The organism is Bradyrhizobium sp. YCK136, assembly GCF_044570075.1.
GTDB lineage: Bacteria > Pseudomonadota > Alphaproteobacteria > Rhizobiales > Xanthobacteraceae > Bradyrhizobium > Bradyrhizobium diazoefficiens.
The window spans coordinates 9,675,190-9,730,630 of sequence record NZ_CP172424.1 but is presented as its reverse complement, the minus strand read 5'-3'; the positions used below and the strand labels follow the sequence as shown (position 1 = coordinate 9,730,630).

The following is a 55,441-nucleotide window of genomic DNA, read 5'->3' as shown; positions in this document are numbered from 1 at the left end:
GTCACCAATGATTGCCAGCCGCGGACGAAGAACGGCCAGCCCGCCCACAGCACCACGGGCGTGGCAAAGACGAGCTGGATCCAGTTCGAGAGTGTCTGGTCGATCCAGCTGTGCGGGCCTGCGAGATGGCCGCCCATCTCCAGCACCACGGCCGGCAGCGCCAGCACGCTGCCGATCCAGAACCGCCGCGTCATGTCGGCGAGTTCGGGATTGGGGCCGGCCTCCAGGCTCGCGACCTCCGGCTCCAGCGCCATGCCGCAGATCGGGCAGCTGCCGGGTCCGACCTGGCGGATCTGCGGGTGCATCGGGCAGGTGTAGATCGTGCCCGCCGGCATCTCCGGCTCGCTCGCCTTTTCCTTGGCGAGATACTTTGCGGGATCGGCGGCGAACTTGGTGCGGCAGCCGGCCGAGCAGAAATGGAAGGTCTCGCCGTGATGGTCGAACCGGTGCTTCGATGTCGCGGGGTCGACCGTCATGCCGCAGACGGGGTCGAGGACTTTCGTCGCGGCGTTGCCTTGGTCATGGGCGTGATGATGGGCGTGGCCGGCATGATCGCCGTGTCCGCCGCAGCATGAAGCTGCCGCAGGCTTTTCGTTCGGCGGCGTCGCCGCCTTGCTCGAACAGCCGCATCCGGTGTGACCGTCCGCGTCGTGATGATGCTTGTGCTCGGCGTCGCTCATTTCCATGCTCCGGCTTCGTGCCAGGTCTTGGCGTCAGGTCTTGCAACCCATACCCGGTAGGGGTATATAGACGGCATGCGCAAGGACATCAAGGCATCTGTCGGAAAACGTCTCGGCCGGATCGAGGGCCAGGTTCGCGGTCTGTCGAAAATGGTAGAGGAAGACCGCTACTGCATCGACATCGTGACGCAGATCTCGGCGGTGCGCGCCGCGCTGCGCCGGGTCGAGGAGGAGGTCCTGAAGGACCACGTCGCCCATTGCGTCGAGCACGCCATCACGAGCGGCGACAAGGCCGACCAGCGCGCCAAGATCGCGGAGCTGATGGCGGTGATCGGACGGGCGGAAAGATAGTTTCGTATTCGCCCGTCATTGTGAGGGGCACGGTATCTCCCCAGCGTCGTCCTGGCGAAAGCCAGGACCCATACCGCGGAATCTATCGATTGCGCTCGATGGCGGTACCGAACGACGAGTCGTCGCCAAACCTCTCCCTGGGGTAATGGGTCCTGGCTTTCGCCAGGACGACGGCGGGGTTAAGCCGCGATCTCGCGCGCCCGTCTGCGGCGCCGCGGGCGGTACATCGCCAGCTTCTTCAGCAGCGAGATATGCTCCGGGACGGTGCGTTCGACCATCTCCGCCGGCTGCGCGGCCGCAGCGCCCGCTACTTGCTCAGCCGGAATCTCATCCGGCGCCTCTTCGTCAGCCGCTTCAGGAACGAGCGGCGGCGCACTGATCGTTTCTGGAAACACACTGAATGTGCCCGCTACCTCCTCGAGCGGCTTCTGCTTGTCGGCCCAGTGCAGGGTGGTGTAGTCGAACCCGTGCACGATGGTGGGTTTGACGACTTCGAAATAGGGCGAGATGTCGAAGTCGCGGGGCATGTAGAGCGAGGAATCGCGGATGTGCAGGATCTCGCGGCGGGCGGCGCGGCTGCCGGCCTTGGTGATCTTGGGCAGGATCGGATAGCGCACGGCGTCGAACGCCTGCGCGATCAGCGCCGAGCAGATGATCTTGGTCGGATCGCCCGAGCCGATCGCGATCATGCGGCGCCGCCAGCGCTGCGGTATCGGCAGCGGAAACAGGAAGCGCATCAGGTCGACGATGTTCTTGGTGTCGTAGCCGAAGCCGATGCGGTTGATCGCATAGCGGCAGACCGTGGTGCGGTCCTCATGGGACAGCCCGACCGGGCGGCAGACCCGGGTGTGATAGGGGAAGTATTTCGACAGCGGCGCCGAGGTGACGCCTTCGCCGATATTGGCCTCGATCAGCACATGCGGCTCGCCGCTAGGCTCTTCCGCACCCTCGATCGGGCCGACATAGAGCGCGGCATGCGACCAGGTCGACTGCGTCAGGTATTTGATGATGCCGGAGATGCGGTTGTTGCCCTCGACCAGCAGCACGTCGCCGGGCTCGATGACGCCGCGCAGGTGCTCGGGGTCGCTTGGCGTGAACGGCTCATAGCCCGGCACCTCCTTCGAGAGGTACGCGGCAATCAGCTTGCCGACTGAATCTAGGACCGTCCCCATGTCGAGCTCCCCCGCGGCCTTTTCCGGCCGCCTTTTTTCCCTTCTCTATCATGGTCGAAACGTGTTGCAATTCGGTTCATCACTCTGTGAGATCAAGCACGATTGATTCACCATGATGGTTGCCGTGCAACATGAGATACGGCAAGGTTCGCTGGCTGTTCCCGTTTGCCGCAAGTCTCCGGAAACCATGACATGACAATCACGCGCCGCGGTTTCCTTTCGGCGTCGGCGGCCTTTGCCGCGATGCCGGTCCTGCGCGCAACCGCCGCACCCCCGCCGCGCGAGGCTGACATCGTCGTGATCGGCGCGGGGGCCGCCGGAATTGCCGCAGCGCGGCGCATCATGGCGGCCAATCGCAAGGTCGTGGTGGTCGAGGCGGCATCGCAGGTCGGCGGCCGCTGCATCACCGATACCACGACCTTCGACGTACCGTTCGATCGCGGTGCGCGCTGGATGCATAATCCCGAGACCAATCCGATGATCCGGCTGGCGCGCAGCGCGGGCCTCGACGTGCTGCCGGCGCCATCGGGTCAGAAGATGCGCATCGGCCGCCGCAACGCGCGCGCCGGCGAGACCGAGGAATTCCTGGCGGCGCTGGTGCGCGCCAACCGCGCCATCGACGAGGCCGCGCGTGGCAAGCTCGATACCTCCTGCGCCTCCGTGCTGCCGAAGGATCTCGGCGACTGGGCGGGCGCGGCCGAGTTCATGCTGGGCGCGAGCTTTGCCGGCAAGGACCTCAAGGAGCTTTCTGCGATTGACAAGGCGCGCGCGCAGGACCGCAATGCCGCGATCGCCTGCCGTCAGGGCCTGGGTACGCTCATCACGAAGCTGGGCGAGCAGGCGCCGGTCGCGCTGTCGACGCCGGCAAGCCGCATCAGCTGGAGCAATCGCGACGTCAGTGTGGAGACGCAGGGAGGCAAGATCGCCGCGCGTGCCGCCATCGTCACGGTCTCGACCAACGTGCTGACCGCGGGCGCGATCAAGTTCGCCCCCGATATTCCCAAGCGCACGTTGGACGCGGCGTCAAAGCTCAGCCTCGGCAGCTACGACCACATCGTGTTGCAGCTGCCGGGCAATCCGCTTGGTCTTGCGCGCGACGACATCCTCATCGAGCAGAGCAATTCGACGCGCACCGCGCTGATGTTCGCCAATATCGGCGGCTCCTCGCTGTGCTCGATCGACGTCGGCGGCTCGTTCGGCCGCGATCTGTCGGAGCAGGGCGAGAAGGCGATGGCGGCCTTCGCGAAGGAATGGATCGCAAAGCTGTTCGGCAGCGAGGCCGCGGCCATTGTGCAGAAGACCAGCGCGACGCGCTGGAATGCCTCGCCCTTCGTGATGGGCGCGATGTCGGCGTCCTCGCCCGGCGGTCAGCTCTCGCGAAAGATACTGACCGAGCCGATCGGCAATCTGTTCCTCGCCGGCGAAGCCACCCACGAGACGCTGTGGGGCACCGTCGACGGCGCCTGGGAAAGCGGCGAACGCGCCGCGGACGCAGCGCTGCGCAAGATCGGCGCGCTCAAGGACGAGCCGGCCGATGTGCCGACGCAATCGACGAAGAAGCGGCGGGCGCCGCGCCAGTAGGGGAATTGATCCAGCTGTCGTCCTGGACAAGCGCAGCGAAGCGGAGCGCAGATCCAGGACCCATTACCCCAAGAAGTAGTTTGGCGAAGACTCGGAGTGACCCGCTCGCACTACAAGCGTTGACCGGGGCAATGGGTCCTGGCTTTCGCCAGGACGACATTGGGGAGTTAGCGCAAAACCCCATCCAGCGCCGGCAGCCCAAAAATCACCGCCATCGCGATCAGCGCATAGCAGATGCCGCGAAATATTTTTTCGCTGGCGCGGCCGAACAGCGAGGCGCCGAATGCGACGCCGATGGCGTAGACCGGACCGACGATGAGCGAGAGCATTAGCGATTCGCGGCTGATCAGGCCTGTCGTCGCGTAACTGACCATCGAGAAGAAGTCCGACGCGCCGAAGAACAACAGGATGTTGGCGCGCGCGACGATCGACGGGATCGGGCGGCCGAGCCAGTAGCCGACGATCGGCGGCCCGCCGGTCTGCGCCAGCCCGCTGCAGAAGCCTGAGAGGCCGCCGATGCCGACCGAGAGCCAGGCGTGGTCCTCGCCGCGATAGCGCCAGCCCGACAGCAGCAGCAGCAATAGCGCGGCGACGAAGCTGGAGATGATCCAGCGCGTGGTGACGGGCTCGAGCACGCTGAGAAAATAGGTGCCTATGGGCACGCCGATCAGCGCGCCGAGCACGATCACGGCCGTGGCCTTGCGGTCGGCCTTGCGCCACGCGTCGGGCAGCAGCGGCAGCGCTGCGACGAAATCGATCACGAGCAGCAGGGCGGCAACGAGCCGCGGCGCCGCGAAGCTGCTCGCCAGCGGCATGAAGATCAGCGCCGAGCCGAAGCCGGAGAAGCCGCGCGCGGTACCCGAGACGAAAGCGACGGCGCAGAGCGCCATCGCAATGGTGAGGCTGACGTCCTTCGGGAGGAAGTCCGTGAGACTCATGCTTTATTTCTGGAGCATGATGTTGTCCGAAAACCGCTTCACACTTTTCGGCATCATGCTCTCAGCGTACCGCCGGTCTTCTTCGTCACCTCCGCCACGACCTTCGCGGCGACGGCCTCGATCTCCTGGTCGGTCAGGGTCTTCTCGCGCGGCTGGATCGTCACCGCGATCGCGATCGACTTCTTGCCGTCATCGATGCCCTTGCCCTCGTAGACGTCGAACACGTTGACGCCGGTGATCAGCTTCTTGTCGACGCCTTGCGCGGCGCGCACGATGTCGCCGGCCTTCACGGTGCGGTCGACGATGAAGGCGAAGTCGCGCGACACCGGCTGGAAGGCCGACAGCTCGATCAAGGGCTTGGCGCGGGTCGGCCTCTTCTTGGCCTCGGGGACGCGGTCGAGGATGACCTCGAACACCATCAGCGGACCGTCGGCGCCGAGCGCTTCCAGCGCGCGCGGATGCATCTCGCCGAAATAACCGAGGACGTTCTGCGGGCCGATCTGGATCGTGCCGGAACGCCCCGGATGCAGCCAGCCGGGACCGCCGGCGACGATCTGGAGCGCCTGCATCGGCGCGCCGGCAGCGGCCAGCACCGCCAGCGCATCGGCCTTGGCGTCGAACAGGTCAGCCTGCACCGAGCCCGACCAGTGCCGTCCGAGACCCTCGGACGAGGCAAAGCCGCGGCGCACGCCGCTCGCCGCCATGAACTGATCCTGCGGGCGATCGCCCTTGAACACCTGGCCGACCTCGAACAGCGCGACATCGCCGAAGCCGCGATCGGCATTGGCCTGCGCCGCCGCGATCAGGCCCGCCAGCAGAGTCGGGCGCATGTCGGAGAGATCAGATGCGATCGGGTTGGCGACTTCGAGTTCGCGCTGGCCGCCGCCGAACAGTTTTGCCGCAGACTTCGTGATGAACGACCACGTCACCGCCTCGATGATGCCACGGCTCGCGAGCGCGCGCCGCGCGCGGCGGGTGCGGAGCTGGAGCGGGGTAAGCACCGGTTTGCGCGCATCCTCGCCGCGCTCGAACGGCGTCATCGGCACCTTGTCGACGCCGTAGATGCGGACGATCTCCTCGACGATGTCGGCCTTGCCGTGCACATCGGTGCGCCACGAGGGCACCGCGACCTTCACCACGGGACCCGGGCCCGCCATCATGAAGCCGAGATGGGTCAGGATGCGCTTCATCTCCGGCTGCGGCACCTCGATGCCGGACAGGCGCTTGACCTCGGTCACCGGGAAATCGATCACGCGGTCATCGCCGAAGGCCTTGCCGACCACGACGTTCTCGGACGGCGCGCCGCCGCACATCTCCATCACCAGCTTGGTCGCGAGCTCCAGCCCCGGCACCATGAAGGCCGGATCGACGCCGCGCTCGAAGCGATAACGTGCATCGGAATTGATGCCGAGCTTGCGGCCGGTCTGGGCGATGTTGATCTCGTTCCACAGCGCGGACTCGATCAAGACATCGGTCGTGTTCTCGTCGCAGCCCGAGGCTTCGCCGCCCATGATGCCGGCGAGCGATTCGACGCCGTGCTCGTCGGCGATCACGCAGGTCGAGGAATCGAGATTATAGGTGCGGCCGTCCAGCGCGAGCAGCGTCTCGCCGTCGCGGGCGCGGCGCACCACGAGATTGCCCTTCACCTTCCTGGCGTCGAACACGTGCAGCGGGCGCGCGCGGTCGTAGGTCATGAAGTTGGTGATGTCGACCAGCGCGTTGATCGGACGCAGCCCGATCGCGGTCAGCCGCTTCTGCAGCCATTCCGGCGACGGGCCGTTCTTGACGCCGCGCACGAGGCGGAGCGCGAAGCCCGGACAGAGCGTGGCGTCCTCGACCGTGACCTTCACGGGACACGGGAATTCGCCCTTGACCGGCTTGATGGTCGGGTCCTTGAACTTGCCCATGTCGGCGGCGGCGAGGTCGCGCGCGATGCCGTGCACGCCGGTGCAGTCCTGCCGGTTCGGCGTCAAATTGATCTCGACCACGGGATCGCCGAGCGCGGCCCATTCGGCGTAAGCAGCGCCGATCGGCGCGTCCGCCGGCAATTCCATGATGCCGTCATGGTCATTCGAGATCTGGAGCTCGGCCGCCGAGCACAGCATGCCGCGGCTCTCGACGCCGCGGATGGTGCCGACGCCCAGCGTGATGTCCTTGCCCGGAATGTAGGTGCCGGGGGCCGAGAACACGCTGACGAGACCCGCGCGCGCATTCGGCGCGCCGCACACGACCTGCACCGGCGCGCCACCGTCGCCGGTGTCCACCATGCAGACGCGCAGGCGATCGGCATTCGGATGCTGCTCGGCCGAGATCACCTTCGCGATGGTGAAAGGCTTCAGCGCCTTCGCCTTGTCCTCGATGTTCTCGACCTCGAGCCCGATCATGGTGAGCTTGTCGGCGAGCCTGTCCAGCGGCTCGTCGGTCTCGAGATGATCCTTCAGCCAGGAGAGGGTGAATTTCACGAGCTCAGCCCTCCCGCGAGAGTCGGCACTTCGAGCGGCTTGAAGCCGTAATGGGACAGCCAGCGGACGTCGCTGTCGAACAGCTGGCGCAGGTCGGCGATGCCGTATTTCAGCATGGCGATGCGGTCGATGCCCATGCCCCAGGCGAAGCCCTGGTATTCGTCGGGATCGATGCCGCAGGCGCGCAGCACGTTCGGGTGCACCATGCCGCAGCCGAGAATCTCCAGCCAGTCCTCACCCTCGCCGAAGCGGATCTCGCCCTTGTCGCGGCGGCACTGGATGTCGACTTCCAGCGACGGCTCGGTGAACGGGAAGAACGACGGACGGAAGCGCATGTTGATGTGGTCGACCTCGAAGAACGCCTTGCAGAACTCGTGCAGGATCCATTTGAGGTGGCCGAGATGCGAGTGCTTGTCGATGACGAGCCCTTCGACCTGGTGGAATTGCGGCGTGTGGGTCGCATCCGAATCGATGCGGTAGGTGCGGCCCGGGCAGATCACGCGGATCGGCGGCTTCTGGCTCAGCATCGTGCGCACCTGCACCGGCGAGGTGTGGGTCCGCAGCAGCATGCGCGAGCCGTCCTCCTTCGGATGGAAGAAAAAGGTGTCGTGCATCTCGCGCGCGGGATGGCCTTCCGGGAAGTTCAGCTTGGTGAAGTTGTAGTCGTCGGTCTCGATGTCGGGACCTTCGGCGACGGAGAAGCCCATGTCGGCGAAGATCGTGGTCAGCTCGTCCCAGACCTGGCTCAGCGGATGGATGCGGCCGGCATCGGTCGGCGCCTCGCGCAGCGGCAGCGTCACGTCGATGGTTTCGGACGCCAGCCGCGCATCGAGCGCCGCCGACTTCAAGACGTCGCGCTTTGCCGCGAGCGCCTCGGTGACCCTGTCCTTGGCCTGGTTGATCGCGGCGCCCTGCGTCTTGCGCTCGTCCGGCGACATCTTGCCGAGCGTGGCAAGCAGAGCGGAAATCGAACCCTTCTTGCCGAGGGCTGCGACGCGCACCGCTTCGAGGGCGGCTTCGTCGCCGGCGGCGGCGACCTGATCGAGGATGGATGTTTCGAGCGTTGCGAGGTCGGACACAGTCAAATCCTTGCTGCTAAATTCGGCTGGGTTGTCGCCGCCGGAAGGCCGTAACGTCAAGCGAAAAGCCGGTCATTTCGGGCTGAAGAACGGCTGGGTTGAACCTCGCGCGGGGCGCCGGCACCAAGGGGGATACGAGGAGAATTCGTGATGCTCTCAAGGTCCTGCCTGGCCATTCTGGCCGTCGTTCTATCGGTTGCCGGCACCCCGGCACGCGCCATGGTCTGCATGGAGAAGTCCATGACGCTGGACGAGGTCGTCGACACCATCAACGCCCAGAAGGGCTGCGAAAGCGCGATGAAGGTGTTTCAGGATTGCCAACTGACCGCGAGCGGCGATGTCCAGCTCGGCGCTGCCGTCGAGAAGAAATGCGAGGCGGACTTCATGCCCGGCCTCAACGCTGCGCTGAAACAGGCCTATCAACGCGAGATGCGCGTCTGCGACCGAAAGTACCGGAATAAATCCGGCACCATGTATCTATCGTTTGCGGCATTCTGCCGGGCGGAGGTCGCCCAGCGTTACTCGCAACGCGCGCTGCAGGCTGCGGGCCCCAAGAACCGCTAGTCAAGAACCGTTAGTCAAGAATCGTTAGGCCCGCGCGCGAGTGACCTCAGGCCGCGAGCGCGGCCTTGGCCTTCTCGGCGATCGCCTGAAACGACGCGGGCTCGTTGATCGCGAGATCCGACAGCACCTTGCGGTCCACGGTGATGCCCGACTTGGCGAGACCGTCGATAAATCGGCTGTAGGTCAGGCCGAACGGACGCACAGCGGCGTTGAGGCGCTGGATCCAGAGCGCGCGGAACGTCCGCTTCTTGCGCTTGCGGTCGCGGAAGGCGTACTGCTGGGCCTTCTCCACGGCCGGCTTGGCGGCGCGGATGGTGTTCTTGCGGCGGCCGTAGAAGCCCTTGGCGGCCTTGTAGACTTTCTTGTGCTTGGCGTGGGCGGTCACACCGCGTTTGACGCGAGACATGACAAAAATCCTTCAGAGATGACTTGGTTTTCGGATCGCCGCGGAAGGCGCGGCTGCGGTGGCAGTGATCGTGGACGCGATCAGGCGTTCGGCAAGAAGTACTTCTTGACGTTGTCGCCGTCGGTCTTGAACAGCACGCGGGTGCCGCGAAGCTGACGGATCTGCTTCTTCGTCCGCTTGATCATGCCGTGACGCTTGCCGCGCTGGGCGTGCATCACTTTGCCGGTGGCAGTCACCTTGAAGCGCTTTTTAGCGCCCGATTTGGTCTTCAGCTTGGGCATTTGGCTCTCCTAATGGCCACAGAAATCCGCCCGCGAAGGCGGCTGGCCGTCAAAAATGCTCGTTAGAGCGTTGATTGTGCTCAGGTTTCTACGAACAAGCGCGAAACCCGCACGAAACACCGCCACGGCAGCCCTTAATCAGCCGGGCGATGAAGGCTGGGCTTATGCCAGAGCGGGAGCCGATTGGCAACGATGAACCGCCGAAACCCGCCCGCCGACTATCCGGAATTGCTATCCTCATGTCCAAGCCGTGTCGCCTGGAGCAGGACCAAAATGGCCCATTTCTCGCAATTAATCCCGCAATTTGCCCCGCAGTTTACCCGCCCGCGCCGCCTGGCGCTGCTTGCCGTGCTCGCCGCCGCTGCGCTGCCGTCCACCGCCGATGCCCGCGCCGGCGGCTATGACGGCATCTGGAACGTCACCTTCGCCACCACCCGTGGCAATTGCAGCTCGGGCTACAGCGTCCCCTTCACCGTGACCGGCGGCCGCGTCTCGTCAGCCGGCGGCGGCCGGGTCTCGGGCAGGGTCAAGCGCTCCGGCATGGTGGCGGTCTATGTCTCCGTCGGCGCGTCCCATGCCAGCGGCGGCGGCCGGCTTGCCGGCGTAAACGGCGCCGGCTCGTGGCGCGGCATCATTTCCGGCGACCAGTGCAGCGGCACCTGGCACGCGACGCGGAGCTGACACACAAACGGCCCGCCGGAGATCCGGACGGGCCGTTAACTCTCAATCCCAAATAACTGGCGTCAGCGCGGCGCCAGCACCATGACGACCTGACGGCCTTCGAACCGCGCGTCCTGCTCGACCTTGGCGAGCTCGGCGACGTCGGTCTTGATCTTGTCCAGAAGCTTGGTGCCGATCTCCTGGTGCGCCATTTCACGGCCGCGATAGCGCAGCGTGATCTTGACCTTGTCGCCCTCTTCGAAGAACCGCTGCATCGCGCGCATCTTCACGTCGTAATCGTGATCGTCGATCATCGGGCGGAGCTTGATCTCCTTGATCTCGACGGTCTTCTGCCGCTTGCGGGCTTCGGCGGCTTTCTTCTGAGCGGAATACTTGTACTTCCCGTAGTCCATGATCTTGCAGACGGGAGGGCTGGTATTCGGCGAAATCTCGACCAGATCCATACCAGCTTCCTGGGCCATCTTGATGGCGACGACGGTCTCGACCGTGCCTTTGTTGTCACCGGTCTGATCGATCAGCTGGATCTGCGCATTGCGGATATCATCATTGATGCGCGGCCCGTCTTTGCTGGCAGCGGGCGGAGCTTTATTAGGACGGCGAATGGGTGGTTCTCCAAAGTTGTGAAAGAAGCGGCTATTTTGAAGGAAGATGCGTTTGCCGGCAAGCAAGTCGCGTACGCGAAGCGAAAAACCCTCAAATGCGAGGCATTTTGGACACGCCCCCGGGCACGCTGACCGACATAGACACCTTGCCTCTGTTCCGCAAGCGTCCCAAAGGGCCAATGCCGGTGTCCGGCGGCACCACGGAACACGCCCAGACAGCTCAAACCACACAGTCAGAGTAAACGTTCCATGACCGATGCAATTCCCGATACCGTGCTCGATTTCATCGATGTGGGCGAGGGCGCGTCCGCGCGCAGGATCGCGGTGCGCCGCCGCGCCGGAAAGGGCCCCGGCCTCGTCTGGCTCGGCGGGTTCAAGTCGGACATGCAGGGCAGCAAGGCGCTGGCGCTGGACGCCTGGGCTGGGGATCACTGCCGCGCCGCGGTCCGGTTCGACTATTCCGGCCACGGCGAATCGGGCGGCGATTTCGCCGACGGAACCATCGGGCGCTGGCTGGAGGAGAGCGTCGCGGTGTTCGAGCGGTTCTGCGACGGCCCGCAGATCCTGATCGGCTCCTCCATGGGCGGCTGGATGGCGCTGCTGCTCGCGCGCGAGATCAGGAAGCGCCAGGAGAACCGGCAAGAGAACCAACAGGAGAACCAGCAAGAGAGCGCGTCGCTCGCCGGCCTCGTGCTGATCGCGCCGGCGCCCGACTTCACCGAGGAGCTGATGTGGAAGAATTTTCCGGCTGCGGTGAAGAAGGAGATCGAGACCAAGGGCGTCTGGCTGCGGCCGTCCGAGTATGGCGACGGCTCGCCCTATCCGATCACGCGGAATCTGATCGAGGAGGGCCGCAACCATCTCGTGCTCGGCGGCGCCATCGATCTCGGCTGTCCCGTCCGCATCCTGCAAGGCGCACAGGACCCTGATGTGCCCTGGCAGCACGCCTTCGCGCTGACGCACCGTCTGCCGGCCGACGACGTCGTGCTGACCCTGATCCAGGATGGCGACCACCGCCTCTCGCGCCCGCAGGACATCGCGCGCATTCTTGCCGCGGTGGCCGAGATCGGGTGACGTGATTTTCTTCCTTCCCCCCTTGTGGGGGAAGGTGGCATAGGCGGCCTTCGGCCGCCGTTCTTAAAAACGCCGATGCTTCGCATCGGCTACGGCGCCGGATGAGGGGTTTTCTCCGCATACTCGAATGCGAGTTGGATTTGCGGAAGCAACCCCTCACCCGCCTCAATCGCGCAAAGCGCGATTGATCCACCCTCTCCCACAAGGGGAGAGGGGAAGAAGAAACTCTGGGAGGCAAATACGATGACCACCACCGCCATGCTGCGCGCCTTCTGCGACGCTGTCGAACAGCGCAACGGCCGCGCGTTTGCCGATCTCTTCACCGAGGACGGCGTCTATCACGATGTCTTCTACGGCGCATTCGCAGGCCGCGAGAAGATCGACGCCATGATCGATGACTGGTTCTATCGCACGGCGACCGACTTTCGCTGGGACATGCATGATCCTGTAACCGACGGCACCACGCTCTATGCGCGCTACACTTTCAGCTATCGTTCCACCTTGCCGGAAGCGAACGGCGCGCGGGCGATGTTCGAAGGTGTCGCGATCATGACGCTGAAGGGCGGCAGGATCGCGAGCTATCACGAGGTCGCTAACACCGCACCGGCGTTTGTCGATTTGAAGTTCGCGCCTGAAAGAATTGCGAAGATCGTCGCCAGGCAGGGCGCGGAGCTGAAGGCGCGGCCGGAGATGAAGCGGCATCTGGCGTAGGCGCGACTCTCTCCTCTCGTCATTCCGGGGCGCGCCACTTGGCGCGAGCCCGGAATCCATTTCGCCTCTCGGCCTGCGGCTCGATGGATTCCGGGTCTGCGCCTGACGGCGCATTCCGGAATGACAAAGTCGAGAGACCTCGTATCTCTACCGCTTCGACGGATTCGCCATCGGCTTGCGCTGCGCCAGCGCGGCGACGGTGGCCGTGCCGATCGGGCCCTGTTCGTCGTAGAGCCAGCATTCGCCGATCGCGACACCGTCGGTGGCCTGGTGGTTCACCACGTCGAAGCCGATCCAGTTCGTCACCGGCAGGCGGTGCAGATAGATCGTCACGTCGCTGTTGATGTAGCCGAGCCCCTTGTCGCCGGCGTTCGCAAACGGGCTCGCGAAATCGGCGCCAACAGCGACATGCACGAACGGCGTCATCGGCACGCCGGCAACGAGCTCGCGCACCTCGCTCATCCAGAGCCGGCGCGGACCGAGCGAGCCCATATGGCCGACGATCGGCCGCGTCGTCCATTTGCCGTGCATGCCAAGCCTGGGATCGGTCGGCTTTGGAATGTCGGCCGGTTTCGGCACGTCCCAGTTCGGCGGCGACCAGACATTGCCATCAGGGTTCTGCGTCTTGCGCAGCAGCTGACAGGAGGCGCGCGCCATGCCGACGCCGCCGGAGACAAATTCCGCCTCGACCACGCGGATGCGCAGGCCGTCACGCACGAGCCGCGTCGTCACTTCGATCGGCTTGTCGATCGTCGGCAGCCGAAACATGTCGACGGTCAGCCGCGCCGGCACGAATTCAGGGCCGGAATGGCGTTCCTCGATGGCAAAGCCGAGCAGGCCGACGATGACGCGTCCGTGCAGCGATTTCGGATCCCACGGGCCATTGGCGACTTCCGTCGGATGGAATGTATCGCCGTCGCGGGTGAAGAAAGGCATGTCTGTCATGACGCGCGACCTTGAAGGAACTCGCGGGGAAATCAAGGGCGCCCGTTCTCCTCGTTCTCCGCTGTCATCGCCCGCGAAGGCGGGCGATCCAGTACTCCGAGACGGTTGTGGTTCAATCGATAGGCCTCGGCGTACTGGATGCCCCCGCCTTCGCGGGGCATGACACCGAGAATTAGGTGGCGAGGTCCCACTCCTCACGCACGCCTTCGTCGTGCTCGTTGCCCATCGCGACGGATCTCATCGCCTCAAACGCATCCCGCGCCACCAACTGCGCCAGCGCCCATACCGCGGCTCCGCGCACCAATGCGCTCTCATCCCCCAGCAATCGCTGCGCCTCCTCCGCGAGTGCCGCTTCTCCCGAGTTGCCGATCGCGATCAGCACGTTGCGCAAGAAGCGATCGCGGCCGATGCGCTTGACCGGCGACTTCGTGAACAGTGCACGAAACGCCGCATCATCGAGCCGCGCCAGTTCGGCGAGGCCAGGCGCACGCAATTCGTCGCGCGCGGCGAGCTTGGTCTCGCGTCCCGCTTGCGCAAACTTGTTCCAGGGGCAGGCGGCAAGGCAATCGTCGCAGCCATAGATGCGGTTGCCGATGGCTTTGCGAAATTCGCGCGGGATCGGTCCCTTGTTCTCGATGGTGAGATACGAGATGCAGCGGCGCGCATCGAGCTTGTATGGCGCGGGGAACGCCGCGGTCGGGCAGATGTCGAGACAGGCTTGGCACGAGCCGCAATGATCGATCTCGGCAGCGTCGCGCGGCAAGTCGAGCGTGGTGTAGATCGCGCCGAGGAACAGCCAGGAGCCGAACTCGCGCGAGACGAGATTGGTGTGCTTGCCCTGCCAGCCCAGATGCGCGGCCTGCGCCAGCGGCTTTTCCATCACCGCGGCGGTGTCGACGAACACCTTCACTTCCGACGGTGCGGCCGCGACCAGCCAGCGCGCAAGCGCCTTCAGGCGCTTCTTGACCAGATCGTGATAGTCGTCTCCTTGCGCATAGACCGAGATCGCCGCGCGCGTGCGCTGCTCGAGGATCGCGAGGGGATCGGCGTCGGGCCCGTAATTGACGCCGAGCATGATGACGCTGCGCACGTCCTGCCATAGCCCGCGCGGATCGACGCGGCGCTCCGGCTGTGCCGCGAGCCAGTCCATGTCGCCATGGCCGCCCGAGGCGATGAACTCGAGGAAATGCTTTCCGGCCGTCTCGATCGTGCCGGGCTCGGTCACGCCGATGCAGTCGAAGCCGAGCGCCTTTGCCTCGGTCGTCAACTTCGCCTTCAGTTCAGACAGATCGGCAGAGCTCAGAAATCCAGGTCCACATAGGTCCGCGACGCCGGCACGCCGGCGAGCCATTCGCTCAGCAGCGGGCGGAACGACGGGCGGGATTTCACCCGCGCGTACCACGCCTTTGCCGCGTCGTCCTCGCTCCATGGCACGTCGCCCAGATAGTCGATCGCCGAAAGATGCGCCGCGGCGGCGAGATCCGCGTAGGTGAGCCGGTCTCCGGCGAGGAAGTTACGCGTCTGCGCCAGCCAGCCGATATAAGCCAGATGATAGCGCACATTCGCCTTGGCGGCGCGCATCACGTCGGCCGAGGGCGCACCGCCGCCGTTCTCCTCGCTCATGAAGCGCTTGTAGATGCGCTCGGTGACGAGCGGGTGGGAGACCTCCTCGAAGAACTTCTCGTTGAACCAGGCCATCAGCCGGCGCACCTCGACGCGTTCGGGAAGCGTCTCCGGCATCAGGCGCTTGGGTCCCATCCCCGCGCCATAGGCCTCGTCGACATATTCGGCGATGATCGCCGCGCCCGGTATCGGTGGCTGTTCCTCGTCCACCAGGACCGGCGTGGTGCCGGCGGCATTGAGCAGCAGGAATGCCTCGCGCCGTTCCCAGCTGCGCTCTTCGACCAGCTTGAGGTCGAGCCCGTATTCGCCCGCGATCAAGCGGATGAAGCGCGAATGCGGACAGAACGGATGATGAAACAGCGTAAACATGAAGCCTTTGACTATTTGATGGTGCTTAAGAATCCATCAATGTTTGTGCGGCGCCACACTAGTCCTTCAAAACCGCGAAGCAAGAGCGTGATGTCGTATTTTGCGATTGCAGCATGGAGGCGAATAGGCGAGAAGAACCCCGCTTTTCCAGCGGAAATGGACCGTAAATATGTCAGATGTAATACGGGCAGTGATCCTCGGCATCATCGAGGGTGTGACCGAGTTCCTTCCCGTTTCTTCGACCGGCCACCTCCTGCTTGCGGAGCGCTTCTTCCATCTCGGCGAAGGCGCCTTCTGGGATTCGTTTACGGTTCTGATCCAGCTCGGTGCGATCCTCGCGATCGTCGGGCTGTACTTCAAGAAGCTGTGGGACGTCGTGATCGGCTTCTTCACGGGCGACACCTATTCGCGCCGTTTCGTGATCGGCGTGCTGGTGGCGTTCCTGCCGGCTGTCGTGGTCGGCCTCGTCGCCGGCAAGTACATCAAGAGTGTGCTGTTCAACCCGTGGGTCGTGTGCTTCACGCTGATCGTCGGCGGCGCCATCCTGCTCTGGGTCGACAAGCTCGACCTCAAGCCGCGCGAGCATGACGCCACCCGGTTTCCGCTGCTGATGTATCTCTATATCGGCATCGCGCAGTGCGTGGCGATGATCCCGGGCGTATCGCGCTCCGGCGCCAGCATCGTCGCCGCCATGCTGCTGGGCGCGGACAAGCGCGCGGCGGCGGAGTTCTCGTTCTTCCTCGCGATCCCCACCATGATCGGCGCGTTCGCCTACGACTTCTACAAGAACCGCTCCGAGATGACGATGGACCACATGGGCATCGTCGCGATCGGCTTCGTGGTGTCGTTCATCACCGCGGTCATCGTGGTGAAGACGTTTTTGACATACGTCACCCGCCACGGCTTCGTGGTGTTCGCCTGGTGGCGCGTCATCGTCGGCACGCTCGGCCTGATCGCGCTGGCGTTGGGGCGATAACTCTCGAAAGCTTGCTGACGCGCCGGTCCTTGCCGCAAGGACGGTGAGCTCCCTCTCCCGCTTGCGGGAGAGGGCTGGGGAGAGGGTCTCTCCGCAGAGAGACTCCCGATGACGAGAAAGCCCTCACCGGCGCGCGGGACGATGCTTCGCATCGCCCGGAACGCGCCGACCTCTCCCGCAAGCGGGAGAGGTTAACCGAGCTCGCGGCCTAAGCCGGGCTCAAATGCTCATGCGCTGGAACTGCCCGGCGGCGCGGAAGCGCCATAGATATTGCGGAGCGATCGCTTCGAGCGAATCCGCCGTGATGCCGAGGCCTTCCAGCGTCAGCCCAACCGCCTTCGCCGCATCCGACACGACATTGTCGCGCTCGAGCAGCGTGACCTGGTCGGGCGTCAACTTGAACGCGCCCGGCGCGAATTGCAGGAAGTTGGCCTGGAAGCGGGCAAGCCCAAACGGCAGCGGCACCAGCGTCGGCTTGCGAGCGGTGATCTCGAGGATGGCCTCGATGATCTCGCGCATGGTCAGCACCTCCGGCCCGCCGAGCTCGTAGGTTGCGCCCGCCTTGGCCTTGCCGTCGACCGCATCCGCGATCGCGGTGGCGACATCGCCGACATAGACCGGCTGCATCTTCGTCTCGCCGCCGATCAGCGGCAGCACCGGCGACATCCGGGCCAGCGCCGCAAAGCGGTTGGTGAACTGGTCCTCGGGGCCGAACATCACGGACGGGCGGAAGATCGTGGCCGAGGGCACCGCGGCCAAGACCGCCGCCTCGCCGGCCGCCTTGGCCTTGGCATAGCGCGAGGGCGATTCCGCGTCGGCGCCGATCGCCGAGACATGCACCAGGCGGGCCCCTAGGGCGGCCGCCGCCTTGGCGACCGTCTCGGCGCCCTTGGCCTGGACCGCGTCGAAGCTCTGTTTGCCACTCTCGGTGAGGATGCCAACCAGGTTGATCACGACATCCGAATCACGCAGCGCCGCCTCGACCGAGGCGGGGTAGCGCAGGTTGGCCTGCACCACATGGACCTGGCCGACCTTGCCGGAGGGTTGGAGGTATCCAGCCAGTTCCGGCCGCCGCACCGCGACCCGGACCCGGTAATCCCGCTTGCACAGCGCCCGGACGACATTTCGGCCCAAAAACCCCGATCCGCCGAAAACCGTGACGAGAGTTTCCAGATTCGATGCCATGGGGATCTTTTCCTGAGGGAGAGTGCGCCTGACGAGGCTTGTATCGAGCCGGTTTGCGATGCGCAATCCGCAAGCCGAAACATGGCTCAAGCATGAATTGACAACGGCGTCACCGAACCGTAGTAACCGCCTCCGTGCCCCAAACGGCATGCCCAGGTGGTGGAATTGGTAGACGCGCTGGCTTCAGGTGCCAGTGGCTTAACGGCCGTGAAGGTTCGAGTCCTTTCCTGGGCACCATTTTGCGGGATGTGGACCCAAAATGGGGCCGCTCCCGGTCTGCGTCGCCGTCGCGAAGATCCCTAGCGGGACAAATCCGCCCGCCCTCACACCACCCTTCTCCCCGCCCTCTCCGCCACCGCCTTCTGCACAAAATACATCGCGACCAGCGACACCATCGCCGATGCGACGACGACGTAGCCGATCCGGTCGAAATGGATCAGCGAGCCGTCCGGCGCTTGCGCGATGATCGCGCCGGCGAGCATCGAACCGAGGCCGCCGGAGAACTGCTGGAGTGAGGCGCTGATCGCGCTGAACGAGCCGCGCTGGCTGGGGTCGGGGATCGCCGACATCAGCGCCTGCGACGGGATCATGCGCGAGAAGATGCCGACGAACATCAGGACGTTGACGAGGATCGCGGTCGCGAGCGAGACGTGGCCGAGATGGGTGTAGATCAGCACCATGATGACAGACACCACGCTGCCGAAGACAAACGTCGGATATTTGCCGAACGCGTCGCTCGCCCTGCCGACCAGCGGCCCCGTGACGATGCTGAACAGGCCGGAGACGAGATAGATCGTCGGCAAATGCAGCATGTCGATGCCGAGATTGTTCACGGTGTAGAACGGCATCAGCATGTACCCGCCCGTCGCCAGCAATGTCGTGACCGCGAAGGCCAGCGTGTAGCGCTTCTGTGCGACCGTCGCGATCAGATGGTGGAATGGGTTCCTGTCCTGCTTCAGCCGCAGATGCGCGTCGACCGGCTCCATGGCGAAGGCGATGATGGCGATCGCCGCGATCGACAGGCCGACGATCGCGGCGAAGCAGACATGCCAGTTCCAGTGATTGGCGAGAAACAGCCCGGCGGGAATGCCGAGCACCTGGCTCGCGGCGAACGCCGTCTGGACGAATCCCATCACGCGGCCGCGCAAATGCAGCGGGAACAGGTCGGTGATGATGGCCAGCACGACCGAGCCGATCACGCCGCCGAACAATCCGGTCACGATCCTGCCGAGCAGCAGCACATGGTAGGTCTGCGCCATTGCGCAGAGCAGGGTGCCGAGCGTGAAGCCGACATAGAAGAACAGCAGCAGGCGCTTGCGGTCGAAGCGGTCGGCAAAGCCGGCGGCCAAGATACCCGACAGTCCCGCGCTGAATGCGTAGGCCGACACCGCGACGCCGAATTGGGTGGCCGTGATGTCGAGCGCGGGCATCAGGATGGCGCCGAGCGGCGACATGATGATGAAATCGAGGATGATCGTGAACTGCGTGAACGCGAGCAGCGCGATGAGGAGCGCCTGGTAGCGCGAAAAGCCGCGCTGGCGGTCCTGTTGATCGTCGATAGGCGCAGCTAACGTCTGTTCGGTCATGACATCTCATTGGTGATGAGCGGGGCAAGGGCGCGGGGGATCGGCAACAGATGGGGTGGGTGGGGACGATTTTCACGGGGCGCATGACGCAAGTTGTGCCGGACCATGAAGCTCGCGCCGGGTTGTGGGATCCATGCAACAGCCCGGGGGCCGGAAGCCCTCCATCTCCGCTCGCAACCTTGATCGCGTGCCACGCACCTGCCGCCAGCTGCATGGCGGTGATCTGCCCGGCCCCGTGAGGGCATGACCGCGGTTGCGCGGACGGCCCGCAATGGCTACATCGCGGGCAATCCGAATTAGCCTATTGTGCCGACAGACCGATTCGACCCGAGGTTTTGAAACGCCATGACCGTACGCCTGCACCGCGGCGACCTGCCCGACCTGTCCCGCTACACCGGAGCGGTGGCGATCGACACCGAGACCATGGGGCTGAACCCGCACCGCGACCGGCTCTGCGTGGTGCAGCTCTCGCCCGGCGACGGCAGTGCCGACGTCGTGCAGATCCCCAAGGGCCACACCGACGCGCCGAACCTGAAGGCGCTCTTGGCCAATCCCGCAATCACCAAGATCTTCCACTTCGCGCGGTTCGACGTCGCGGTGCTGTACCAGAGCTTCGGCGTTATGACCGGGCCGATCTATTGCACCAAGATCGCCTCCCGCCTGACCCGCACCTATACCGACCGCCACGGCCTCAAGGACCTCGTGCGCGAGGTGCTCAATGTCGACCTCTCCAAGCAGCAGCAATCCAGCGACTGGGGCTCCGACAGCCTGACCGAGCCGCAGCTCGCCTATGCCGCCTCCGACGTGCTGCACCTGCACGCCTTGCGCGAGCGGCTCGACGCCATGCTGGTGCGGGAAGGCCGCACGGGGCTGGCCAAGGCCTGCTTCGACTTCCTGCCGACCCGCGCCTTGCTCGACCTCCAGGGCTGGGCGGAAGAGGACATTTTCGCGCATTCCTGACACCTCGACGGGCGGCTAGGTTGGGCCAATCGCCCCGTTTCGGACACTTTCGTATCGGCCTGTCCGAGGCTGCATATTCAGGCGGCGCCGGGTACAATGGCGCGCACTTGACCGGACCAGGCGAGCGACACCTCAGGAGCCCAGGTGAATTCGGCCCAGAATCCCACCTACGACGCCGCGCTTGCGGCGAAGTTTGCCAGCGCGGCGCGCCACAGCCGCCTGGTGCGGATTCTGCGCGTCGCGGTCCCGGGCGCGGTGCTGTTGTCCCTGGCCGCCATCGTCGGCGTCTCGATCTTCAATCCATTTCGCATGCTGTTGCCGAAGCTGCCGCTCGATTCCGGAAACCTGGTGGTATCGGGCACCAAGATCACGATGGAATCGCCGCACCTCGCCGGCTACACGCCGGACCGGCGGCCGTACGAGCTCTGGGCCAAGACCGCGACGCAGGACATCACCGACCCCGACCATGTCGATCTCTCGGACCTTCGCGCAAAGGTCCTGATGGAAGATCAATCGACCCTGTTCCTTGATGCCCGCACCGGCCGCTTCGACAACAAGCAGCAGCAGCTCGACCTGCACAAGGACATCTTCCTGCGCACCTCGACCGGCTATGAGGCGCGGCTGAACTCGGCCTTCGTCGACATGGGCAAGGGCACGGTCTCGTCGGACGAACGTGTCGACGTCAAGCTGACCAACGGCACGCTGACCGCGGATCGGCTGCGCATCACGGAAGGCGGCGATCTCATCCGCTTCGAGGGCAATGTGGTGATGCATCTGGACAAGCTGGATGACCCCGCCGCTGCTCAGCCCGCGCCGGCCGAGCCGACGCCGCCGGTGAAGACACGTACGCCGCAGAACAAGTCCGCCAATTCAAAGTGATTTTCATGATCAGGTTTTTCCCGCGCAACGACAGCAAACGGTGCGCCGCCATCGGTGCGGCCGCGCTAGCCGCCACTGTCGCGCTGATGGCAACGGGCGCGGCGGTCGCACAGAGCACGATGCAAGGCGTGCCGAATGCGATGCAGGGCTTCTCGCAGAACCGCGATCAGCCGATCCAGATCGAGGCCGCTTCGCTCGAGATGCGCGACAAGAAGAAGGAGGCGACCTTCGCCGGCAACGTGAAGGTCATCCAGGGCGACACCACCATGACCTCGAAGACGCTGGTGGTGTTCTACGAATCCGGCGGCGACAAGCCGGCGACGCCGCAGCCCGCGGCGAAGGGGGCCAAGGCGGCCCCGATGCAGTCGGCGACGCCGGGCCCGGGCGGCAGTTCCTCGATCAAGCGGCTGGAGGCGCGCGGCAATGTCGTGGTCACCCAGAAGGACCAGGTGGTCACAGGCGACACCGCCGTGTTCGACACCAAGACCAACCTCATCACCATGCTCGGCGGCACGGGTCAGGTGGTCCTGACGCAGTGCAAGAACGTGCTACAGGGCGACCGATTGGTGGTCGACATGACCACAGGCGTCTCGCGGGTGGAGTCGGACAGCGGCAAGGTACGGGGCCTGTTCGACCAGAACAGCAAGTGCGGAACGCAGGCGGGCCCTGGCTCAGGTCCAGCCCTGCAATTGCCCGGCGCAACTAAACCGAAGTAAATTCAACAGCTTGTGTCGGGCGCTCCCGATCCGAGGTTGAAGCTTGCCCGGCGAGACTGTATCTAGCGCGCAGGGCTTTCGAAGCGGGGTCCTCCGCTTACCGGGCGTGTTTCACTGGGCATGAGACATCCCTTCACCCATGCTGCGTCGGCGAATCGTAACGCCGCTGCGGCAGATCGCGCGAAGACCGCGCAAAAAACTGCGCGAGGCTAGAAGGCGGGGATGGTCGATCTTTTCAGCATGTTCCGTCGGCGCCCCGCCAAGCGCGGCCGGCCAGGATTTGCGCGTCAGGACATCACCGCGCTCGGTGACAGCGTCGGCGGGCTGGTGGCGAGCCCCGTGCGCGACGCGCCGCCGATCGCCCGGGACCAGCCGATGCACGCGCCCGACCACTTTCAGGCCGATTATCAAACCGAGCCGCCGCGGGCGCAGGCGGTCCACCCGGTCAGGGCCGCCGCCAGGCCGAACGGCGCCGGCGGGCCGCAGCTTCTGAAGCGGCCGGGCTTCCTGGCTGTGCATAGCGTGGAAAAGGCCTTCGGCAGCCGCCAGGTGGTGCGCGGCGTCAGCATCTATGTGCGCCGGGGCGAAGCGGTCGGCCTGCTCGGCCCGAACGGCGCCGGCAAGACCACCGTGTTCTACATGATTACCGGCCTGATCAAGGCCGATCGCGGCGCGATCGAGCTCGACGGCCACGACGTCACCAAGCTGCCGATGTATCAGCGCGCGCGGCTCGGCATCGGCTATCTGCCGCAGGAAGCCTCGATCTTCCGCGGCCTCACCGTCGAGCAGAACATCCGCGCCGTGCTCGAAGTGGTCGAGCCTTCGCGCAAGAAGCGTGAGCAGCAGCTCGACTCGCTGCTCGACGAATTCAACATCACGCGCCTGCGCAAATCACCGTCGATCGCGTTGTCCGGCGGCGAGCGGCGCCGCGTCGAGATCGCGCGCGCGCTGGCGACGCGTCCGAACTACATGCTGCTCGACGAGCCCTTCGCCGGCATCGATCCGATCGCGGTCGGCGACATCCAGGATCTCGTCCGCCATCTCACCAATCGCGGCATCGGCGTGCTCATCACCGACCACAATGTGCGCGAGACGCTCGGCCTCACCGACCGTGCCTATATCGTCTATGCCGGGGAAATCTTGACCGAGGGCAGCCCGGATGAGATCGTCGCCGATCCGGATGTTCGCCGCCTTTACCTTGGCGAGGAATTCCGCCTCTAGCCTGTTTTTGCGCTACGTCAAGACGTGTACATCGGGCTCAGACTAGGATAAGCAAAAATCGGACCAACTTTTGGGATCGGTTCTTGCTTCATGGCGCTCACGCAGAGATTAGAGTTCCGGCAATCGCAGTCGCTGGTCATGACGCCGCAGCTGATGCAGGCGATCAAGCTGCTGCAATTGTCCAATCTCGATCTCACGACCTTCGTGGAAGAGGAACTCGAGCGTAATCCGCTGCTGGAGCGGGCCAATGACGAGGCCTCCGGCGGCGAAGCCCCGGCCGAGGCCGGCCAGTTCAGCGATTCCGACGGCGGCCATAACGACGAGCCGGGCGGGGGTCCGGGCGAGGCGTTCGAGCCGGGCCAGGAAGAATGGATGAGCAAGAATCTCGGCACCCGCGCCGAGATCGAGCAGACCCTGGACACGGGCCTGGACAACGTCTTCTCCGAGGAGCCGGCCGAGGCCGCGGCGCGCAACGCCCAGGACGCCGCGCCGACCACCTACACGGAGTGGGGCGGCGGCGCCTCCGGCGACGAGGACTACAATCTCGAGGCGTTCGTCGCCGCCGAGGTCACGCTCGGCGACCATCTCGCCGAGCAGCTCTCGGTCGCATTCACCGCACCCGCGCAGCGCATGATCGGCCAGTACCTGATCGATCTCGTCGACGAGGCCGGCTATCTGCCGCCGGATCTCGGCCAGGCCGCCGAGCGACTTGGCGCCTCGCAGCAGGAGGTCGAGGGCGTCCTGGCCGTGCTGCAAAAATTCGATCCGCCCGGCGTCTGCGCGCGCAATTTGAGCGAATGCCTGGCGATCCAGCTCCGCGAGCTCGACCGCTACGACCCGGCGATGCAGGCGCTGGTCGAGCATCTCGATCTCCTCGCCAAGCGCGACATCGCGGGCTTGCGCAAGGTTTGCGGCGTCGACGACGAGGACATCGCCGACATGATCGGCGAGATCCGCCGTCTCAACCCCAAGCCCGGCATGAAGTTCGGCGCGGCGCGGCTCCAGACCATGGTGCCCGATGTCTATGTCCGTCCGGGTCCGGACGGCGGCTGGCATGTCGAGCTCAACAGCGACACCTTGCCGCGCGTGCTGGTCAACCAGACCTACTATTCCGAGCTGTCGAAGAAGATCGGCAAGGACGGCGACAAGTCCTATTTCACCGACGCGCTCCAGAACGCGACCTGGCTCGTGCGCGCGCTCGACCAGCGCGCCCGCACCATCCTGAAAGTTGCAACCGAGATCGTGCGCCAGCAGGACGGCTTCTTCACCCATGGCGTCGCGCACCTGCGGCCGCTGAACCTGAAGGCCGTCGCCGACGCCATCCAGATGCATGAATCCACGGTGTCGCGCGTCACCGCCAACAAATACATGGCGACCAACCGCGGCACGTTCGAGCTGAAATATTTCTTCACCGCCTCGATCGCCTCGGCCGACGGCGGCGAGGCGCATTCGGCCGAAGCCGTGCGCCACCACATCAAGCAGCTGATCGATTCGGAAGCGCCGGCCGCGATCCTGTCGGATGATACCATCGTGGAACGGTTACGCGCCTCGGGCATTGATATTGCCCGCCGCACGGTCGCGAAGTACCGCGAAGCCATGCGCATTCCTTCCTCGGTGCAACGTCGCCGCGACAAGCAGAGCGCTCTTGGTAACGTCCTCTCTACCGCAATGTCCGATCGCTCCCGCAACCCAGAGCCGGCCTGATTGCGCTGGCGCCAAATCGCGCTACTCTCAATCTCCCATCGAGACCGATCCATGCGCGCGCATGATCCGGACCCGGAGGGCCGCGCCAGCGCCAGGTGTGCAGCGGTTGTCCGCATGGATCACGCGCAGACAAGAACCTAACCAGGTGAGGTTCACATGACTCTCCGCATTTCGGGAAAGAGCGTCAGTGTCGGCGAGGCCCTGCGCGGCCGCGTTTCCGACCGGACCGAAGAGGTCCTGCGCAAATATTTCGACGGCAATTATTCCGGCCACATCACGCTGAGCAAGGATGGCTTCGGCTTCCGGACCGATTGCGCGCTGCATCTCGATTCGGGAATTACGCTGGAGGCCGATTCGAACGCGCCGGATGCCTATGCCAGCGCCGACCAGGCGCTCGTGATGATCGAGAAGCGGCTCAAGCGCTACAAGAGCCGGCTCAAGGACCGCTCGGCCCGCAAGGCCCATGTCGCCTCCGCCGCTCTCGCGGCCATGGACGCCACCAGCTACGTGCTGGAGGCGCCGGGCGAGGGTGAGGACGAGGACGAGGTCACCGGCTACAGCCCGGTGATCATCGCCGAGGCAACCACCTCGCTGAAGCAGCTGTCGGTCAGCGAAGCCGTCATGGAACTCGACCTCAGCGGGGCACCCTGCCTGGTGTTCCAGCATGGCTCCAGCGGCCGGGTGAACATCATTTACCGCCGGGCCGACGGCAATGTGGGCTGGGTCGACCCGCCCGGAGGCAAGGCCGATGGCAAAGTGGGCGGTTAGGGCCGGATTCGGGCCCCGTACGATCCGCAGGCCTTAACAATGACCGGGGCAAAGCCGCACGCAGGAGTTGGCACCGGGATTGCGTTGGAGTAGAAGCGCCCCACATCAGGACCGGGGCTAAGTCCCCCTCCTGCTTCACCTTCTTGACGCCGGCCCGGCGTGGTTTCTCTCCAAGCTGGCCAATTCGGAACCTGACGGTTTAATTCACCTCGGAAACCCTCCATGCCGATTACCGATCTGGTCGCACCCGAGGCGATTCTCCCGGCATTGAAGGTCAACAGCAAGAAGCAGGCCTTGCAGGAGCTCGCGGCCAAGGCTGCCGAGCTGACCGGGCAGAACGAGCGCGCCGTGTTCGAGGTGCTGCTGCAGCGGGAGAAGCTCGGCACCACCGCGGTCGGCTATGGCGTCGCGATTCCCCACGGCAAGCTGCCCAAGCTGGAAAAGATCTTCGGCCTGTTCGCGCGCCTCGATCGCCCGATCGATTTCGAATCGATGGACGGCCAGCCGGTCGATCTCGTCTTCTTGCTGCTTGCCCCCGAAGGGGCCGGCGCCGATCATCTCAAGGCGCTCGCCCGCATCGCCCGCCTTTTGCGCGACCAGGACATCGCCAAGAAGCTGCGCGCCTCGCGCGACGCGCAGGCGATCTACTCGGTGCTTGCGCTGCCGCCGGCGACGGCGGCCTAAGGCCGCCCGATCTGCTTTCTTGAGTGCGTTTAGAGGGTGCGCGACAGATAGCGTACCGTTTTGCTGCCCTTGTGGATGCTTGCGCGGCCGACCTCGGCAAATCCCAATGCAGCGTGAAAGGCATCCGACGCCGGATTCGGAGGCTGCTGGTTAACTTCGCAGACAATGCGATCGTACCCGGCCTCGGCCGCGCGATCGAACAGATCGGCATAAAGCCGGCGCGCGCATCCCATGCCTCGAGCGGAAGCTGCGACCACGATCCGGTCGACATAGACAAAGCGCGCGTAGCGGGATCGAAACCACAGGAAGTTCGGGCTGTCGTATTGTCCGTCCTGGTCCAATGCGATCATGAAAGCATCGAGATTGCCGATCCTGCGGGCGTAGAAGGCTTGCGCGACGAGGTCTTGCAGCCGCTCGCGTTCGAGCCATGACAACTCCTCTGCGTGGCCGTTGTTGAGCGCAAGCAGGGCGTCACAAAGCGGTGTGCCGGACGAAATCTCCAATTTGGTGACCGGGACGGGTGCGATCATGTTCATGGCGACGATCTACCAGCCGCGAGATGCAAAGCAAAACCGGCACAGGTTTGCTTGCCCGAATGTGTGGCGGCGCCTGCGGCGTAACCCTCACCCGTTCGAACCGAAGCCGCGCCGTCTGCGACTTATTTCGCAGCCGGGCGCTGTGATATCTCGTCACCATATCCACCGGCGACCGGCACGGCTTCGGCGCAGGAGTTTGAGATATGGTTTGCGGTTCGATCGGCCGGGTCTTCGGCCTGCTTTGCTCGGTCACCATGGCCGCCACGGCCGTGGCCCATGCCGACGAGGCATCCAACGACCGCGTCATCGCGGAAAAGACCGAGATCATTGTAGCCGACCCGACCAATGCGGTCGCTTACGAGCTGCGTGGCGAAGCCTGGTACATGAAGCGGGACAAGGACCGCGCCTTCGAGGACTGCAGCGCTGCGATACGGATCGATCCGAATTTCGGGCGGGCCTATAACTGCCGCGGTCGCGCCTATTCGGCCAAAGGCGATCGCGATCGCGCTTTGGCCGACTACAACGAGGCCATTCGCCTCGATCCCGGCTACGGACCGTCTTACACATCGCGGGCGCAGGAATATTTCAACAGGCGCGACTTCGATCTCGCGATCGCCGGGTTCACCGAGGCGATCGAACGCAATCCCAAACAAGCCTATTTTGCGACTGTCATGAGAGGGGAGGCGTATGCGGCGAAGGGCGACACCGATCACGCCGTCGCCGATTACACCGAGGCCATGCAGCGGAATCCGGCGGCCGCGTGGCCCTACGAGCTGCGAAGCGCCGTCCATTTCGACAAAGGCGAGATCGACGAGGCTCTCGACGACTGCAACAGCGCGGTCCGTCTGGAGCCCGGGAGTGCCGGCGGCCATTATTGCCGGGCCGTCGTCCTCCTGAAAAAGGACGACCCCGATGGGGCCATCCGGGAGTTTGACGAAGTCACACGGATCGCTCCGGCTTTCGTGAAGGCCTATCTGGCGCGCGCCGTCGCCTGGCACAAGAAGGGCGACGACAAACATGCCATCGCCGATTTCGACGAAGCGATCAGGCTTCAGCCCGGCAATTCGACGGCCTACAACAATCGCGCCGCTGCGTTTCGCGACATGGGACAGCACGATCGCGCGCTCGCCGACTACAACGAGGCGCTTCGACTCGATCCCAAAAACCAGGATGTGCTGGCTAATCGCGGCCTGCTCTACATGATGATGTCCGACGCCAAACATGCGCGCGCGGATTTCAACAGCGTGCTCGCGCTGCCGCCGACCGATAAATGGGCCACCGACACCGCGCGCGAAGGGCTTGGCTTTCTGAAATGACGCGTGGGTAGGGCAGTAGCCTCACACTCCGTCATTGCGAGAGTGCAGGCGATCTGTCGCCCAAATAGAAACGGGCACGCCTTCGTGCGAAGGCATGCCCGCTGAAATCCTATTCGTGCGACGCGCGTGCGCTCAGTGCACGCTGACGGCTTGCAGCTCGTTGCTCCAGGCGTTGGCGACCGCGGCTTCGCGGCTGTCGGTCAGCATGATCGGCGTGCCATCGGCGGCGTGGAGCGCGAAGAGCTTCAGGCCGGGCGCAATCTTCGGAGCCTCGGGGAATAGCCCAGGCACGTCCTCGGAGCGGATCTGCTTCACATAGGCGATATGGCCTTCGCCGAGGGTTGCCAGCGTCTCCGGAGAGACGTTCTTGGCTTCGTATTCGAACGCAACGTGACCTTCACTCATGGTCTCGACTCCTTCACAGAAACTAAGCGGTCGAGTCCGCTACTCGTTCCATTATTCGTGCTCATTGATAGCGATTGTCTTAACGATCCTCTCCGGTTCAGGCCGGGCCAGGTCGATCGACAACAACCCGTTCTTCAGATCCGCACCCAGCACCAGCATCCCCTCCGCCAGCACGAAGGTGCGCTGGAAGTGGCGCGCGGCGATGCCGCGATGGATGTATTGCCGGGTCTTGTCGTCCTGCTGCCGCCCGCGGATCACGAGCTGGTTTTCCTCAATGGTTACATCGAGTTGGTCGCGCGTGAATCCGGCGACCGCCAGCGTGATGCGCAAACGCTCGGGCTGGCCGTCCGACCGGTCGCACCTCTCGATATTGTAGGGAGGGTAACCGTCGGCGCCTTTGACGACCCGATCGAGCACGCGCTCGATCTCGTCGAAGCCCAGAAGGAACGGACTGGATAACGTGGGAACACGAGACATAGTTTACAAAGTCCTCTCGAAGCGACTTTGGCATTTCAGGGCCCGGAAGCGGCGCCCCTTGGTCAGCAATATGGGCATATCCCCGTGGTGGTTCAAGGACGTAGCGCTGGGCTGTGGATTCATTGCTTCCAGCGGCGCCTGGCCCAACATCGCATAGATGCTCCAGGATCATCGTAGCCAGGAGCAGCCCCGGGTCATGACGAATCTGACCGACGATTTATCCCAATGAAAACAGGCCCCTTCTACTGTGCATGGGGTTGTTTTCGCGGTTTTTGATCGAGCGGCCCCGCGGAACCGCTCAGGCCTCCAGCCGCGTCCGCCCGTCGTCGCTGAAAAGGTGCAGCTTCGGCCGTATCGCGGCGACCCGGATTCTTGCCCCGATCGCTGGCGCCTCGGTGCCGGGGATGCGGACGATGACCTCGCCGGGCGGCAGCTCGCCGGGCGTGGCGGCGACGCGCTGGTCTTCCTGCTCGCGGGAACCGTAGACGAAGGTCTCGGCGCCGACGCGCTCGATCGCTTCCACGGTGAGCGGCAGGGCGACGCCGCCGGCCGGGGTCTGGTCGGTGATGACGAAATCTTCCGGGCGGATGCCGAGGACGCCGGCCTCAGCCGCACTGCCACCGAGCTGCGATTTGATTTCGTCGGAGCGCGTCGACATCAGATTCATCGGCGGTGCCCCGATGAAGGCGGCGACGAAGGTCGTGGCCGGCTTCTCGTAGATCGCCAAGGGATTGCCGACCTGCTCGACCTGTCCGCCGTTCATCACGACGAGAACGTCGGCGAGCGTCATCGCCTCGAGCTGGTCGTGGGTGACGTAGATCGAGGTCGTGTTGAGCCGGCGCTGCAATTTGCGGATCTCGACGCGCATCGCGATGCGCAGCTTGGCATCGAGGTTCGACAGCGGCTCGTCGAACAAAAACACCTTCGGCTGGCGCACGATGGCGCGACCCATCGCGACGCGCTGGCGCTGGCCGCCGGAGAGCTGGCGCGGCTTGCGCTCCAGCATCGATGTGAGCTCGAGCACGCGCGCGGCTTCCTCGACGCGGGTCTTGATCTCGGCTTCCGCCATGCCGCGGTTGCGCAGGCCGTAAGCCATGTTGTTGTAGACGCTCATATGCGGATAGAGCGCGTAGTTCTGGAACACCATCGCGATGTCGCGATCGGCGGGCTCGATCTGGTTGACGACGCGGCCGCCGATGTCGATCTCGCCGCCGGTGACGGTCTCGAGCCCCGCAACCATGCGCAGCAGCGTGGACTTGCCGCAGCCGGAGGGGCCGACCAGCACGCAGAACTGCCCGTCGGCGACATCGACGTTGACGCCTTTGATGGCCTCGAAGCCGCCGGTGTAGGTCTTGCGGACATTGCGCAGGGTGACGTTAGCCATGAAAACTCACTTCCAAGAACCTACTTTTCCGTCTCGACCAGGCCGCGCACGAACAGTCTCTGCATGGCGACGACGACGAACACCGGCGGCAGCATGGCCAGCACGGCGGTCGCCATCACGATCGGCCATTCGGTCAGCGCGTCGGTGGTGGTGATCATCTTGCGGATGCCGACCTGGATGGTCTGCATGTCGTCGCGGGTGGTGATGAGCAGCGGCCAGAGATATTGATTCCAGCCGAGGATGAACAGGATCACGAACAGCGCCGCCATGTTGGTGCGCGACAGCGGCAGCAGCGTGTCCCAGAAGAAGCGCAAGGGACCGGCGCCGTCGATGCGCGAGGCCTCCAGCAATTCGTCCGGCACGGTCATGAAGAACTGGCGGAACAGCAGCGTCGCGGTGGCGGACGCGATTAGCGGCAGCGACAGGCCCGCATAGCTGTCGAGCATGTGCAAATCGGCAACGATCTTGTAGGTCGGATAGATGCGGACCTCGACCGGCAGCATCAGGGTGATGAAGATGATCCAGAAGATCGGCATCCGGAACGGAAAGCGGAAATACACGATCGCATAGGCCGAGATGATCGAGATCGCGATCTTGCCGATCGCGATCGCCAGCGCCATCACCAGCGAATTGAGCATCATGTTGCCGACGGGCTCGCGGGTCGAGCCGCTCGTGCCGACGAAGATGGTCTGGTAGTAGACCTCGAAGAAGTGCCCGCCCGGCAGCAGCGACATCTGCCCGTTCGCGATCAGTGCGTTGTCTTGGGTCGAGGCGACGATCGCGATGTAGACCGGGAATGCGACGATCGCGATCCCGATCCAGAGAATGAAATGGGCGACGTAGCGCCTGATGCCCTCGTCCTCGACCATCAGTAGGTCACCTTGCGTTCGACGAAGCGGAACTGGATTCCCGTCAGCACGATGACCATGACCATCAGGATCACCGATTGCGCCGCCGAGCTGCCGAGATTGCCGCCGAGCAGGCCGTCGGAATAGACCTTGTAGACCAGCGTGACCGTCGATGTTCCGGGCCCGCCGCGGGTCATGGTGTCGATGATGCCGAAGGTGTCGAAGAAGGCGTAGACGATGTTGACGACCAGCAGGAAGAAGATCGTGGGCGACAGCAGCGGGAAGGTCACGGTCCAGAACCGCCGCATCGGCCGCGCGCCGTCAATCGCGGCGGCCTCGAACACGCTTTTCGGGATGGCTTGCAGGCCGGCGAGGAAGAACAGGAAATTATAGGAGATCTGCTTCCAGGCGGCGGCGAGGATGATCAGCGCTGCGGCCTGGTTGCCGTCGAGCAGCGGATTCCAGTCGACGCCCAGGCCGCGCAGATAGCGCGACAGCACGCCGAGCGAGGGATGCAGCATGAAGATCCAAAGCACGCCGACCACGGGCGGCGCGACCGCATAGGGCCAGATCAGGAGCGTGCGGTAGAGCATCGAGCCGCCCAGCGGCTTGTCGGCCATCACGGCGAGCAGCAGCGCAAAGGACAGCGACGAGACGGCGATCGCGAACGAGAAGAAGAACGTCCGGACGATCGCCTCGAAATAGGCGGGATCCCTGAACAGCTCGATGTAATTGTCGAACCAGACAAAGGTGCTCGACAGGCCAAAGGCATCCTGGAGCAGGAAGGACTGGATCACCGCCTGCAGGGCCGGCCAGTAGAAGAAAATCAGGACGATCGCGAGCTGCGGCGCAACCAGCGCGTAAGGCAATAGCTTTGATTGGAAAATGGCTTGCTTTTGCATGATGTCAGCAGAAGCGGCAGGCCGGGTCGCGGCCTGCCGCTTCGATGCCTCACTTCACAGCGGTCTTTTCGAACTGCCGCAGCATCGTGTTGCCGCGTTCGACAGCGGCGTCGAGCGCCTGCTTGGCGGTCTTCTTGCCGGCCAGCGCCTGCTCGATCTCTTCCGACCAGACGTCACGCAGCTGCACCATGTTGCCGAGGCGCAGACCGCGCGAGTTCTCGGTCGGCTCCTTGTTGGTCAGCTCGAGCAGCGGGGTCTCGAGATAGGGCTGGTCCTTGTAGAAGCCCTCGGCCTTGGCCTTCTCATAGGCCGCCTTGGTGATCGGCAGATAGCCGGAGGCCTTGTGGATGTAGACCTGGCGATCGGTGTCGGAGAGGAACGTCAGGAATTTTGCGACGCCCTTGTATTCCTCGGTCGACTTGCCGCCCATGACCCAGAGCGAAGCGCCGCCGATGATCGAGTTCTGCGGCGCGCCCTTGACGTCGGGATAATAGGGCATCGGCACGGCGTTGAAGTTGAACTTGGCCTGTGCCTTGACGTTGCCGAAGAAGGCCGACGACGTCAGGTAGATCGCGCACTCACCCGAGGTGAAGCGGCCTTCGCCGGTGTTGGTGCGGCCGGCGTAGTCGTAGGTCTTGTCCTTCTGAAGTTCGACCAGCTTCTCGAGATGCTTGACCTGGAGCGGGCCGTTGAACTCGAGCTTGGTGTCGAAGCCGTCGAGGCCGTTCGCCTTGGTCGAGAGCGGCACGTTGTGCCAGGCGGAGAGCTGCTCGAGGTTGACCCAGGTGATCCATGAGCCGGAGAAGCCGCAGGTCGGATGACCGTTGTCGTGCAGCTTCTTGGCGACCTCGAACACTTCGGGCCAGGTCTTCGGGATCTCGGCGTTGACCTTCTTGAACTCGTCGAGGTTGACCCACATCACGGTCGAGGACGAGTTGAAGGGGAACGACAGCATCTCGCCCTTCGACGTGGAGTAGTAGCCGGTGATGGCGGGCAGATAGATCTTGGGATCGAACTTCTCGCCGGCGTCGGCCATCAGCTTGTAGACGGGCTTCACGGCGCCGGTCGCGGCCATCATGGTCGCGGTGCCGACTTCGAACACCTGCATGATGTGCGGCGCGTTGCCGGCACGGAACGCGGCGATGCCCGCGTTCATCGTGTCGGGATAGTTGCCCTTGTAGGTCGGGATGACCTTGTAGTCGCTCTGCGACGCGTTGAAGTCGGTGGCAAGCTTGACGATGACGTCGTTGTTGGCGCCGGTCATCGCGTGCCACCACTGGATTTCGGTCACGGCCAGGGCCGGCGAGGCCGACATGCCGACCGTGATTGCAAATGCGGCAGCCGCCCCAAAGTGTCGAAGTGCCATCAAGAAAACCTCCCTTGGCCGTCAATAAAGAAGCGCTTGCGCTAGCAGCGCCATATGACGTTCACATGACTGTGTAAGCGGCCGAAACGAAAGCGGCAAGCGCTGGAAAAGGGAAGTCGTCAAATAGGCGAATGCGACGCGGACAGCGTCGTCCGTTCGCGCTGCACACGCGTGGGTCGCGCCGCAGTGCGGCATTGCTCGTGTGAGGTCGACGATCAGGCCGCGGGCTCCAAAACCTCTCCCGCTTGCGGGAGAGGTCGCGCCGAAGGCGCGGGTGAGGGCTCTCTCCTCTGGGGGATTGTCCCATTGCAGAGACACCCTCTCCCCAACCCTCTCCCGCAGGCGGGAGAGGGAGCGCAGCATCGTTGCCCTAGCGCTTGCGCTCGGGGCCGCAGACCGTGCCCTTCTCGACCATCGCGTCGATCTCGGCCTTGGAATATCCGAACTCGCCCAGCACCTCCGCCGAGTGCTGGCTGAATTTCGGCGGCAGCCGGCGCAGGCTCGGCTTGCTGCGATCGAGCCGGATCGGCGAGGCGACGCCCTTGTACCAGTCCTTCTCGATAATATCGCCGCGGTAGATCGTGTGCGGGTTCGTCAACGCCTGGTCGATCTTCTGCACCGGACCTGCGGGGAGGCCCGCCGCGAGCAGGCGATTGCAGAGCGGCTCGGCCTCGTGCTGGCTGAACACCGCGGCAAGCTCGGCGCGCAGCGCCTCGCGATTGGCGATGCGGTCCTTGTTGCGGGCAAAGCGCGGATCGGTGCCGAGCTCGGGCTTGCCGATCTCCTTGGCGAGCTTGCGGAAGGTGCCGTCATTGCCGACGCCGATGAAGATGTTGTCGGTCTTCGTCGGGAAGATCGCATAAGGCACGAGATTCGGATGCTCGTTGCCGGTGAGGCCCGGCGGCTTGCCATGCATGAAATAGTTCGCGGTGTGCGGATGCATGATGGCAAGGCCGGTCTCGTACAGCGTGGTCTCCAGGAACTGGCCCTTGCCCGAGCGCTGCCGCTCCGACAGCGCCATCAGGATGCCGATCGCTGCATAGAGCCCGGTGGTGATGTCGACCAGCGGCACGCCGATCCGCATCGGCCCGCTCTCGGGCGAACCGGTCGCCGCGATCATGCCGGTCATGGCCTGGATGATGGCGTCATAGCCGGGATTGCCGCCGCGCGGGCCGTCGGCGCCGAAGCCGCAGATCCGGCAATGCACGAGGCGCGGGAATTTCTCGCGCAGCACCTCGTTGCCGATGCCCCATTTCTCCAGCGTGCCCGGCTCGAAATTCTCGATCAGGACGTCGGCCGTCTCCAGCATCTTGAGCAGCACGACGCGGCCGCCCTCGGAGGCGAGGTCGAGGCCGATCGAGCGCTTGTTGCGGTTGATGCCGATGAAATAGGCCGCGTCCTCGTCGTGGAAGGGAGGACCCCAGTCGCGCACCTCGTCGCCGGCGGGCGGCTCGACCTTGATCACGTCGGCACCATGGTCGGCGAGGATCTGGGTGCAGTAGGGACCGCCGAGCACGCGCGTGAGATCGATGACGCGCAGTCCGCTCATTGCACCCATAACGGCTTCAGTCATGCCTTCGCTTCCCCTGTGTCGATCGTTGGATCACAGGCCTAGCGAGGTTTATTTGCGCCAGCAATGGCGCCGGGCGTGGAGCCGTATGCGCCGCGGCGCGGCCATCCCGCGAGGTGGCAAATTCAAACGGAAGCGGCCGGCCCGAGGGGGATCCCGGGCCAGCCAATCCGCCGTTTGATCAGACGACCGTCAGGCGAACGTCGACATTGCCGCGCGTGGCATTGGAATAGGGGCACACCTGGTGCGCCTTCGCGACCAGCGCCTCGGCTTCGGCACGGGCGAGGCCCGGCAGCGAGACGGCGAGGTCGATGTCGAGGCCGAAGCCGCCTTCGGAGCGCGGGCCGATCCCGACGGTCGAGGTGACGGCGGCGTCGGCGGGAACCTTGGGGCCGCCCTGCGAGGCCACGAACTTCATCGCGCCGATGAAGCAGGCGGCGTAGCCGGCCGCAAACAGCTGCTCGGGATTGTTGCCGGCGCCGCCGCCGCCGCCGAGCTCCTTCGGCGTGGTGAGCTTGACGTCGAGCGCGCCGTCGAGGGTCGCAGCATGGCCGTCGCGGCCGCCGGTGGCTTTTGCACTGGTCTTGTAAAGGACGTTCACGGACATTTTCGTCTCCCTGGGTTTCGGTGGGGTGCGATGTCTATCGCAGACAATTAGATTGTGCGCAATTGAAATTGCGACGTCTCACATTTAATTGTTCGCAATTGAATGTACGGCGGCGCGGCCCCACAATGCGGACAAACCTCGTGAGATTCTCCATGGCTCGGAAACTATCGGCAGCGGACGCGCCGCTGCGGCTCGACAACCAGATCTGCTTCGCGGTCTATTCGGCCGCGCACGCTTTCAATCGCGTCTACAAGCCGCTGCTCGACCGCCTCGGCCTGACCTATCCGCAATATCTGGTGATGCTGGTGCTGTGGGAGCGCGACGACGTGCCGGTCAAGGACATCGGGGAGAGGCTGTTTCTGGATTCGGGCACGCTGACGCCGCTGCTGAAGCGCCTCGAGGCCGCCCACCTCGTCAAGCGCACCCGCTCGAGCGAGGACGAGCGCCAGGTGCTGATCGCGCTGACGCCGCAGGGCCACGCGCTGAAAGACAAGGCGCGCGCCGTGCCGCAGTCGATCCTGGCGGCGTCGGACTGCTCGGTGTCGGAGCTGGTCGCGATGAAAGACGAGATCGTCGCGCTGCGCGACCGGCTCAATGCGGTGATCGGGGAGTAGTTGAGATTTAATTCAAAGCCCGCCTTCGCCCTGCGGGCTTCGGCGCGGCAGCCTTCGCTTCGCGAAGGCTGGTGGAGCCAGGCGGGATCGAACCGCCGACCTCTTGCATGCCATGCAAGCGCTCTCCCAGCTGAGCTATGGCCCCTTAAGTCTTCCAGTGAGGAGGATCCTGGGGGATCCGTCCCGGCCGGCGAGCCCTAGGCGACTCGCGCGGTGCACCCTTTTTCACAGATCAGGGCTGATCTCAAGTCTCTTCATCGCCCCCGACATCACCAATGATGTCGGTAACGTCCTCATCGCCCTCTTCTTCGTCGGCGATGAAGGTCGAATCATCGTCATCGTCGTCGTCGAGGGTCTCGTCGACCTCGATATCGTCCTCCGATTCGGGCACGACGGCCTTGACCTTGCCGGTGTTCTCCTCGGCATCGGCCTCCTCGAGGGAGACCAATTCCTCGGCCTCCGCCGGCTCCGGCGTGGTGTCCGCGGCCGCTGCGTGGCGAGCTTCGGCGCCGCGAGTCGTGCGCGCAGGCGCCACGGGCGCGATCGGGACCACTTCGCCGGTATAGGGCGAGATCACCGGATTCTTGTTGAGGTCATAGAACTTCTTGCCCGTGGTCGGGCAAATACGTTTGGTTCCGAGTTCGGACTTGGCCACGGCAGAGGAATCCTGGGAATGTCTGAAAAGCGGTGTTTCACTTGGCTAGTTGGCGGCCCGCTGTCAATAGCGCATTACGGGAGAAAGACATGCCGGTGACGGGGCGCGGACCATGTGGTACCTGCGCCCCAGCTCTCCGGAGCACATCCAAGGACACAATCTTGACCCATTCCGACCAACCGAGGCCGCTTCAGTCGCGCGCAAACGGTCCCCTGACCGGGAAAGTACGGGTGCCCGGGGACAAGTCGATCTCCCACCGCGCCCTCATCCTGGGCGCGCTCGCGGTCGGCGAGACCCGGATTTCGGGCCTGCTGGAGGGCGAGGACGTCCTCAACACCGCCAAATCCATGCAGGCACTGGGTGCCAGCGTCGAGCGCACCGGCGATTTCGCCTGGAAGGTACAGGGCGTAGGCGTCGCAGGCTTCGCCCAGCCCAAGGCGGCGCTGGATTTCGGCAATTCCGGCACCGGCTGCCGGCTGGTCATGGGCGCCGTCGCCGGCTGCCCGATCTCGGCGGTCTTCGACGGCGACGCCTCGCTGCGCAGCCGTCCCATGCGCCGGATCCTGGACCCGCTCGAGAAGATGGGCTCCATGGTCGTCTCCGGCGGCGAGGGCGGCCGCCTGCCGCTGACCCTCCAGGGCGCGCGCGATCCGCTGCCGATCACCTACAAGACTCCGGTCGCCTCGGCTCAGATCAAATCCGCCGTGCTGCTCGCGGGCCTCGCCGCCCCGGGCGCCACCACGGTCATCGAGAGCGAGGCCAGTCGCGACCACACCGAGCTGATGCTGAAGCACTTCGGCGCCGACATCACCTCCACCAAGGAGGGCCAGCACGGCCGCCGCATCACGCTCAAAGGCCAGCCCGAGCTGCATGGCGCCAACGTCGTGGTGCCCGCCGATCCCTCCTCGGCGGCCTTCCCGGTCGTTGCGGCGCTGATCGCCGAGGGCTCCGATGTCGTGCTGTCGGATGTCATGACCAATCCGCTGCGCACCGGCCTGTTCACCACGCTGCGCGAAATGGGCGCTTCGATCGAGGAGAGCGAAGTGCGCGGCGATGCCGGTGAGCCGATGGCGCAGCTGCGCGTGCGCGCGTCGAAGCTGCGCGGCGTCGAGGTGCCGCCGGAGCGCGCGCCGTCGATGATCGACGAATATCTCGTGCTGGCGGTGGCGGCCTCCTTCGCCGAAGGCACGACCATCATGCGCGGCCTGCAGGAGCTGCGCGTCAAGGAATCCGATCGCCTGGAGGCCACCGCCGAGATGCTGCGCGTCAACGGCGTCAAGGTCGAGGTCTCCGGCGACGATCTGGTCGTCCAGGGCCGCGGTCACGTTCCCGGTGGTGGCACCGTCGCCACCCACATGGACCATCGCATCGCGATGTCCGCGCTGGTGATGGGCTGCGCCTCCGACCAGCCCGTGACCGTCGACGACACCGCCTTCATCGCCACCAGTTTCCCGGATTTCATTCCGATGATGCGTTCGCTTGGGGCCGAGTTTTCATGATTATCGCCATCGACGGGCCCGCGGCCTCGGGCAAGGGGACGCTCGGCAAGCGTCTCGCTCATCATTACGGTTATCGTCATCTTGATACCGGCGTGATCTATCGCGCGGTCGCCTATGCCCTGATGCAATCGGGCCACGATCTCCGCGACGAGGCGGCCGCGGTTGCGGCGGCGCTGGAATTGGATCCGGAAAAGTTCGGCGATCCCGCCCTGAAGACCCAGAAGGTCGGAGAGGGCGCCTCGATCGTCTCGGCGATCCCAAGGGTTCGCGAGGTCCTGGTCAATTTCCAGCGGCAATTCGCCGCCGATCCGCCGGGAGCGGTGCTGGACGGCCGGGACATTGGAACCGTGATCTGCCCCCATGCCGACGTGAAGATCTTTGTCGTGGCGGACCCCAAGGTCCGCGCCCGCCGCCGCACCATGGAGGCCAAGGCGCGGGGCGAGGCGGCGGACGAGGCGGCCGTGCTCGCCGACATCATCCAGCGCGACGAACGCGACAAGAACCGGCCGATTGCGCCGCTGAAACCCGCACCCGATGCTTACTTGCTAGATAACTCCCAACTGGATATAGAAGGCGGCGTCCGGGCCGCCATCGACATTATCGAGGCCGTCCGAGCGGGCCGGTCGCGGGGTTAAGCCGCAGCCGTCATTGGAGGAAGCGCCCGCTCCCGCTCTTTGAGGTCGATACCCCGGTCCGCCTGTTTCGGGACCGGTGCGATCGAGGCTCCGGACAAAGATTTCCACGTATCGAACGCGCGGGCCTCAGCCGGCCCGCTTCCGCCGTTCCGGTGCCAGCCGGGGCAGCAAGCGGTCGCTCGAAGGTCTTGCGGACCTTCCGACACTGCGCGTGCGATGCGCCCATGAACCCAACGGCCGGCAAGACATCCGCAACTGGAGAACAAATGGCTTCGACTTCTGCTGATACCTATAGCCCCTCGCGTGACGATTTCGCCGCGATGCTCGACGAGTCCTTCGCAGGTGGCAACCTGCAGGAAAGCTCCGTCGTCAAGGGCAAGGTGGTTGCAATTGAAAAGGACATGGCCGTCATCGACGTCGGCCTGAAGACCGAGGGCCGCGTCGCCCTGCGCGAATTTTCCGGCCCCGGCCGTGACAGCGAGATCAAGGTCGGCGACGAGGTGGAAGTGTTCCTCGATCGCATCGAGAACGCCCTCGGCGAAGCCGTGCTGTCGCGCGACAAGGCGCGCCGCGAAGAGAGCTGGGGCAAGCTCGAGAAGGCGTTCCAGAACAACGAGAAGGTCAACGGCGTCATCTTCAACCAGGTCAAGGGCGGCTTCACCGTCGACCTCGACGGTGCCGTGGCCTTCCTGCCGCGCTCGCAGGTCGACATCCGTCCGATCCGCGACGTTGCGCCGCTGATGAACAACTCGCAGCCGTTCCAGATCCTCAAAATGGACCGCCGCCGCGGCAATATCGTCGTCTCCCGCCGCACGGTGCTGGAAGAGACCCGCGCCGAGCAGCGCCAGGAGCTGGTGCAGAACCTCGAAGAGGGTCAGGTCATCGACGGCGTGGTCAAGAACATCACCGACTACGGTGCGTTCGTTGATCTCGGCGGCATCGACGGCCTGCTGCACGTCACCGACATCGCGTGGCGCCGCGTCAACCACCCGACCGAGGTGCTCTCGATCGGCCAGACCGTGAAGGTCAAGATCATCAAGATCAACCACGAGACGCACCGCATCTCGCTGGGCATGAAGCAGCTGCTGGACGATCCGTGGCAGGGCATCGAAGCCAAGTACCCGCTGGGTGCCCGCTTCACCGGCCGCGTCACCAACATCACCGACTACGGTGCGTTCGTCGAGCTCGAGCCGGGCATCGAAGGCCTGATCCACGTCTCCGAGATGTCGTGGACCAAGAAGAACATGCACCCCGGCAAGATCGTCTCGACCTCGCAGGAAGTCGAAGTGCAGGTGCTCGAAGTCGATTCCGTCAAGCGCCGCATCTCGCTCGGCCTCAAGCAGACCATGCGCAACCCCTGGGAGGTCTTCGTCGAAGGTCACCCGACCGGTTCGGTGGTCGAGGGCGAGGTCAAGAACAAGACCGAGTTCGGTCTGTTCCTGGGTCTCGAGGGCGACGTCGACGGCATGGTCCACCTCTCCGACCTCGACTGGAAGCTTCCGGGCGAGCAGGTGATCGACAACTACAAGAAGGGCGACATGGTGAAGGCCGTGGTGCTCGATGTGGACGTCGAGAAGGAGCGTATCTCGCTCGGCATCAAGCAGCTCGAAGGCGACCCCTTCGCCGAGCCGGGCGATGTCAAGAAGGGCGCGGTCGTGACCTGCGAAGTGCTCGAAGTGAAGGAGAGCGGTATCGAGGTGAAGATCGCCGGTACCGACTTCACCACCTTCATCAAGCGCTCGGAGCTCGCGCGTGACCGCAACGACCAGCGCGCCGAACGCTTTGCCGTCGGCGAGAAGGTCGATGCCCGCGTGATCCAGTTCGACAAGAAGGCCCGCAAGGTCCAGGTGTCGATCAAGGCGCTCGAAGTCGCCGAAGAGAAGGAAGCCATCGCGCAGTACGGCTCCTCCGATTCGGGTGCGACGCTCGGCGACATCCTCGGCACCGCGCTCAAGAACCGCGACAGCAAGTAAGCGAAACGTTCGTTTCGCTGACATCAAAGCCCCGGCGTGAGCCGGGGCTTTTTTGTTGCTCCATACTCAACTGTCGTCCCGGACAAGCGCGCTCAAAGCGCGCGTAGATCCGGGACCCATCACCACAAGGAGCGGTCTGGCGCGAGCTGGTAACTCCAAGTCTTCGCCAAACTCAATTCTGTGGGTATGGATCCCGGGTCAGCGCTCTGCGTCGCGGCGCTTGTCCGGGATGACGAGAAGCCTGTGACGGGGGCTCGGCCCGACCGGCACCAGCCTTGTTTTCTTCAAATTGCGCCGCAATTGATGTATCCAGATAAGCCGTTGGTCACGCCGTGACGGCACAACGCGCCTGGTCTTTCATTTGGAGATATTCCGATGTCGCTCGATTCGGACATCATCGTCGATCGTCGCAGGATCCGCCGCAAGCTGACGTTCTGGCGCGTCATGGCCGCGCTGATCGCGATCGCGGCGATTGCGGGCTTCGCGCTGATCGCGACGCCCGGTGCGCGCGGCACGTTCGCAGCCGCCGGCTCGATTGCGCGGGTCCAGATCGACGGCCTGATCCGCAGCGATTCCGATCGCACGCAGGCGCTGGAGCGGCTGGAGAATTCGCAGGCTGCCGCCGTCATCGTTCACATCAACTCACCGGGCGGCACCACCGCAGGCTCCGAACAGCTCTACGACTCGCTGGTCCGGCTCAAGGCGAAGAAGCCGCTCGTCGTCGTGGTCGAGGGTCTTGCCGCCTCCGGCGGCTACATCACGGCGATCGCGAGCGACCACATCATCGCGCAGCAGAGCTCGCTGGTCGGCTCGATCGGTGTGCTGTTCCAGTACCCCAATGTCACCGAGCTCCTGAAGACCATCGGCGTCAAGGTCGAGGAGGTAAAATCCTCGCCGCTGAAGGCCGCGCCCAACGGTTTTGAGCCGACCAGTCCCGAGGCGCGGGCCGCGCTCGACGCGCTGGTGAAGGACTCCTACGCCTGGTTCAAGGGACTGGTGAAGGAGCGGCGTGGCATGGACGACACGCAGCTCGAGAAAGTGGCCGACGGCCGCGTCTTCACCGGACGCCAGGCGATCGATCTCAAGCTGATCGACCAGATCGGCGACGAGAAGACGGCGGTGACCTGGCTGGTCGAGCAGAAGGGCGTCAAGAAGGGGCTTTCGGTGCGCGACTACAAGCTTCAGTCGCGCTTCGGCGATCTGCCGTTCCTCAAGACGGCCGCTGCCGTGACGCTGGAAGCGCTGGGTTTAGGCTCGATTGCGCATCAAATCGGGCAAACCGGCGTCGCGCAGGCCGTCGACCGGTTCGGAATGGATGGAATGCTGGCTTTGTGGCAGCCGGCTGCGTCAAACTGACTGGGACAGGCGAGCGCCTAAGGGTTTTCTCGTCTGGCGAGTGTCGGGGCAGCCTGCTTTTTTGGCATTTGTCACGCATTTTCACGACGCTCAACCTTGATTTAGCGTCTTGACAGATCACGGTATTTTCACGGAAATGGTCATCCGCACGCTTCCGGGTCCTATCTCTCGATGATCAAATCCGAACTTGTTCAGCGTATCGCCGAGCACAACCCGCATCTGTACCAGCGGGATGTCGAGAACATTGTGAATGCGATTCTCGAAGAGATCGTAGCGGCTCTCGCACGCGGTGATCGCGTCGAGTTGCGCGGCTTCGGTGCCTTCTCGGTCAAGCATCGCCCTGCACGCGCCGGGCGTAATCCGCGCACCGGCGCCCATGTACCCGTCGATCAGAAGAGCGTTCCGTTCTTCAAGACCGGCAAGGAAATGCGCGAGCGGCTGAACCGCGACCATCCGGATCCCGGCGCGGCAGACTGAGGCCGGCGTCAGGGTTTCCCGCGGTCGCTCAAGATGCGACCGGAAGCTTGATTCAAGGCGAGCGAAGCGAGATGCGAAAGTTCCTGACCGCGCTGATCGTGATTCCGCTGGGTCTGATCCTGGTGGTGTTCGCCGTCTCCAACCGGCATTTCGTCACGGTCTCCTTCGATCCCTTCGTCTCCGACGCCCCGTCATTGTCGGTCACGCTCCCGCTGTTCCTGGTGCTGATCCTGGTGGCGGCGCTGGGCGTCCTGGCCGGCGGATGTGCCGTCTGGTTCGGCCAGCGGCACTGGCGCCGCGCGGCCCGTCGGCATGAGGCGGATGCGCGCAGCGCCCGGACCGAACTGGCCGGCTTGCGGGCCCAGACGGCCGCGGCCAAGCCCGATTCCCAGCGCCTCCCCGCCCCCGTCGGGGTGGGCCTTTACGGGCCCGTCGGGCGAGACAAGCAGCGCGCGACGTTGTAGAAGCGGCCGCAACCGAAAACCCTGCTTTCCGGCCGCGGAGTTGCGGCCTTTACCTGCTTTGAGACCATGTCCCTGCTCGTCAAAATCTGCGGCCTGTCCACGCGCGAGACGCTCGAAACAGCGCTCGACGCGGGCGCCGACATGGTGGGGTTCGTGTTCTTTCCGCCGTCGCCCCGGCATCTGTCGCTGGAGCTTGGCCGCGATCTCGGCCGCCAGGTGAATCGGCGCGCAGTCAAGGTTGCGCTCACGGTCGATGCCGATGATGCCGCGCTCGACAACATCATGGACGCGCTGTCGCCGGATATTTTCCAGCTCCATGGCAAGGAGACCGTCGCGCGGCTGCGCGACATCAAGCAGCGGTTCGGCCGCCCCGTGATGAAGGCGGTGCCGGTCGCAACCTCAGCCGATCTTGCCGTGCTGCCCGGCTACGCCGCGGTCGCCGACCGCATCCTGTTCGACGCGCGCGCGCCGAAAGATGCGACGCGGCCCGGCGGCCTGGGCGCGCCGTTCGACTGGCACCTGCTCGAAAACCTCGATCTGAACTTGCCCTATATGGTCTCGGGCGGGCTTCACGCCGACAACGTCACTGAAGCCCTTCGCATCACCCGCGCCGGCGGCGTCGACGTGTCCTCGGGTGTCGAGCGCGCTCCCGGCGTCAAGGACCCCGAGCTGATCAAGGCCTTCATTCGCGCCGCGCGCGCCACCCAAGATGCAAGTCAAGAGTTGAGCGTCCGATGAACATCGCCAAACCAAACTCCTACCGCAGCGGGCCCGACGAGCGCGGTCATTTCGGCATCTTCGGCGGACGCTTCGTCGCCGAAACGCTGATGCCGCTGATCCTCGATCTGGAGAAGGCCTACACCGCGGCCAAGGCCGATCCGGCCTTCCAGGCCGAGATGAACGGCTATCTCAAGAACTATGTCGGCCGGCCCTCGCCGCTCTATTTCGCCGAGCGTCTCACCGAGCATCTCGGCGGCGCCAAGATCTACCTCAAGCGCGAAGAGCTCAACCACACCGGCTCGCACAAGGTGAACAACGTGCTCGGCCAGATCATGCTGGCGCGGCGCATGGGCAAGAAGCGCATCATTGCCGAGACCGGCGCCGGCCAGCACGGCGTCGCCACCGCGACGCTGTGCGCGCGCTTCGGCCTCGAATGCGTGGTCTATATGGGCGCCGTCGACGTCGAGCGGCAGCAGCCCAACGTGATCCGCATGGAGATGCTGGGCGCAAAGGTGGTCCCGGTGCAGTCGGGCACGCGCACGCTGAAGGACGCCATGAACGAGGCGCTGCGCGACTGGGTCACCAACGTGCACAACACGTTCTATTGCATCGGCACGGTCGCGGGCCCGCATCCCTATCCGACGCTGGTGCGCGACTTCCAGTCGATCATCGGCAACGAGACCAAGGCACAGATGCAGGAGGTCGAAGGCCGCCTGCCGGATTCGCTGGTCGCCTGCATCGGCGGCGGCTCGAATGCGATGGGCCTGTTCCATCCCTTCCTCGACGATCCCTCCGTCGAGATTTTCGGCGTCGAAGCCGCGGGCCATGGACTCACGCAGCTGCATGCGGCTTCGATCGCGGGCGGCCGTCCCGGCGTGCTGCACGGCAACCGCACCTATCTGCTGATGGACGCGGACGGCCAGATCCAGGACGCTCATTCGATCTCGGCCGGCCTCGACTATCCCGGCATCGGCCCCGAGCATTCCTGGCTGCACGAGATCGGCCGCGTGAATTATCTCTCCGCGACCGACGACGAGGCGCTCGCTGCGTTCCAGCTGCTGTCAAAGCTGGAAGGCATCATCCCGGCGCTCGAGCCCGCGCATGCCATCGCCAAGGTGATGGAGCTCGCGCCGAAGCGCGCAAAAGATCACCTGATGGTCGTCAATCTCTCCGGCCGCGGCGACAAGGACGTCCCGCAGGTCGGCGACATCCTGAGGGGCAAGAGCAAGTGACCACGCGTATCGACATCCGTTTTGCCGAGCTTGCGAAGCAGGGCCGCTCGGCCTTCGTGACCTTCCTGATGGCCGGCGATCCGGATCCCGCCACCTCGCTCGAGATCATCAAGGCGCTGCCGAAGTCCGGCGCCGACGTGATCGAGATCGGCATGCCCTTCACCGATCCGATGGCCGACGGTCCGTCGATCCAGGCGGCGGGCCTGCGCGCGCTCAAGGCCGGCATGACGCTGAAGAAGACGCTCGAGCTCGTGCGCGGCTTCCGCAAGGACGACAATGCGACGCCGATCGTGCTGATGGGCTATTACAACCCGATCTACATCTACGGCGTCGACAAGTTCCTTGTCGATGCCAAGACCGCCGGCGTCGACGGCCTCATCATCGTCGATCTGCCGCCGGAGGAGGACGACGAGCTCTGCCTGCCCGCGATGAAGGCCGGCCTGAACTTCATTCGCCTGGCGACGCCGACGACCGACGACAAGCGCCTGCCGGCCGTGCTCGCCAACACCTCGGGCTTCGTCTACTACGTCTCGATCACCGGCATCACCGGTGCTGCGGCGGCGGATTCCTCGGCGGTGAGCGAAGCGGTTGCCCGCATCAAGCGTCACACCAAGCTGCCGGTCTGCGTCGGCTTCGGCATCCGCACGCCGGAGACCGCGCGCGCCATCGCCTCGCATGCGAATGGCGCAGTGGTCGGCACGGCGCTGGTCGATGCGCTCAAGAACAGCCTCGATGCGGACGGCCGGGCCACCGCCAAAACCGTTAACGCCGTCGCCGAACTGACGGCATCCCTGGCCCAAGGCGTCAAAGGCGCACAACAGGCGGCGGAATAGGCCATAATTCCGCTATTGGGGCGGACGACACGGCGGCTTGCCGGGGCAGGGTCCGGCAGCCATATATCCCTTCAGGCGATCCCCGGAGCGGGATCGCACATCGGAGCAAACCATGAACTGGCTTACCAATGTGGTCCGGCCGAAGATCCGCAACATGCTGCGGCGGGAGACGCCGGAGAATTTGTGGATCAAGTGTCCGGATTCCGGGCAGCTCGTGTTCTACAAGGACGTCGAGGCCAACCAGTTCGTCATTCCCGGCTCGAACTACCACATGCGCATGGGCGCGGTGGCGCGTCTGAAGTCGATCTTCGACAACGAGACCTGGTACGACGTCGCGCTGCCCGAGGTCACGCCGGATCCGCTCAAGTTCCGTGACGAGAAGAAATACGTCGACCGCATCAAGGATGCCCGCGCGCGAACTAACCTCAACGACGCGATCAAGGTCGGCTATGGCAAGCTCGAAGGCGCCGCCGTCGTCATCGCCGTGCAGGATTTCGACTTCATGGGCGGCTCGCTCGGCATGGCCGCGGGCGAGGCCATCGTGCGTGGGCTCGAACTCGCGGTCGAGAAGAAGTCGCCGTTCATCGTGTTCGCCGCATCAGGCGGCGCGCGCATGCAGGAAGGCATCCTGTCGCTGATGCAGATGCCGCGCACGACCGTCGCGGTTCAGATGCTGCGCGAAGCAAAACAGCCCTATATCGTCGTGCTGACCAACCCGACCACCGGCGGCGTCACCGCCTCCTACGCGATGCTGGGCGACGTGCAGATCGCCGAGCCCGGCGCGCTGATCGGCTTTGCCGGCGCGCGCGTGATCGAGCAGACCATCCGCGAGAAGCTCCCGGAAGGCTTCCAGCGCGCCGAGTACCTGAAAGAGCACGGCATGGTCGACATGGTCGTGCATCGCCACGATTTGCGCCCGACCCTGGCGCGGCTCTGTCGCCTGTTGACCAAGGCACCGGCGCTGGAGACCGCGTCGAAATCGGTGCAGCCTGTCGTCAGCCCGGCGCAGATCGTATCGGCTTCCGAGACGGCGCCGGCCGCGCCGCACGCGTGAACGCGTCTCCTGACAGCGCAAAGCCGCCGCTCGGCGAATTGATCGGGCGGCTGTCGGCCCTGCATCAGAAGCGCATCGATCTCGGGCTGGAGCGGATGCATCGTCTGCTCGATCGGCTCGGCCACCCCGAACGCAAGCTGCCCCCGGTGATCCACATCGCCGGCACCAATGGCAAGGGCTCGACGCTCGCTTATCTGCGCGCGACGCTGGAAGCGGCAGACCTGCGCGTCCACGCCTACACCTCGCCGTATCTGGTCCGCATCAATGAATGTTTCCGGCTCGGTCGCCTCGGTGGCGGCGTGCTGGTCGGCGACGACGAACTGCGCGCCGCACTGGAAGAAGTCGAGCGCGTCAATGCCGGCGAGCCTGCCACCGTGTTCGAGCTGAAGACGGCTGCCGCGTTTCATCTGTTCGCGCAGAATCCGGCCGATGCGGTGCTGCTCGAGGTCGGCCTTGGCGGCCGGCTCGATTCGACCAATGTGGTCGATACGCCGGCGGCCACCGTGATCACGCCTGTGAGCATGGACCACACGGACTTCCTCGGCGATACGCTGACCTCCATCGCCGGCGAGAAGGCCGCGATCATCAAGCGCGGCGTGCCCGTGGTTTGCGCCGAGCAGTCGGGCGAGGCGATGGCGGTGATCGAGGCGCAGGCCAAGCGCATGCGCGCGCCGCTGTTTGCCGCGAACGAGAGCTGGCACGTCAATGTCGAGCATGGGCGCCTGGTTTATTCCGACGATCGCGGCCTGATGGATCTCGCCGCGCCGCGCCTGTTCGGCCGCCACCAGTTCGACAATGCGGGGCTTGCGATCGCGACTTTGCGCGCGATTTCGACATTCAAGGTCAACCAGGCGGCGTTCGAAGCCGGCATCGTCGGTGCCGAATGGCCGGCGCGGATGCAGCGCATCACCTCGGGCGAGCTGCTCTCCTGGGGACCGCAGGGCTCGGAGATCTGGCTCGACGGCGGGCACAATGCGGAAGGTGGGCGCGTTGCGGCGGCCGCGCTCGGCGATCTCGAGGAACGGGTGTCGCGGCCGCTGGTCGTGATCGCGGGCATGATGGCCAACAAGGATGCGCAGGCCTTCCTCGCCAATTTCGCCGGCCTCACCCGTCACATCATCGCGGTGCCGATTCCCGACACCGAGAATGCGATGCCGGCCGACCGCCTCGCCGACGCCGCGCGCAGCCTCGGCATGCGCGTCGAGCCCGCGCCCGGCATCGAGGCCGCGCTGCGCGCCTTGTCTAAGCTCGCCTATGAAGTGCCGCCGCGTATCCTGATATCAGGCTCGCTCTATCTCGCCGGCCACGTGCTCGGTATCAACGGCACGCCTCCTGCATAGAGGTTGCGCAACACGGGCTACAGGAAGTGCTGATGCGTTTTGCCGCGATTGCCGACGTCCACGGAAACCATCTCGCGCTGGAGGCGGTGCTCGCCGACATCCGCGCGCAGGGCATCGCCGACATCGTCAATCTCGGCGACATGCTGAGCGGCCCGCTCGATGCGCGCCGGACCGTCGAGATCCTGATGCAGCTCGATCTTTTCCGGAGGACGATCGAGCAGGTAGCGGTCGTGATTGCCGAGCACATGCACGGCATCGCGTCCCGCCTACGAAGCGCTCAACGCCGCGCAGCTCGATTGGCTGCGGGCGCAGCCGATGACGCACGTGTATCGCGATCAGGTCTTTATGTGTCACGCGACGCCTGGCGACGATGAAGTCTATTGGCTCGACACCGTGCATCCCGACGGCACCGTCGCGCTATCGCCGCTCGACCGCATCGAGCAATTCGCGCAAGGCATCACGCAGTCGCTGATCCTCTGTGCCCACACCCATCTTGCCCGCGCGGTGCGGCTTCGCGACGGCCGGCTGATCGTCAATCCCGGGAGCGTCGGCAGCCCCGGCTATCGCGATGTGCATCCGTTCCCGCATGTCGTCGAAGCCGGCACGCCGGATGCGCGCTATGCGATCCTCGAGCCGACAGTCGGCGGGTGGCAGGTGACGTTTCGTCACGTGGCTTACGATCACGAGGCGATGTCGGAGCTGGCGCGCCGCAACAATCAGCCGGAGCTTGCGAACGCGCTCGCGACAGGCTGGATCAAATCGTGAAAAACAAAACGGCCGGCTCTCGCCGGCCGTTGCAGAATTCTCAGTCGGTCGCGACGCGGATCAGACCGCCGACGTGATCCACTGCTGAAGCTTCGCCTTCGGCGCCGCGCCGACCTGGCGGGAGGCCATCTCGCCGCCCTTGAAGATCATCAGGGTCGGGATCGACATCACGCCGTACTTCGACGCAGTCTTCGGGCTCTCGTCGACGTTGAGCTTCACGATCTTGACCTTGTCGCCCATCGCGCCGGCGATCTCGTCGAGGGCGGGTGCGATCATGCGGCAGGGGCCGCACCACTCGGCCCAGAAATCGACGACGACAGGGCCGTTCGCCTTGAGCACTTCGGCTTCGAAATCAGTGTCGGAAACCTTGCCAACGGCCATTGGAGTACCTCGTTCGGTTGAAAGAGAATCGGCGCGACCTGGAATCGCGCCGGGGATCATGGCGTCAACCTATGAACGGCCCCTTGCCGGGTCAAGGACGCTCACACTGAGATGAAGGGATGCCAGCGCCGCGTCCAGCGCGGGGGCTGAAATCTCCATATATTCAAGGGCCTCGGTCCAGAGCAGGACGGCTCTGACCGGCTTTTGGGGATAAAGCCGTGCCAGTACCGCCCGGTACAGCGCAAGCTGCCGGACATAGGCGACGGGCGCTTCCGCCGCGCTTTTGGGTGCCGCCTGGTTGGTCTTGAAATCGACGATCAGGACCTCGTCCGGACGAACGACCAGCCGGTCGATCTGCCCCGACACCAGCGCTGGAAGGCGGCCCGGCCGTTCCAGCCTGCCGACGATGGCGACCTCCGCCCGGCTGCCGGCGGCAAAGACCGGGGCAAAGCGTGGCTCGGCGATCAAGGCGAGCACCTTGTCGGCCAGCGCGGCGCGGTCGGCCTCGGCCCAGTCCGAGGCGTTGCGCGCCATGAAGCCGAGCGCGGCCTCGCGCCGGCGGTCGGCGACGATGTCGGGCAGCGACTGGAGCAGCCGGTGCACCAGCGTGCCGCGTTGCAGCGCGAGCGCGCGGGATTTGACCGATTCGCCTGTTCGCACGGCGCGGCCGTCCTCCGCAGACTGGCCGGAAGGGCGTACAGCGTCGTCGTCAAGCATCTCGCGCGGTGCCGGCGTCCGCAGCCAGTCCGGCAGAGCGACCGCGTGGTCTACCGACGTCGCGGGCGTCCCCATCGCGGCGACATCCTCCGGCCGGGCGAATCGCGTCACCTTGCCAAGCGGCGTTTCCACCGTCTGCTTCTCCAGGCCGGAGCCGGCGAGCCCGGTGTCGACCAGGTCGTACCAGCTCAGCTTGCGGACCGTCCTCATGTTGCCGGGCATGCAGCCGCCGACGATCAGCCGGTCGGCCGCGCGCGTCATCGCGACATAGAGCAGGCGGCGATATTCGTCCTCGGTCTCCTCGAGCATGGCCTTGCGCGCCTCGGCGACGGGCTTGGGATCGTCGGCCTTGCGGCCGGCCCACACCACCACCTCGCCGCCATTGCCGCGCGGCACCTGGATCAGCCGGACCCGCTGCGAGTCCGCGGGCGACGACGTGGTGTCGACCATGAACACGACGGACGCTTCCAGGCCCTTGGCGCCGTGCACGGTCATCACCCGCACCTCGTCGCGGGAGATTTCCATGTCGCGCTTCACCTCGGTGTCGGCCGAGCGCAGCCAGGCCATGAAGCCTTGCAGCGAGGCCGGCGCCTTGCGCTCGTAGTTCAGCGCCAGCTCCAGGAATTCGTCGAGCGCGTCATTGGCCTCGTGGCCGAGCCGGCGCAGGATGCGCGCGCGTCCGCCGTCGCCGCCAAGCAGCCAGGCGTAGAAGGCGAACGGTGTCTCCTCGCGCGCGCGAGTTTCGCAGGCCTCGAGCCGCCGCAGCACCGCGGCGAATTTCTCACTTCCGGCCGCATGCTCGCCGAGCGCCCGGCGTAGCGAGCCCTTGCGGCCCCAGGCAAGCGCAAACAAATCGTCGTCGTCGAGCCCGAACAGCGGGCTCTTCAGCGCGACCGCAAGCGCGAGGTCGTCCTGCGGGAGCAGCAGCGCGTCCGCAAGGTTCATCAGGTCGATGATGCCGATGTGCTCGGTGAGCTTCAGCCGGTCGGCGCCGGCGACCGGCACGTTGGCGTGCTTCAGCGCCTGGATCACGGCATCGAACGCGTTGCCGCGCCGGCGGACCAGGATCAGCATGTCGCCGTAGCGCAGCGGCCGCCGCTCGCCGTCATGTCCGGTGAGTGTGCCGCTTTCGACCAGCCGCTTGATCTCGGCCTGGATGCGGCGGGCGAGCTTGACCTCGGGGCTGGTGACGGCAACGCCGTCGAACGGCGCGCGCCAGCCCTCGATATCCTGCCTGTCGTCGGCTTCAGCCAGGTCCCACAGCTCGATCACGCTTGGCCCTGCATCGGCGAGCGCATTGTGCAGGGGATGGCCGATCTCGACCGAATGGATGCTCTTGTAGATCGCGGGGTCGCGGAAGACGTGGTCGACCGAGTGCAGGATCGCGGCGCCCGAGCGGAACGAATAGGTGAAGGCGACCGGATCGAATTTCAGCCCGGCGGCGGTGAACTTGCGGTGCAGCTCGCGCCGGCGCGCGTCGAATTCCCGGGGCTGCGCGCCCTGGAACGAGAAGATCGACTGCTTCTCGTCTCCGACGGCGAAGATGGTGCGGTTCAGCCCCTCGCGCGCGCCTTCGCCCGCGGTGAACTCGGAGATGATGTGCGCGACGATGTCCCATTGGCGCGGACTGGTGTCCTGCGCCTCGTCGATCAGGACGTGGTCGACGCCGCGGTCGAGCTTGTAATGCACCCAGCCCGAGGAGACGCGGTTGAGCATCGCCAGCGTTTTGTCGATCAAATCGTCATAGTCGAGCAGGCCGCGCTCCTGCTTCTCGCGCCGGTAGTTCGCGGCAGCAGCGGTCGCGATATGCAAGAGAGCCGCCGTGCGGTCACGCATGGTTACCGCGCGGCGCTTCTCGATCAATCCAGTGATGCGCTGGGCCTCGTTCTCGAACAGGCGGGCGACGGAGGGATTGTGATCGCAAAATTTCTTGGTCAGCACTGCCTTGCGCGGCAGCTTCTCGTCGGTGAGGAAGACGCCGAGATAGGCGTCGACCTGCGCGCCGCCCGAAAACGCCTTTGCCTCGCGGAGCCGGCTGGCCTGGTCGTTGTCGGATTTGCTGCCGTCTTCCAGCGCAAACGCGATGACGTCCCAGCGCGATCGCGGCAGGAACGGACCGTCGAGAATCTCCGTCTCGACGTCCTCGATGCGGTCGGCGGCGTCAACGCCCAGCACCGCCGCCATCTGCGCGGCGGCAGCTTCTGCGTTGCCGGCCTCGTCGGTCCAGGCCATGAAATGATCGCGGCTCAGACAGGCCTCGCGCACGACCTCCTTGAAGGTGACGTCGGCGGCGCTGGCCATCGCGGTCAGCTGCGCGCGGCCTGTGACCGTTTCCGGGTCGCGCGCGGCCTCCAGCAGCACCTTCAGATTGGCGCGCTCCATCATGTCGGTCTGGTCGCGCTCGTCGATGACGGAGAAGCGCGCCGGCACGTTGGCTTCGAACGGAAACTGCTGGAGCAGGCGCGTACACAGCGCGTGGATGGTCTGCACCTTCAGCCCGCCCGGTGTCTCCAGCGCGCAGGCGAACAGCTTTCGCGCATCGCGCCGTAATTTTCGATCAGGGTGCGGGATGCCGACCGCGCGGATCGCGGCATCGAGCCCTGTATCATCAAGCGTCACCCAATGGCCGAGCGTGGTGAAGACGCGCTCGGCCATGTTGGCGGCGGCGGCCTTGGTGAAGGTGATGCAGAGGATCTTTTCCGGCGGCACGCCCGACAGCAGCAGACGGATCACGCGCTGCACCAGCACGTGCGTCTTGCCCGAGCCCGCATTGGCCGACACGAAGGCCGATGCGGTCGGATCGGATGCACGCGCCTGCCTGGCGCGCACCTCATCGGGGATTGGGCGTGGCGCCTTCACCATTCCTCGATCCCCAATCCGCCGGCTGCCGACCACTCCTTGATGCGGGCGAGGTCGTCATAGGTGCCGTAGCGGTTGGACCACATCGGCAGGTTTAGCGAGGTGTAGGCCTGGTTCTCGTCCTCGAAGGCGCGGATCAGCGCTTCCAGCTTGGCCCGGGCCTCAGCGGCAGCAATATCCGGCGGCTGCGGTTCGTCGCCTTGCTTGTACTTGAGCTCGAGGATGCGCTCCTCGCCCGGCGGATTGTTGCCGCTGAGGCGGACATAGACGAGCTGGCTCACGGATGAGCCGGCGTCGATGTCGGGAAAGCCGCCTTCGCGCAGGATCGCCGCCTCCAGCGTGAGCTGCGGCGACAGGCCCATGCGGACCTGCTTGCCGGTCGGCGGCTGGCCGGTCTTGTAGTCGAGGATGGCGTAGCCGCCGCCCTGGCGGCGCTCGATGCGGTCGGCGCGCGCGGAGAGGCGGAAGCTGCGTTCATTGTCGAGCGTGATCGAGATCTCGCCGCGGGTCTCCGCGGTGATCGCCTCGACCACGTCGCGCCGTGCCGTTTCCCACTCGCCGAACCAGCGCGCGATGCGCTGGAAGCGCGGCCACCACAGCGCGCGCGCCTCGGGGCGCTCCATCAGCGGCGCGAAATGCTTTTCACCGATCGCGCGCAGCACGCGGGCGGGATCGTCGGGCAGGCGCGTCGCATAGCGTTCCGTGAATTCGCCGATCGCATCGTGGATCGCCGAGCCGCGGTCGGCGGCCGACAGCGGCATGTCGACGGGATCGAGTGCATCCAGCCGCAAGATGTGCTTGGCGTAGATCGTGTAGGGATCGCGCAGCCAGTCCTCGATCGCGGTGACCGACATCTTCAGCGGCCGTGTCGCGCGCGGCGGTCGCGGTTCGGGTTGCTTGATCGGCCTGACCTCGTCGGGCTGGTCCAGCCGATCTGCGAACCGCACGTATTTCTCGCCGGCGCGGATGGCCGCCTTCCAGCGATCGTCGCCCGCAACCGCCTCCAACCGATGCAGGAAGCGCGAAGCCACCGCTGGCGCGCCGCCGGCCTTGGCGGAATGGGTGAGGATCACCTCATCTCCGCCGAGCAGCTGCGCGAAATCGTGGGCGGAGAGGCCGATGCGGCGCTCCGGCAGATCGAGGCCGAGCTCGTGCCGCATCGGGCGGCTCAGCCAGGGATCGATGCGCGGCGCCGGCGGCCAGACGCCCTCGATCAGGCCACCGACGATGATGCGGTCCGCCTGCATCAGGCGCGATTCCAGCGGGCCGTAGATCTGGAGCCGCGCGCCCGGCTTGTCACGCCGCCGTACCGCGCGATCGCCGAACGCGGTCTGGAAGACATCAGGGTAATCAGGCAGCGGCACCATCAGTCCGCTGGTCGTGCCGCCGCGCAGGAGATCGTCGAAGGCGCTGGCGAGTGCGAGGCCCTCGCGCTCCTCGAAGGCCAGCGGGATGCCCTGCTCGTCGCGCGACAGCTCGATCATGATCTCGCGATGCCGGTGCGCGAGCTCGGCGAAGTCATATGGCTTTGACGACGCCAAACTCTCGATCGGCGCCAAGGCCTTCTGCAAGGCATCGATCAGGGCCTGGACGCGATCGAGATCCTCCGCCTTGAGGCGTGCGCGTGGCTCGGCCTTGTGGAGCGCGGAGACCTCGCTGCGCCACAGCTTGGCCAGTTCCTCGCGAAAGCGGTTGAATTCACGCAGCAGGCCTGCCGTGCCCGCGGGCGGGCGCGTGCCGCGCAAGACGGCGAGCTCCAGGCCTTCGATTGCCGCCTTCCAAGCGCCCGGCGCGCGGCCCAGCCGGCACAGTGGATGTTTCAGCATCGCCAGCAGCGTCGGCGGCTCCAATCCCTTGGTCGCCGCTTCGGCCGCAAGGCGCGCAAAAACGCCGGCGGATGTCTCCATCAGCACGTCGCCGCCGGAATCGTCGAAGGCGAGATCCCATCGGGTGAGCGCAGCCATCACACGGCGCGCCAGCGCGCGGTCCGGCGTGACCAGCGCCGCCGATTTGTCGAGGTGCCGCGCCTCGCGCATCGCGATCGCGATTGCCAGCGCTTCCATTTCAGGGTTGGGGGCTTCGACGACCGCGAGGTTTGTCATGCCGCCGGCGATCTTTGCCGCGACATCCGGCTGCTTCAGCCGGTCGTGCCAGACTTCCGTCTTGGCGGAGGGCCGCATCGATTCGGATGCGAGCAGGTCGCGGCCGCCTTCCGCCGGCGCTTGAAGCAGCTCGACGTCGCCGCGCTTGATGCCGAA

At 65.1% G+C, this 55,441-nt stretch carries 53 protein-coding genes, 2 tRNA genes and 1 pseudogene (2 of these 56 running past the window's edge); 29 read left to right on the top strand and 27 right to left on the bottom strand.

All coding sequences use genetic code 11. From position 1 onward, the window contains the following. Positions 1-680 carry the 5' end (the start) of a heavy metal translocating P-type ATPase gene (locus tag ACFLEY_RS47020; protein ID WP_060909580.1) on the bottom strand. 1,786 nt of this gene lie to the left of the window's left edge, so 680 of the gene's 2,466 nt are visible here — the first part of the coding sequence; it begins with the start codon at positions 678-680; its stop codon lies beyond the left edge, outside the window. Positions 681-755: 75 nt separating this feature from the next. Here ACFLEY_RS47020 and ACFLEY_RS47015 point away from each other — a divergent pair, with 75 nt between their 5' ends. Beyond that, positions 756-1,031, top strand: a complete 276-nt coding sequence (locus tag ACFLEY_RS47015) for a metal-sensitive transcriptional regulator (protein WP_028172468.1) — start codon at positions 756-758, stop codon at positions 1,029-1,031. A gap of 179 nt (positions 1,032-1,210) precedes the next feature. Here the strand turns inward: ACFLEY_RS47015 and ACFLEY_RS47010 are convergent, their stop codons facing one another. Further along, positions 1,211-2,203, bottom strand: coding sequence for a YiiX/YebB-like N1pC/P60 family cysteine hydrolase (locus ACFLEY_RS47010; RefSeq protein ID WP_060909579.1), 993 nt, complete (start codon positions 2,201-2,203; stop codon positions 1,211-1,213). 192 nt (positions 2,204-2,395) lie between these two features. Between ACFLEY_RS47010 and ACFLEY_RS47005 the strand changes: the two genes are divergently transcribed. Then, entirely contained in the window at positions 2,396-3,784 is a 1,389-nt protein-coding gene (locus ACFLEY_RS47005; RefSeq protein WP_060909578.1) for an NAD(P)/FAD-dependent oxidoreductase, read from the top strand. A 167-nt stretch (positions 3,785-3,951) separates the two neighbouring features. Here ACFLEY_RS47005 and ACFLEY_RS47000 read toward each other — a convergent pair whose 3' ends face one another. From ACFLEY_RS47000 to pheS, 3 genes are read right to left on the bottom strand one after another with little or no spacing between them, the layout of a single operon-like run. Then, entirely contained in the window at positions 3,952-4,722 is a 771-nt protein-coding gene (locus tag ACFLEY_RS47000) for a sulfite exporter TauE/SafE family protein (RefSeq protein ID WP_060909577.1), read from the bottom strand. A 53-nt stretch (positions 4,723-4,775) separates the two neighbouring features. Then, positions 4,776-7,184, bottom strand: coding sequence for a phenylalanine--tRNA ligase subunit beta (gene pheT / locus ACFLEY_RS46995; RefSeq protein ID WP_211433335.1), 2,409 nt, complete (start codon positions 7,182-7,184; stop codon positions 4,776-4,778). Beyond that, positions 7,181-8,263 carry a phenylalanine--tRNA ligase subunit alpha gene (gene pheS, locus ACFLEY_RS46990; RefSeq protein ID WP_060909576.1) on the bottom strand — a complete coding sequence of 361 codons (1,083 nt, stop codon included), beginning with the start codon at positions 8,261-8,263 and terminating at the stop codon, positions 7,181-7,183. The genes pheT and pheS overlap by 4 nt, the downstream gene beginning before the upstream one ends. Before the next feature lie 150 nt (positions 8,264-8,413). Here pheS and ACFLEY_RS46985 point away from each other — a divergent pair, with 150 nt between their 5' ends. Next, a complete protein-coding gene (locus tag ACFLEY_RS46985) occupies positions 8,414-8,827 on the top strand; it encodes a hypothetical protein (RefSeq protein ID WP_211433334.1) in 414 nt (137 codons plus the stop codon). A gap of 46 nt (positions 8,828-8,873) precedes the next feature. Here the strand turns inward: ACFLEY_RS46985 and rplT are convergent, their stop codons facing one another. Further along, complete coding sequence (gene rplT / locus ACFLEY_RS46980; RefSeq protein WP_011083533.1) at positions 8,874-9,233, bottom strand: 50S ribosomal protein L20; 360 nt, start codon at positions 9,231-9,233, stop codon at positions 8,874-8,876. Between the two features lie 80 nt (positions 9,234-9,313). Further along, entirely contained in the window at positions 9,314-9,514 is a 201-nt protein-coding gene (gene rpmI, locus ACFLEY_RS46975; RefSeq protein WP_008539890.1) for a 50S ribosomal protein L35, read from the bottom strand. A 273-nt stretch (positions 9,515-9,787) separates the two neighbouring features. On the opposite strand from rpmI, the gene ACFLEY_RS46970 reads away from it, so the two are divergent. Further along, complete coding sequence (locus tag ACFLEY_RS46970; RefSeq protein WP_060909574.1) at positions 9,788-10,195, top strand: hypothetical protein; 408 nt, start codon at positions 9,788-9,790, stop codon at positions 10,193-10,195. A 62-nt stretch (positions 10,196-10,257) separates the two neighbouring features. On the opposite strand, the gene infC is transcribed toward ACFLEY_RS46970, so the two are convergent. Beyond that, entirely contained in the window at positions 10,258-10,797 is a 540-nt protein-coding gene (gene infC, locus ACFLEY_RS46965) for a translation initiation factor IF-3 (protein ID WP_011083535.1), read from the bottom strand. Positions 10,798-11,046: 249 nt separating this feature from the next. On the opposite strand from infC, the gene ACFLEY_RS46960 reads away from it, so the two are divergent. Together ACFLEY_RS46960 and ACFLEY_RS46955 are read left to right on the top strand one after the other, a co-directional pair. Then, the gene (locus ACFLEY_RS46960) at positions 11,047-11,871 is read left to right on the top strand and encodes a carboxylesterase (RefSeq protein WP_060909573.1); all 825 of its coding nucleotides are present in this window, start codon (positions 11,047-11,049) and stop codon (positions 11,869-11,871) included. Between the two features lie 243 nt (positions 11,872-12,114). Further along, a complete protein-coding gene (locus ACFLEY_RS46955) occupies positions 12,115-12,582 on the top strand; it encodes a nuclear transport factor 2 family protein (RefSeq protein WP_060909572.1) in 468 nt (155 codons plus the stop codon). Between the two features lie 147 nt (positions 12,583-12,729). Here ACFLEY_RS46955 and ACFLEY_RS46950 read toward each other — a convergent pair whose 3' ends face one another. The 3 genes from ACFLEY_RS46950 to ACFLEY_RS46940 all read right to left on the bottom strand — a co-directional run bounded on the left by ACFLEY_RS46950 (position 12,730) and on the right by ACFLEY_RS46940 (position 15,519). Continuing rightward, the gene (locus ACFLEY_RS46950; protein WP_028172479.1) at positions 12,730-13,527 is read right to left on the bottom strand and encodes an acyl-CoA thioesterase domain-containing protein; all 798 of its coding nucleotides are present in this window, start codon (positions 13,525-13,527) and stop codon (positions 12,730-12,732) included. Positions 13,528-13,699: 172 nt separating this feature from the next. Next, entirely contained in the window at positions 13,700-14,878 is a 1,179-nt protein-coding gene (gene queG / locus ACFLEY_RS46945) for a tRNA epoxyqueuosine(34) reductase QueG (protein WP_060909571.1), read from the bottom strand. Beyond that, positions 14,827-15,519, bottom strand: coding sequence for a glutathione S-transferase family protein (locus tag ACFLEY_RS46940; RefSeq protein ID WP_011083540.1), 693 nt, complete (start codon positions 15,517-15,519; stop codon positions 14,827-14,829). The genes queG and ACFLEY_RS46940 overlap by 52 nt, the downstream gene beginning before the upstream one ends. A 169-nt stretch (positions 15,520-15,688) precedes the next feature. On the opposite strand from ACFLEY_RS46940, the gene ACFLEY_RS46935 reads away from it, so the two are divergent. Then, complete coding sequence (locus ACFLEY_RS46935; RefSeq protein WP_060909570.1) at positions 15,689-16,495, top strand: undecaprenyl-diphosphate phosphatase; 807 nt, start codon at positions 15,689-15,691, stop codon at positions 16,493-16,495. Positions 16,496-16,714: 219 nt separating this feature from the next. On the opposite strand, the gene ACFLEY_RS46930 is transcribed toward ACFLEY_RS46935, so the two are convergent. Then, entirely contained in the window at positions 16,715-17,680 is a 966-nt protein-coding gene (locus tag ACFLEY_RS46930; RefSeq protein ID WP_396604462.1) for a complex I NDUFA9 subunit family protein, read from the bottom strand. Between the two features lie 150 nt (positions 17,681-17,830). On the opposite strand from ACFLEY_RS46930, the gene ACFLEY_RS46925 reads away from it, so the two are divergent. Next, a tRNA-Leu gene (locus ACFLEY_RS46925) sits at positions 17,831-17,917 on the top strand. Between the two features lie 86 nt (positions 17,918-18,003). Here the strand turns inward: ACFLEY_RS46925 and ACFLEY_RS46920 are convergent. After that, on the bottom strand, positions 18,004-19,266 hold the full coding sequence (locus tag ACFLEY_RS46920) for an MFS transporter (protein WP_060909569.1): 1,263 nt from the start codon (positions 19,264-19,266) through the stop codon (positions 18,004-18,006). A gap of 345 nt (positions 19,267-19,611) precedes the next feature. Between ACFLEY_RS46920 and ACFLEY_RS46915 the strand changes: the two genes are divergently transcribed. The 7 genes from ACFLEY_RS46915 to ptsN all read left to right on the top strand — a co-directional run bounded on the left by ACFLEY_RS46915 (position 19,612) and on the right by ptsN (position 26,198). Further along, positions 19,612-20,226, top strand: a complete 615-nt coding sequence (locus ACFLEY_RS46915) for a ribonuclease D (protein ID WP_011083544.1) — start codon at positions 19,612-19,614, stop codon at positions 20,224-20,226. A 144-nt stretch (positions 20,227-20,370) separates the two neighbouring features. Beyond that, the gene (lptC, locus tag ACFLEY_RS46910) at positions 20,371-21,105 is read left to right on the top strand and encodes an LPS export ABC transporter periplasmic protein LptC (RefSeq protein ID WP_011083545.1); all 735 of its coding nucleotides are present in this window, start codon (positions 20,371-20,373) and stop codon (positions 21,103-21,105) included. Between the two features lie 5 nt (positions 21,106-21,110). Continuing rightward, complete coding sequence (locus ACFLEY_RS46905) at positions 21,111-21,821, top strand: LptA/OstA family protein (protein WP_060912802.1); 711 nt, start codon at positions 21,111-21,113, stop codon at positions 21,819-21,821. A 222-nt stretch (positions 21,822-22,043) separates the two neighbouring features. Continuing rightward, positions 22,044-23,042, top strand: a complete 999-nt coding sequence (gene lptB, locus ACFLEY_RS46900) for an LPS export ABC transporter ATP-binding protein (protein WP_011083547.1) — start codon at positions 22,044-22,046, stop codon at positions 23,040-23,042. A gap of 90 nt (positions 23,043-23,132) precedes the next feature. After that, complete coding sequence (gene rpoN, locus ACFLEY_RS46895; protein WP_211433367.1) at positions 23,133-24,746, top strand: RNA polymerase factor sigma-54; 1,614 nt, start codon at positions 23,133-23,135, stop codon at positions 24,744-24,746. Positions 24,747-24,902: 156 nt separating this feature from the next. Next, a complete protein-coding gene (gene hpf, locus ACFLEY_RS46890) occupies positions 24,903-25,514 on the top strand; it encodes a ribosome hibernation-promoting factor, HPF/YfiA family (protein ID WP_060909567.1) in 612 nt (203 codons plus the stop codon). Between the two features lie 222 nt (positions 25,515-25,736). Next, positions 25,737-26,198, top strand: a complete 462-nt coding sequence (gene ptsN / locus ACFLEY_RS46885) for a PTS IIA-like nitrogen regulatory protein PtsN (RefSeq protein ID WP_011083550.1) — start codon at positions 25,737-25,739, stop codon at positions 26,196-26,198. A gap of 29 nt (positions 26,199-26,227) precedes the next feature. Here the strand turns inward: ptsN and ACFLEY_RS46880 are convergent, their stop codons facing one another. Further along, complete coding sequence (locus ACFLEY_RS46880; protein ID WP_082755703.1) at positions 26,228-26,734, bottom strand: GNAT family N-acetyltransferase; 507 nt, start codon at positions 26,732-26,734, stop codon at positions 26,228-26,230. Between the two features lie 203 nt (positions 26,735-26,937). On the opposite strand from ACFLEY_RS46880, the gene ACFLEY_RS46875 reads away from it, so the two are divergent. Further along, positions 26,938-28,050, top strand: a complete 1,113-nt coding sequence (locus ACFLEY_RS46875) for a tetratricopeptide repeat protein (protein WP_060909566.1) — start codon at positions 26,938-26,940, stop codon at positions 28,048-28,050. 132 nt (positions 28,051-28,182) lie between these two features. On the opposite strand, the gene ACFLEY_RS46870 is transcribed toward ACFLEY_RS46875, so the two are convergent. The 8 genes from ACFLEY_RS46870 to ACFLEY_RS46835 form a co-directional block, all read right to left on the bottom strand. Further along, positions 28,183-28,455, bottom strand: coding sequence for a DUF1150 domain-containing protein (locus ACFLEY_RS46870; protein ID WP_011083553.1), 273 nt, complete (start codon positions 28,453-28,455; stop codon positions 28,183-28,185). 51 nt (positions 28,456-28,506) lie between these two features. Beyond that, the gene (locus ACFLEY_RS46865) at positions 28,507-28,932 is read right to left on the bottom strand and encodes an Hsp20 family protein (protein WP_011083554.1); all 426 of its coding nucleotides are present in this window, start codon (positions 28,930-28,932) and stop codon (positions 28,507-28,509) included. A 298-nt stretch (positions 28,933-29,230) separates the two neighbouring features. Continuing rightward, positions 29,231-30,316: a sn-glycerol-3-phosphate import ATP-binding protein UgpC gene (locus tag ACFLEY_RS46860; protein ID WP_060909565.1), complete on the bottom strand. Its 1,086-nt coding sequence runs from the start codon at positions 30,314-30,316 to the stop codon at positions 29,231-29,233. 20 nt (positions 30,317-30,336) lie between these two features. Further along, positions 30,337-31,185 (bottom strand): sn-glycerol-3-phosphate ABC transporter permease UgpE, encoded by an 849-nt coding sequence (gene ugpE, locus ACFLEY_RS46855; protein WP_011083556.1) that lies wholly within the window; start codon positions 31,183-31,185, stop codon positions 30,337-30,339. Next, a complete protein-coding gene (ugpA, locus tag ACFLEY_RS46850) occupies positions 31,185-32,066 on the bottom strand; it encodes a sn-glycerol-3-phosphate ABC transporter permease UgpA (RefSeq protein WP_060909564.1) in 882 nt (293 codons plus the stop codon). The genes ugpE and ugpA overlap by 1 nt, the downstream gene beginning before the upstream one ends. A 49-nt stretch (positions 32,067-32,115) precedes the next feature. Then, complete coding sequence (ugpB, locus tag ACFLEY_RS46845; protein WP_060909563.1) at positions 32,116-33,432, bottom strand: sn-glycerol-3-phosphate ABC transporter substrate-binding protein UgpB; 1,317 nt, start codon at positions 33,430-33,432, stop codon at positions 32,116-32,118. Positions 33,433-33,802: 370 nt separating this feature from the next. Next, positions 33,803-35,005 (bottom strand): CaiB/BaiF CoA transferase family protein, encoded by a 1,203-nt coding sequence (locus ACFLEY_RS46840; RefSeq protein ID WP_396604461.1) that lies wholly within the window; start codon positions 35,003-35,005, stop codon positions 33,803-33,805. Between the two features lie 178 nt (positions 35,006-35,183). Continuing rightward, positions 35,184-35,609 (bottom strand): organic hydroperoxide resistance protein, encoded by a 426-nt coding sequence (locus ACFLEY_RS46835; protein WP_011083560.1) that lies wholly within the window; start codon positions 35,607-35,609, stop codon positions 35,184-35,186. Positions 35,610-35,761: 152 nt separating this feature from the next. On the opposite strand from ACFLEY_RS46835, the gene ACFLEY_RS46830 reads away from it, so the two are divergent. Further along, positions 35,762-36,223 carry a MarR family winged helix-turn-helix transcriptional regulator gene (locus ACFLEY_RS46830; protein WP_028172490.1) on the top strand — a complete coding sequence of 154 codons (462 nt, stop codon included), beginning with the start codon at positions 35,762-35,764 and terminating at the stop codon, positions 36,221-36,223. Positions 36,224-36,292: 69 nt separating this feature from the next. Here ACFLEY_RS46830 and ACFLEY_RS46825 read toward each other — a convergent pair. Together ACFLEY_RS46825 and ACFLEY_RS46820 are read right to left on the bottom strand one after the other, a co-directional pair. Further along, a tRNA-Ala gene (locus tag ACFLEY_RS46825) sits at positions 36,293-36,368 on the bottom strand. A 99-nt stretch (positions 36,369-36,467) separates the two neighbouring features. Further along, positions 36,468-36,878 (bottom strand): TIGR02300 family protein, encoded by a 411-nt coding sequence (locus ACFLEY_RS46820; RefSeq protein ID WP_011083562.1) that lies wholly within the window; start codon positions 36,876-36,878, stop codon positions 36,468-36,470. A 161-nt stretch (positions 36,879-37,039) separates the two neighbouring features. Here ACFLEY_RS46820 and aroA point away from each other — a divergent pair, with 161 nt between their 5' ends. The 12 genes and pseudogenes from aroA (at position 37,040) to ACFLEY_RS46760 (ending at position 49,226) form a co-directional block, all read left to right on the top strand. After that, positions 37,040-38,377 carry a 3-phosphoshikimate 1-carboxyvinyltransferase gene (aroA, locus tag ACFLEY_RS46815; RefSeq protein ID WP_060909562.1) on the top strand — a complete coding sequence of 446 codons (1,338 nt, stop codon included), beginning with the start codon at positions 37,040-37,042 and terminating at the stop codon, positions 38,375-38,377. After that, a complete protein-coding gene (gene cmk, locus ACFLEY_RS46810) occupies positions 38,374-39,012 on the top strand; it encodes a (d)CMP kinase (RefSeq protein ID WP_011083564.1) in 639 nt (212 codons plus the stop codon). The genes aroA and cmk overlap by 4 nt, the downstream gene beginning before the upstream one ends. A 266-nt stretch (positions 39,013-39,278) precedes the next feature. Continuing rightward, positions 39,279-40,985: a 30S ribosomal protein S1 gene (gene rpsA / locus ACFLEY_RS46805; RefSeq protein ID WP_027546860.1), complete on the top strand. Its 1,707-nt coding sequence runs from the start codon at positions 39,279-39,281 to the stop codon at positions 40,983-40,985. A gap of 375 nt (positions 40,986-41,360) precedes the next feature. After that, on the top strand, positions 41,361-42,341 hold the full coding sequence (sppA, locus tag ACFLEY_RS46800) for a signal peptide peptidase SppA (RefSeq protein WP_028172493.1): 981 nt from the start codon (positions 41,361-41,363) through the stop codon (positions 42,339-42,341). A 171-nt stretch (positions 42,342-42,512) separates the two neighbouring features. After that, positions 42,513-42,818: an integration host factor subunit beta gene (locus ACFLEY_RS46795; protein ID WP_008539997.1), complete on the top strand. Its 306-nt coding sequence runs from the start codon at positions 42,513-42,515 to the stop codon at positions 42,816-42,818. Between the two features lie 71 nt (positions 42,819-42,889). Next, positions 42,890-43,282: a lipopolysaccharide assembly protein LapA domain-containing protein gene (locus ACFLEY_RS46790; RefSeq protein WP_060909561.1), complete on the top strand. Its 393-nt coding sequence runs from the start codon at positions 42,890-42,892 to the stop codon at positions 43,280-43,282. Positions 43,283-43,348: 66 nt separating this feature from the next. Next, positions 43,349-44,020: a phosphoribosylanthranilate isomerase gene (locus ACFLEY_RS46785; RefSeq protein ID WP_060909560.1), complete on the top strand. Its 672-nt coding sequence runs from the start codon at positions 43,349-43,351 to the stop codon at positions 44,018-44,020. Beyond that, the gene (trpB, locus tag ACFLEY_RS46780) at positions 44,017-45,234 is read left to right on the top strand and encodes a tryptophan synthase subunit beta (RefSeq protein ID WP_011083569.1); all 1,218 of its coding nucleotides are present in this window, start codon (positions 44,017-44,019) and stop codon (positions 45,232-45,234) included. Before ACFLEY_RS46785 ends, trpB begins: the two co-directional genes overlap by 4 nt. Next, positions 45,231-46,067, top strand: coding sequence for a tryptophan synthase subunit alpha (gene trpA, locus ACFLEY_RS46775; protein WP_028172495.1), 837 nt, complete (start codon positions 45,231-45,233; stop codon positions 46,065-46,067). The genes trpB and trpA overlap by 4 nt, the downstream gene beginning before the upstream one ends. Positions 46,068-46,179: 112 nt before the next feature. Further along, entirely contained in the window at positions 46,180-47,121 is a 942-nt protein-coding gene (gene accD, locus ACFLEY_RS46770) for an acetyl-CoA carboxylase, carboxyltransferase subunit beta (RefSeq protein ID WP_028172496.1), read from the top strand. Beyond that, positions 47,118-48,461, top strand: a complete 1,344-nt coding sequence (locus ACFLEY_RS46765; protein ID WP_060909559.1) for a folylpolyglutamate synthase/dihydrofolate synthase family protein — start codon at positions 47,118-47,120, stop codon at positions 48,459-48,461. The genes accD and ACFLEY_RS46765 overlap by 4 nt, the downstream gene beginning before the upstream one ends. Before the next feature lie 32 nt (positions 48,462-48,493). Then, a pseudogene (locus ACFLEY_RS46760) lies at positions 48,494-49,226 on the top strand (metallophosphoesterase family protein). Between the two features lie 60 nt (positions 49,227-49,286). Here ACFLEY_RS46760 and trxA read toward each other — a convergent pair. From trxA to addB, 3 genes are all read right to left on the bottom strand, one after another. Beyond that, complete coding sequence (trxA, locus tag ACFLEY_RS46755) at positions 49,287-49,607, bottom strand: thioredoxin (protein WP_007598398.1); 321 nt, start codon at positions 49,605-49,607, stop codon at positions 49,287-49,289. Positions 49,608-49,676: 69 nt separating this feature from the next. After that, a complete protein-coding gene (gene addA / locus ACFLEY_RS46750; RefSeq protein ID WP_060909558.1) occupies positions 49,677-53,186 on the bottom strand; it encodes a double-strand break repair helicase AddA in 3,510 nt (1,169 codons plus the stop codon). Continuing rightward, positions 53,180-55,441: the 3' portion of a double-strand break repair protein AddB gene (addB, locus tag ACFLEY_RS46745; RefSeq protein WP_060909557.1), read on the bottom strand. Its footprint extends 885 nt past the window's final position; 2,262 of the gene's 3,147 nt are visible here — the last part of the coding sequence; its start codon lies beyond the right edge, outside the window — the gene reads right to left on this strand; it ends in the stop codon at positions 53,180-53,182. Before addB ends, addA begins: the two co-directional genes overlap by 7 nt.

What these genes read in the sequence shown, in the direction of transcription:
- ACFLEY_RS47015 (WP_028172468.1), top strand. Translation starts at nt 756, where the DNA reads ATGCGCAAGGACATCAAGGCATCTGTCGGAAAACGTCTCGGCCGGATC.
- ACFLEY_RS47010 (WP_060909579.1), bottom strand. Translation starts at nt 2,203, where the DNA reads ATGGGGACGGTCCTAGATTCAGTCGGCAAGCTGATTGCCGCGTACCTC.
- ACFLEY_RS47005 (WP_060909578.1), top strand. Translation starts at nt 2,396, where the DNA reads ATGACAATCACGCGCCGCGGTTTCCTTTCGGCGTCGGCGGCCTTTGCC.
- ACFLEY_RS47000 (WP_060909577.1), bottom strand. Translation starts at nt 4,722, where the DNA reads ATGAGTCTCACGGACTTCCTCCCGAAGGACGTCAGCCTCACCATTGCG.
- ACFLEY_RS46985 (WP_211433334.1), top strand. Translation starts at nt 8,414, where the DNA reads ATGCTCTCAAGGTCCTGCCTGGCCATTCTGGCCGTCGTTCTATCGGTT.
- rplT (WP_011083533.1), bottom strand. Translation starts at nt 9,233, where the DNA reads ATGTCTCGCGTCAAACGCGGTGTGACCGCCCACGCCAAGCACAAGAAA.
- rpmI (WP_008539890.1), bottom strand. Translation starts at nt 9,514, where the DNA reads ATGCCCAAGCTGAAGACCAAATCGGGCGCTAAAAAGCGCTTCAAGGTG.
- ACFLEY_RS46970 (WP_060909574.1), top strand. Translation starts at nt 9,788, where the DNA reads ATGGCCCATTTCTCGCAATTAATCCCGCAATTTGCCCCGCAGTTTACC.
- ACFLEY_RS46960 (WP_060909573.1), top strand. Translation starts at nt 11,047, where the DNA reads ATGACCGATGCAATTCCCGATACCGTGCTCGATTTCATCGATGTGGGC.
- ACFLEY_RS46955 (WP_060909572.1), top strand. Translation starts at nt 12,115, where the DNA reads ATGACCACCACCGCCATGCTGCGCGCCTTCTGCGACGCTGTCGAACAG.
- ACFLEY_RS46950 (WP_028172479.1), bottom strand. Translation starts at nt 13,527, where the DNA reads ATGACAGACATGCCTTTCTTCACCCGCGACGGCGATACATTCCATCCG.
- queG (WP_060909571.1), bottom strand. Translation starts at nt 14,878, where the DNA reads ATGGCTCGCCGGCGTGCCGGCGTCGCGGACCTATGTGGACCTGGATTT.
- ACFLEY_RS46940 (WP_011083540.1), bottom strand. Translation starts at nt 15,519, where the DNA reads ATGTTTACGCTGTTTCATCATCCGTTCTGTCCGCATTCGCGCTTCATC.
- ACFLEY_RS46935 (WP_060909570.1), top strand. Translation starts at nt 15,689, where the DNA reads ATGTCAGATGTAATACGGGCAGTGATCCTCGGCATCATCGAGGGTGTG.
- ACFLEY_RS46930 (WP_396604462.1), bottom strand. Translation starts at nt 17,680, where the DNA reads ATGGCATCGAATCTGGAAACTCTCGTCACGGTTTTCGGCGGATCGGGG.
- ACFLEY_RS46920 (WP_060909569.1), bottom strand. Translation starts at nt 19,266, where the DNA reads ATGACCGAACAGACGTTAGCTGCGCCTATCGACGATCAACAGGACCGC.
- ACFLEY_RS46915 (WP_011083544.1), top strand. Translation starts at nt 19,612, where the DNA reads ATGACCGTACGCCTGCACCGCGGCGACCTGCCCGACCTGTCCCGCTAC.
- ACFLEY_RS46905 (WP_060912802.1), top strand. Translation starts at nt 21,111, where the DNA reads ATGATCAGGTTTTTCCCGCGCAACGACAGCAAACGGTGCGCCGCCATC.
- lptB (WP_011083547.1), top strand. Translation starts at nt 22,044, where the DNA reads ATGGTCGATCTTTTCAGCATGTTCCGTCGGCGCCCCGCCAAGCGCGGC.
- rpoN (WP_211433367.1), top strand. Translation starts at nt 23,133, where the DNA reads ATGGCGCTCACGCAGAGATTAGAGTTCCGGCAATCGCAGTCGCTGGTC.
- hpf (WP_060909567.1), top strand. Translation starts at nt 24,903, where the DNA reads ATGACTCTCCGCATTTCGGGAAAGAGCGTCAGTGTCGGCGAGGCCCTG.
- ptsN (WP_011083550.1), top strand. Translation starts at nt 25,737, where the DNA reads ATGCCGATTACCGATCTGGTCGCACCCGAGGCGATTCTCCCGGCATTG.
- ACFLEY_RS46880 (WP_082755703.1), bottom strand. Translation starts at nt 26,734, where the DNA reads ATGAACATGATCGCACCCGTCCCGGTCACCAAATTGGAGATTTCGTCC.
- ACFLEY_RS46875 (WP_060909566.1), top strand. Translation starts at nt 26,938, where the DNA reads ATGGTTTGCGGTTCGATCGGCCGGGTCTTCGGCCTGCTTTGCTCGGTC.
- ACFLEY_RS46870 (WP_011083553.1), bottom strand. Translation starts at nt 28,455, where the DNA reads ATGAGTGAAGGTCACGTTGCGTTCGAATACGAAGCCAAGAACGTCTCT.
- ACFLEY_RS46865 (WP_011083554.1), bottom strand. Translation starts at nt 28,932, where the DNA reads ATGTCTCGTGTTCCCACGTTATCCAGTCCGTTCCTTCTGGGCTTCGAC.
- ACFLEY_RS46860 (WP_060909565.1), bottom strand. Translation starts at nt 30,316, where the DNA reads ATGGCTAACGTCACCCTGCGCAATGTCCGCAAGACCTACACCGGCGGC.
- ugpE (WP_011083556.1), bottom strand. Translation starts at nt 31,185, where the DNA reads ATGGTCGAGGACGAGGGCATCAGGCGCTACGTCGCCCATTTCATTCTC.
- ugpA (WP_060909564.1), bottom strand. Translation starts at nt 32,066, where the DNA reads ATGCAAAAGCAAGCCATTTTCCAATCAAAGCTATTGCCTTACGCGCTG.
- ugpB (WP_060909563.1), bottom strand. Translation starts at nt 33,432, where the DNA reads ATGGCACTTCGACACTTTGGGGCGGCTGCCGCATTTGCAATCACGGTC.
- ACFLEY_RS46840 (WP_396604461.1), bottom strand. Translation starts at nt 35,005, where the DNA reads ATGACTGAAGCCGTTATGGGTGCAATGAGCGGACTGCGCGTCATCGAT.
- ACFLEY_RS46835 (WP_011083560.1), bottom strand. Translation starts at nt 35,609, where the DNA reads ATGTCCGTGAACGTCCTTTACAAGACCAGTGCAAAAGCCACCGGCGGC.
- ACFLEY_RS46830 (WP_028172490.1), top strand. Translation starts at nt 35,762, where the DNA reads ATGGCTCGGAAACTATCGGCAGCGGACGCGCCGCTGCGGCTCGACAAC.
- cmk (WP_011083564.1), top strand. Translation starts at nt 38,374, where the DNA reads ATGATTATCGCCATCGACGGGCCCGCGGCCTCGGGCAAGGGGACGCTC.
- rpsA (WP_027546860.1), top strand. Translation starts at nt 39,279, where the DNA reads ATGGCTTCGACTTCTGCTGATACCTATAGCCCCTCGCGTGACGATTTC.
- sppA (WP_028172493.1), top strand. Translation starts at nt 41,361, where the DNA reads ATGTCGCTCGATTCGGACATCATCGTCGATCGTCGCAGGATCCGCCGC.
- ACFLEY_RS46795 (WP_008539997.1), top strand. Translation starts at nt 42,513, where the DNA reads ATGATCAAATCCGAACTTGTTCAGCGTATCGCCGAGCACAACCCGCAT.
- ACFLEY_RS46790 (WP_060909561.1), top strand. Translation starts at nt 42,890, where the DNA reads ATGCGAAAGTTCCTGACCGCGCTGATCGTGATTCCGCTGGGTCTGATC.
- ACFLEY_RS46785 (WP_060909560.1), top strand. Translation starts at nt 43,349, where the DNA reads ATGTCCCTGCTCGTCAAAATCTGCGGCCTGTCCACGCGCGAGACGCTC.
- trpB (WP_011083569.1), top strand. Translation starts at nt 44,017, where the DNA reads ATGAACATCGCCAAACCAAACTCCTACCGCAGCGGGCCCGACGAGCGC.
- accD (WP_028172496.1), top strand. Translation starts at nt 46,180, where the DNA reads ATGAACTGGCTTACCAATGTGGTCCGGCCGAAGATCCGCAACATGCTG.
- trxA (WP_007598398.1), bottom strand. Translation starts at nt 49,607, where the DNA reads ATGGCCGTTGGCAAGGTTTCCGACACTGATTTCGAAGCCGAAGTGCTC.
- addA (WP_060909558.1), bottom strand. Translation starts at nt 53,186, where the DNA reads ATGGTGAAGGCGCCACGCCCAATCCCCGATGAGGTGCGCGCCAGGCAG.